This is a genomic window from Leifsonia sp. 2MCAF36 (genome assembly GCF_052115525.1).
In the GTDB taxonomy this organism is placed as follows: domain Bacteria; phylum Actinomycetota; class Actinomycetes; order Actinomycetales; family Microbacteriaceae; genus Leifsonia.
In genome coordinates this window covers 114659-170359 of record NZ_JBFRGV010000005.1, presented here as the reverse complement: position 1 = coordinate 170359, position 55701 = coordinate 114659, and the positions used below count along the sequence as shown (strand labels likewise).

Sequence of the window (55701 nt, the reverse complement as noted above, 5' to 3'; positions counted from 1 at the left end):
GACCTTGCGTACATTCCGATCGCCGTGCGAGACGTGGCGGGTAATCTCGCCCACGCTCAAGACTGGCCCATCACCGCCTCAGTCGAGGGTCCTGCTGTGCTCCAGGCTCTGGGAAGCGGGCGACCAGAGCAACTGGAGCGATTCGACACCGGAGAACACACGAGCTTCGACGGGCAGGCACTCGCCATCGTCAGGCCCACCGGTGCGGGGGAGATCACCGTACGTATCCAGGCAGAAGGTCTGAAACCCGTTACCGTCGTCGTCCTGGCAGAAGCAGCGGATTCCGATCACGGCCCGCTGCAGGTGGAAGATGCCACTCACCCGGCAGTCCGAGTGGGTGCTTGAGGGATCGGCAACGCATTGGCGCGGCCGACCCGGATCCGGGAGTATGGTCGACGATCTCGTACGCGTTGGTCCGGGCGAGATCGGGCGGCAGCACCGCAGCCCGCGCCCACAACCGCTGTCATCGAGCATCGATACAGGTGGTCGCACGACCGCCGTAGTACGCAGATTTGAGGGGCGCCAGACGGCCACGCCGGCCTCGGTGTAGCTGGTGTGATGTCTAGACATGACAAGGACGCCTGATTCCCGGGCGTGTTACGTGTCAGGACAGCGGTGACACTTCTGCATCAATAGATCGGTGACCATACCGCGGGGTTTGGTGGTAACACCCCCCTCATTGAGGCATGAGTGCACTCGAGCCTATTGATCCTCGTGTCCGTCTGGCGATCACCCATTGGCCGCCGGACGCACCGCGAGGGGCGGTGAGCACGTTCTGCGCTGAGCAGGGATCTCTCGGAAACCTGCTATGCGATCCGTCAACGGGCGATTCACGAGTTTTTCCGTTGACTTCATCCAAACCCACTGAGGTGTCGGCGGTCGGACCAGAGTTCAAATCCCAAGTGCCAGCCCGACCTGAGCGGGGTGGTCGGGGTCACGACGTGATGACGTCAGCTATCGCTTGGGTGGCGTTGAGAACGCGCGAGGCTGTTTCTCGGATGAGGTCGACGTCTTGGTGGGCCCATCCGGTGATGTAGCCGATGCTGTAGGCGCTGGTGTCGAAGCCACATAACCCGGCGACGATGTAGGCGACGGATTCGGCTTCCACTTCCATCCGCCCACGGTGCTGCCGGTACTCGTCGAGGTTGTCTGTGTGGCCGAGCTGAATGTGCGCGGCCTCGTGGATGAGGGTCTTCGCGGCCTGCTCGGGGGCGAGGTTCCGGCCGAGGACGACGGTACGCCGGTCGGGGTCGGTGTAACCGTTGGCATGCGCGAGGGTTTCTTGTGTGACGCTCCATCCGTTGCCCCCGAGGTGGGCAGTTAGCGGGTCGAGCACTCCGTGATCGTGGTCGCCGGTGAGCGCTTGGACGGGGTTCTCTTGCGTCGGTACACCCTCGATCGGGTCTGTCTGTGAGATGTCGAACACGGACAGAACAGGGAAGTAGTGCACGGTGCGTTCTTCCTGCTCGGTCGAGTTCTCCGCGTCCGTTCGGGTCGTTTTCTTGGTGCTGTAGCCGAAGATCTTGATTGAGGTTTCTCCTTTGCGTACTTGGCGGCCTTTGGCCTGCCATTGGCGGAACCCGGCGACCATGGTGGCATCCGGGTTCTGGGCGAGGATCAGGAGGAGGTTGTTCAGGCTGTAGCTGTGGAAGGAGCGGGCGAAGTCCAGGAATTTCCGCCATTGCCCGCTGTCCGCGAGCTGTTGCACTTGGTCGATGATCGACGCGTGCAATGCTTCGGCTTGAGCGTTCCGTTGTTCGACGCTGTGCATGGTGTTCGTGTCGTTCATGTTTTTGCTCCCATCGTGGTCAACCTGTTTTGTGTGGGTTGTTCGATAGAGGGAGTCGGTGGGAGCGGGAGCGCCGGGAGTGCCAGCCGCTCTCTGGCGAGATAAGCCCGGAGGGCGCGTCAGAGAGCGGCTGGAACGGCAAGGTGCGTCAGCGACCTACGATGAACGGTCGGACAGCCCACACCCTGGGCGGAATAGGGCGGCCAGCGCAGCAGGTCCACGCCAGAGCATTCGAGGTTCGGTCGCCAGATCGGCGCAGTCCCGGGGCTGATCTCGTCGTGTGCCGCTGTGCGTGGAGCCGCCTGCGGCGGCACTGCACTTGCTTGTTTTGTTTGTCTTTCCGTCGGCCGATCGTAGCTCGTTCCCGGTTCTTCGTGCCGGGCTTTCGCGGCATATCCTCACTCGCTTCGCTCCCTCCGGTATTCCACGGTCCCGGCACTACGCCCCTCCCACTCGCAATCGATCTCTCCGCCGGAAGGCAAACAAAAACTGTCGACACAGGGGAGTGAATGATCATGCGGGTATTCATCATCGACACCACAAACATGGGTCCGGAACTGCAAGGCGGACTCATCGGCGTGGTTGGTTCGGTCTTTCCGTCCGCGGAGGAGAAGAAGGAGTGCGTGGAAACGGTCAGCCGATACGCCACCGACGGGTGGGCGATCGCCGCCGACCCGCACACCCCGATCGGCCGGCTCGCCGCGCTCACTGCTGAGACGGCGTGTGTGCCGTTCGTCGGGTTGGGCCGAGTGGCCCAGCTCGGTGGCCCGGTCGTCGGTGCAACGTCGGCAGGTCTGTCGCAGCGTCAGCTTCTCTGACCCCTGTTGCAGGTGGGGCAACGAGGGGCTCGCCCTCCGTGGCGGGCCCCTCGCGTTGCTTACCGCTGGTCCTCGTTCTCGTTCGTCGGCTCAGACTCGGCGTCGTCCGCTCCGGCGGTCGTGTTCCTTTGGGTCGTGCCGGTCACGATCATTTCGACGTCGCTGAGGCTGTATCCCCAGGCGGCGAGTTGAGTGAGGTAGGCGGCGTCGCTGGTGGTGGGGTACCGCCAGGACTGTTTGCTGGTGACGGATTCGCAGGCTCCGAGCACCACCGCGAGGGCAACGTGCAGCGCTTTGGACGGTGATCCCTGCACCAGCGCGGTGAGTTTGTCGGCCTGAAAGTAACCGGAGGTCTCGATGCCGAGCAGTTGGTGGGCGAGTTCGTTGCCGTCCCTTGTGGCGGTGCTGATCGCTTGCCGGTGGAGGGTGAGTCCGGTCGCGATCACTACTGCAGTGTCCTTGGGCAGGGTCTTGCGGGAGAGGAGGGTGGTGAGCCATTCGCGGCGCACGGTCTCGGCGGAGGCCCAGGCCTTGTTGTTGGCGATCAGGGTGCGCCGCTCCGCCCTCTGCTCATCTGTCATCGGCCCCTTGTTGCTGGAACCGCCGTTGTCGTAACGGTGGAACCCGGCAGCTGTTGGGTCGCTAACGAAGTAGCTGATGCTGGGTTCCCCGTCGGTGTAGACGCGGACGTACGCTGCACGGCCCTCCACAGCTTTGATGAGATCCACGGTGACCCGTTCACCATCGGCGCTGAGGAGTTCGCTGAGCCGGATGTACTGGGTGTCGTAGTAGCCGGGATCGTTCTCGAGGATCTCGTACCCACGAGCGCTGAGTTCGGCTTCCGCAATGGCTTTGATGGTGTTCCGGGTTTTTTCGTCGCGTGCCCGCTGGGCCGCGTGCGCGAACTGCGCCGGGTCTGTCGTGGCGACCTGGATCAGGTCGGCGCGGGCCGTGTCGTCGTCCTCGAACTCGATCAGCACAGCTGCTTGATCCAAGCTGAGCGCGTGTTCCTGAATCGCGGTTGCCGCGGTGGTGTTTCCGGTGACAGCAAGTGCAGTTTTGACCTCCCGGGTCTTGGTGCCGGTGCGGCGGGCGATCGCGGTGACAGAAAGTCCTTCGAACGCGAGCTGCTGGAACGCGGCGGCACGGTCGGCATCACTGAGGGCTTCGCGTTGATCGTTCTCGACCATCTGCTGGACGATCCGCTCCGCCGTCACATCATCCGCCTCGACCAGGTAGACCGGGATCGTGGGAAGTCCGGCTTCGCGGGCGGCGTAGACGCGCCGCTGTCCGGCCCGCACGAGGACGGTGCCGTCGCTGCCACGTCTAGCGAGGACTGGGGTGAGAACTCCATTCTCTCTGATGCTTTGGACGAAGGCGGGGGTGATGGGGGCGGTGGGTCGAACGTTGTCCTCGATGACGAGGGTGTGCGGGTCGTGGTGCTCGATGACCCCGGTGGGGGCGGTCGTGTCGTTCATGGTTGTGATCCCTTCAACTGTTCTTGTTCGCCTGTCTGGCAAGGGGATCGAGGGTGAGCGGGAGCGGGCGAAGTGCCGGGTCGGTGGAATACCGGAGGGAGCGCAGCGAGGGAGGATATGCCGCGAAAGCCCGGCACGGCAGCCCACGACAAGCGAACTACGATCGACTGGTCAGGCAGACGGACACCAAGAAACGGCGGCCGCTCGCGGCTCCATCAGTCGCTGGCAACACGCAGGTTTCCCGGGCAGATGATGCCCGGGAATGACGGCGTCGCCTATTGGCAGTTGTCGCATTGCAGGTCCTCCATCGGATCGACGGGGACCAGGTACTCGAGGGGGTCGCCGAGGTAGTGAGCGTCCCCGACTTCGTCGTCCCTGGCGTGTTCTTGGATCCAGGTGTCCGCTATCGCCGGTTCCCCGAGTGCTCGGAGGAGATCGGCGAGGGCTTCAACTTCGATGCAACTCAGTCGGGGGCCGAGATCTATGGCGAGGTCCGTGCTGCCGAAAACGGCGGTGAAGTGGGTGATGGTGTTGCTGTCGGTGATGAGGGTGCTCATGATCCTGTTCCTTCCTGGTGTTGCCTTCGGTGTGAAGGCAGAAGGCCTCGATCAGGGAGGAGCGACGAAGTGCCACCCGCAGGGCGGCGCAGCCGGCCCCGGCAGGGGCTTGCGCGCAGAAGGTCCGCCCGTAGAATCGTCGCCGGCTTCACGGTGAAGGCAACCATTGAGGTGGACGGTGAGCAGACTCAGATCCGGCGGCGAGTTCTCGTGTTCTGGGGACGGCACGAGGAGCCTGTGCCGGTTAGCGCCTCACTTTCTGTGTACGAAATTGCCGGCAACGCAGATGTAGACCGGAGCTCTTGCCCTTTCGGGGACGTACCGGATCAGCACGAGGCCGCCGGTGGTCCAGGCCAGCGCTTCAGCGTCGACCAGCTGAACGTCGGTGTAGGCGACCTGGACCGGCACGTGAGCCTAGACCGGGATTGGCTGGGGCTCGTCTCGGCGGCGGCCGCTCGCGCGCACCATCTCGTCAGGAAGGCTGATCGGCCGCGGCTGCCGCTCTGCAGCCTTGGCTATCTCCGCCAGCGCCGCCGAATAGACGTCGTAGCGCTTGTTCGTGCCCACGAGCTCAGGCCAGCTCGACGTCGACCAGGATCCAGCCGACGTCGTGGCGCTGCAGCTGGAACACACGCAAGTCCGCAGGATCTTGTTCGCTGCGACCGGTCACGGACCAGCCGACCAGGTGCTCGGCGGGGTGCGTAAGCGCGTCGTGAGCGACGGCCGTGCGGAGTGCTTCGGCGGTGACAGCTCGGTAGCGGCGGCCTGCCCACACCAGGCGGACCGGGGCCCCTGCTCCATCCAGAGGTGCACAATTTCTGCGGCGGGCGCCATGCTCATGACCAGGACCTCCAGATGCTCACTGTCACCCCATTGCACCACAATTCGAAGATATGTTCGAGTGTGTAGGAGGTTGGAAACGTGAAAACGCTGCACGCGGGGGAGAGGGTCTGGCTAGTCCTCAACGACCGCGCGAACCGTATCGAGTTCCAGATCGAGTACGCGCCGGCCACCCGCTCGGACACGCACGAAACACTGATGATGTACCGCGTCGACCACTGGGTGCTAAAGCGCAGCCACCGGTGGCCGCTGGGCTACTACGACGAGCTGCGGCAAGCGCTCGACGCGTGCGCACTCGCGCTCGGGATGCCGAACTTCGTGACGCCGGCGACTGCTCCGGATGGCACGATCATCAGCCCGGAAGAGCAGCGCGAACGATGGCGGGCCGGCCTCGACCCCCGCACCGGCCGCGGCCGCAATGACCTCTCAGTCGCCTAATTGGCGCGTGTGGGCGCCGGTCCATGTCGCGGCGGAGGCACCCTCGCGGCATGGCGGATACCAGCACAGCGATCATTCTCGGGGCAGCGATAAGCTCCTCGGTCGCACTTGCTGGTGTCGTCGGCACGGTTATCGCGGGAGCGCGGCAGCAGCGCAAGACGCTCGAATTCAGCGCAACTCAAGCACGGTTGGGGCGGGAAGCCGACCGGCGACGCGACCAGCATGCAGCCGCCCAAGTGCGCTACCAGCGCGTCAGGGCGATTCTGGACGCCCACGTTTCTCTGGCTCGCGAAATCCGGTCATCGACGAGTGCGTGGCAGATCGTCGTGGGTTCGCAGACCGTTCAAGATCGGATCCGTCGGATTATCGAGCGGGTGGGTGCCGTCTGGGAGGTGACCGAGAAACGACGGGGCGACTTCGAACTAGAGCCGGGTCTCGACGACCTGAGGGAGACCTTTAGCCGGTTGACCGGCGCGTACAACGTCTTCACGAATGTGGCGGTTTCGTAGATCGAGGGTTGGGTGAAGATCGCTGCCGATAAGACGGTGGAAATCCATGAAGCGGCTGATCAGTTCATCGAGGATGCCCGCGCCCATGTGGCGCGTCTCGACGCGGAACAGCACCTCGGCACTGACGAGAGTTGACTCGCCCGGCCCGTGGTCGTGTCACGAGTACCCTGACCGACATGCAAGACGGTCCGGAAGAGGCAGAGGGAACCTACGAGCACGCTGGCCACAGCTACCGACTCCGTGAGGAGGAGAGCGAGAAGTGGCGGGTCTTCGACGGCGACCGGTATCTCGGCGTCCTGATCGCTGTGCGCGGACGGACCGCAAACCGTAGTCAACAGCAACTGGCTCGCGACATTTGTTTGGCTCGCAAGCTCAGGTGCGGCCATCTTTGGCATGGTCTTGCTGCTCAAGCCGGCCGGGCCGAGCCGGGCCCCCATCGCCGCCCCGTAGAGGATCCCCTAATGGACAGCGCTTGAAGCTGTCGGCGGTTCGGTGCACACTCGACCTACCGCGGCCGGCGGCCCCCTCGCTGGCCGCGCCGGTCCATCCCCCGGACCGGAGGATGTGGCCGGCAGCTTCCCCCAGCTCGCCGGCCACAACGGCGCGCCAGCTGCCCTCATCCTCCCCGCAGAGACATGCGAATGACCCCATCGCGTTCATAGAGCCCCGCTTCTCGTGGTGTGGTGTTCACGCCGAAGATCATCCGAGGGCACCAGCCGGCCGCGAGAGCGCGCATATCAAACAGGACGGGAAGTAGCGTCGTCGTGTCTTGCGTCGGTAAGGGGTTCGATTGAACGTATGCGGCGAGACGGTGCCAGTGAAACTCGTTGGCCCGGCGTTCCGCGGAAGTGAAGCCCCATCCCTCCACAAGGGGTCGATGGTCTTCCAACGCCCCGATGCTGTCCACCACAGACGCCACCGATTCAAGGTCTCTGCCCACGACGAACTGGCGCGCGGCCGCAGCGATCGCTTCCTTAAGGCCGTCAAACGTCGAAGCATCGGGATACACGTGCTCAATCTGCGCGAACCAGTCTTCCCCCGACCATGTGAGAACGTCCCGCCATACCGCCGGGAAGATCCCTACCCCGACTGTCGATGACAGAGGAACGATCCACCCGACCTGGCCGGTCACGAGGTCGGCAGTTCCCGTCAACCCCAGGTCGTTGGTCAAGAACTGCAACGGCGGGGTGACGTGGCACACAACCCATCGGGCGCAGGTCACGAGAGCGAGCACACGCTGGAGCTCAATGATCCTCGAGCCGTTGGCTCCAGCCGCAGCAAGCTTGAATCCCTCCGACGTTTCGTCTGGTGCACCATCTCCTTCGCGAAGGGTCTCTCGTCCCCACGCATCCTGAAACCGCTTCATGTAGCGGTCCTCCCATTCGTGCCCGCGCACGAAGAGAGTCGCTACGTAAGGTACAAGTGTCCGAAGCCACACATTGGCCGGCAGTGGACCGCCGAGTTCGAGCTGCCGAATCGCGGCCGGAAGGTTCTGTTCGATATCGGTCCAGGTCTCGTCGACCCACCTGTCGACAGAGCCCGAGGCGCCATAGAGGTTGGGGACGTAGCCGACATTCTCCGCTCTTGTCATGAAGGCGTCGCCCTCCCTCCGCTGAACGGCGACGCGACGCTGTCTCAGCCGCCCGGAACTATCCGCCGAGAACTCGCCAAGAACCGCGGCCGGGATGAAGTGATCCTTTGGCATTCGCGCCCCCTCGTGCAATGCGACCCACAGTTACGCCGAACGATAGCCCGGCTGTATGGCCTCTGCACGCGTTGGCCTCATCGATCCGAGAACCGGATTCCAGATCGACCCCGGGGAAGCGGTCCTTCGGGTACTGGAACGTCGAGCCACACGGTTGTGTTCTGATACCTCTCGATCACCCCGCCGCAACGCATCAAGACGTCATCGGCGCATGGGACCACCCTGTTGCAATGACCGCCAGAATCCGCCGTTCGGCTAACGGGACTCCTCGCCGATGACAGTTAGCGGGCCTTCGTCGCCTGTAGGCGGCTCGAAGTGATCAAAGTAGGCGGCGGCGAGATCGTCGGGCAGTGCGTAGTCGTCGCCGTGTTCGAGCCCGCGGGTCCTCATCCGTTCGAGTGCAATGGCACGAGGAGTGGCCAGGTACACCGTTTCGGGCACCACCCCCCACGGTCGCAGCAGCTCCCGGTACTCCATTCGAGCGCGCCGCGACCAGAACGAGAAATCGAGCACGACATCAACGCCGCCTTGCACAAGGTCAAGAAGACGGGCTCGAAGCTCAGCCTCGATCTCTGCGTGAAGCTCTGGTGGTAACGGCATTGAGCGGATTCCTCGACGCCACGCTTCCTGGTCGAAGGAGAGGCGGGTCATGCCATCGGCCTCGAGCTGCCGGGCCACGGTTGACTTACCGGCTCCCGCTGGCCCGCACATCAGAACGACCTTGCTCATGGACCGACCCTAGCTCCGTACTGTCACGAGCCACGCCCCGGAAGCCCATCGGCAACTGGGACCGCTGTTGCTGTGCAGGAGGGGCCCTGCCGTAGCATGGCGCGCGACGTGGGAGCGGGGGTGGCGAGGTGATGGGAAGCGACGTCGGGGTGGTGGTGACGACGTTCAATCAGGGCAGGCAGACCCTGGACACGGTGGAATCAGTGCTCGCGCAGACCCGTCAGGCATCGGTTGTCGTCGTCGTCGATGATGGTTCCTCGGACGAGGACACGCGTCGCGCGCTTGAGGAGTTGCCATCCGGGGTGGTGCTGATCGGCCAGAGCAACGCTGGCGTCGCGGCGGCCCGAAACCGAGGCATCCATGCCTTGCGCAGCGATTTGATCGCCGTAATCGATGGGGACGATTTGTGGGAGCCGACCTTCCTTGAACAGTGCTGTGGCCTTCTGGAAGCGGACGATGACTGCGTGATTGCCTCGTCTGAGCTGCGCACGTTCGGAGTCGCCTCGCATCGCGTCCGCCCGGCTGGCGGACGACTCGTCGACTTCCTTCACCGCAACGCAAGCCCGGCGTCGGCGGTGTTCCGTCGGAGCACCTGGAGGGATGTTGGCGGATATGCGGAGTCGATGCGGAACGGGTTCGAGGATTGGGATTTCTTCCTCTCTGTTCTCGAACGCGACGGAATGGCGCGTATCGTCCCTGAGCCGCTTCTGCGATATCGCACCCACCCGGCGTCCCTGAACATGACCTCGATGCAGCACCGAGAGGAACTGTTCCGGACAATCATCGGACGGCACCGCGAAGCGTTCCAAAAGCATCTCGACGACGTCCTGGTCGCGCTGGAGCGCACGTCCATGCAGCGGCTCGCCAGGTGGGAGGCCCTGGCTGTGCGAGAGAACGACCTTGAGCGGGAAGAACCGAGCTTCGGTGACGGAGGGATGGCCTCAGCGGTTCGCATATCGACTGCCCGAGCAACGTCAGACGGGCCGTGACCATATGACTACCTGGTGGTTGCGGCCACCTCTCCCGGAATGGACCGCCGCCCGCTGAGGGATCCGCTTGGGGGCGTCGGACGCGACAACTACCGACAAACTATCGCCGCCGTTTACCGTGACAATTCACCGCCCAATCGGCGCGCGATCGCGGTTTCGGTGTCTACTGCACTCATCGGCCCAGTACATGCGATTCGCATTCAGTTGACCAAAGCCAGGAACGATGGTTTCCGGGGCACCCGCTCTGGCTAGAGTGTCCGGTCGCGAGTGATCGCCACAGCTGCGGCGATGTCCGCGGCCGCTACTAGTCCGGAGGCCATTGCGGTGATCACGGCAGCCGGTATTCGCGGATCGATTCGGCGGGCGACATCGCCGGCGGCCCAGACACCTGAGCGGCTCGTGCGCCCGAGAGGGTCTACGAGGATCCCGTTCTCGTCGGTTGTGACGCCGAGCTGCTCCGCGAGCCCCGATCTCGGGGCGGGATTCGGGGGAATGAACACGCAGGCAGCTTCCACGGCAGTGCCATCATGTAACCGGATAGTGACACCGGCGGCGGACCGGATGACTTCCTCGACCCTTTCGGGATGCAACACGGGGACGGCGTCGGTGACCCCGCGCAGCAGTCCTCCGATGTGCTCGGCGTGACCACCGGAGGAGATCACGGCGATCGGTCCTTTGGCGAATTCGTGGCCGTGGCAGTACGGGCACGGGAGGACCACATCGCCCCACATCTCGGCCAGCCCAGGGATCGGCAACAGCGTGTCCCGGACGCCGGTGGCGATCAGGAGGTGCTCAGCGACGTGCTCGTGCCCATCACCCCTGAGTGCGAAGGCCGAGTCCCACAGCGAGGCGTTCTCCACGCGCCCCTCGATGATTCGCACCCATGGATACGCCCCGAGTTCAGAACGCCCGGCGGCGCGCAGCTCCTCGGGCGCGGATCCGTCGCTCCCGAGGACGTTGCGCATTCGAGCCGAGCTCGCATTGCGGTAGCGGCCGTCATCAAACAGGACCGTCGACACGTGCATTCGACCGAGCGTTAGGGCCGCCTGTAAACCGGCCGGGCCACCGCCGACAACAGCCGCCTGAAACATCTCCATCAGGTCATCCTCCTCCGAATCCACAGACGGAATCGATCGTTTGCGAGCAGCCCGAAGATCGGTGAGGGCGGGCTGCGGAACTTCGCGGATCGCGTGTTGCCCAAAACCGTTGCCGAAACCTACTTCTGTTCAAAACACTACGTGGGGGTTTTTGAGCAGGTCTGGTAGAATGGAGAGGTCGAAAGGGGCAGCGATGAGCGTCAAGACCGCGAGCACTATCTCCGCCGCCGAGCGTGAGCTCCGCGAGCGTGTGGTGGCTGACGCCGCGCACAGCTCCGAGATGGAGGGTCTGTCCTCCACGGCCGAGTTCCGTGCGGATGCTGCAGCGTTCGTCGAGGGGGAGTTCGACGCCGACGAGCTGGTGCGTCGCACCCGCGCCCGCTACGGCCTTGCCTGAGTTCGTCGACCCGTACCTCGAGCCCGCCTCGGGCATTCTTCGCAACAACCTCGGCATCACCGATCAGCGCGCCCTCGACGACGCCGAGTCGGACCTGGTGGAAGCCCGCCGTGTCCAGATGATCATCCGGCCGGCGAAAATCACCGGGGATCTGCTCCAGCTGCAGGCGATTCACGGGCAGTTGTTCCAGGACGTGTACGACTGGGCGGGCCAGCTGCGCACCGTCGATATCCGCAAGGGCAGCGATGCCGAGGCGGAGTTCTTCATGCCGGTTTCCCGGTTGGAGTCTGGGGCGGGGTTTGCGTTCGCGGAGCTGGCGGAGGACAAGCAGCTGCGGGGCCTCGATCGTGACCGGTTCGTCGACCGGCTCGTTCACCATTACGACCAGGTGAATTACCTCCACCCGTTCCGGGAGGGTAACGGGCGGACGCAACGGATTTTCTGGACGCAGGTCGCCGCCGGTGCAGGTTACGACCTGGACTGGTCCCAGGTCACCGGCGCCCAGAACGACCAGGCATTCCGGGATGCGATGGAGCAGCGAGACTTCACCGGCCTGCACACGATGTTCGATCGGATCGTGCGGCCGTCGACGCCGCGCGGCCGGCTCACGCCGGAGCGGTTGGAGCAGCTGCGGATGTTCGCAAGCATGAGCGGCCCTGCTAGCCGGTCGCGTGGCGTCTCGTCGACGCTGGCGCGGCCGGCGCGATCGCAGACGCAGGGATACGACACCGATCTGGGGAGGGGCCGATGACCGTCGTCGGATACGCGCGCGTGTCGAAACGGGAGCAGGACCCGAAGGCGCAGGAGGCCGAGCTGAAAGCGGCCGGCGCCGAGCGCGTGTTCGTCGACCACGGCGACTCCAGCCGCGTCAAGGACCGTCCTCAGTGGGTGGCGTGCATGGACTACCTCCGTGCCGGGGATGTGCTGTTAGTGCGCCGGCTGGACCGCCTAGGAGGCACCGAGCGCATCCTGATCGAGACACTGCACGAGCTCGAGGACAAAGGCATCGATATCAAGAGCCTCACCGAACCGGTGATCGACACCACAAGCCCGATGGGCCGCGCCCTGTTCGGCATCGCCGCCGTCTTCGCGCAGCTGCGCGTCGACACCATCAGGGAGAACACCCGGCTTGGGTTGGAATACGCGCGCGCCCAGGGCCGCGTCGGCGGCCGTCCGACGGTGATGACGCCGGAGCGCATCGAGGTCGCGCGCCAGATGCGGGCTCAGACGCCTCCGGCGACGTGGGAGACGATCGCCAAAACCCTTCGCGTCGGCTCCGCCACTGTGCGCCGCGCCCTTGCACAGCCGGCCGATTCGGCGCCTTTGAAATAGGTTCCCTCCAGGCCCTGACTGTCAGTCCGAGAAACGCCCCCGCACTACGGTCGCTTGATCTCGACCGATCAGTGCCCGGCTCCGGGCGCGCCAGGCTGACTGGTAACTACACCGCTCGCGACGGCGCGCTCGGGCAGTGAGTCAGGCTCTTCTCCCAGGATCATTCCGGCACCGTCGGCTGCGGAATCCAAGAGCTGTTCCATCCAGACGCGATTAAGGTGGGGCTGGCGGGAGCCGGTGAAGCAGATGTGCAGGGGAATCCCGTTGTCCACCCATATGGTGTGCCGGCCGCTTCCCATGTCGCGGGGGCCCATCCAGCTGAGGAAGAAGTTTTCGCGACGGCGCAACTTTGTGCTGATCGCAATCTGCAGGTGAAACAGCGCGCGGTCTTCAAGCTCGTAGCTTTCGCCCGCGTAACGGAGAGTTCCCATGTCTGCCTTCCTGTGCCCCCAATGCGCTTGCATGCAGACATTAGCGCCCGGCGTATCCAGCCTGATGAGCTAAATTCGGCCGGAAGAGCTCTGCCCATCACAACGAGTCGCCGGCAATAGACGAGGACCACCAACTGGCTATCGGCTGTGCCTCCTCGGAGGTACGTTTCATGCGTCTTGAATGGAATCTCGCACGGTCACCGGAGAGCACGCATGAACGACGACGAAGGTCTGGAGGAGTTCGGTGAGCTCGCTTGCTGGCGGGATGTTCTTCTGCGTTTCCCTGGAGGGCTCACCCGGCTGTATCTGCTTCCCGAGATCGCTGGCCAACTCCCCAGGAACTTCGACCGCCCACTCAACGATGCACGAACGGCCTATGAACGGTTCGTGCGTGCTGACGGGGCCGGCGAGCTGCCGGCCTACGAGTGGACAGAGATTGTGGAGCGGTGAGCCGCCTTCCACTCGTCGACGTCGCCGCGGAGGTAGCGGACGGTTCTCTTGCCGATCGTGACGTACGCCGGCCCTCCACCCTTCTCGCGCATGCGGCGTAGTTCGTCGAGTGTCAGGCCGGTCTCGATCGAGGTCTCGTCAGGCGTGTAGGAGCGCAGCTTGGCGGGCACGGTGACGCGGTGCCGGCGGAGGTATGCGGCGCTCATCACTGGCAGCTTTCGCAGTAGAGGGCGTCCATCGGATCGACGGGCACCTGGTAGAGCTCGAGCGCCTGTTCGGTGGCGAGTCGGGCGATCAGGTCGGGCCGGTATCCGTCCCAAGTGGTCCCGTCGGCGACCGTGACCGGTGCTGCGGGGTAGGAGGCTCCGACCGCCTGCAGGGGGTAGTCGTTGGCGGCGACTGACACCAGCTCGTAGGCGATGCCGGCACCGTCCATTGCCGCTTTGGTTTGGTCGCTTGTTGCGGATCGGACTCCACGTACAAGGTGACGTTCGTGCTCATGACGCGCTCCCTCTCTCATCTGAAACCCATTTGCCTTTCGGCGCTCTTGCCGAAACAGCGCCGGGGGTGAATGAGCAAGAGACCGTGGAATACCGGAGGGAGCGCAGCGAGTGAGGATATGCCGCGAAAGCTCTTGCTCAGAGAGAAACGGTGCGTACCATCACCTAGCCGAAAGGCAACGGAGTTGCCCAACGAACAGGCCCCACCGAGCGACGCTCGGCGGGGCCTGTTCTACAAGTTGAGGAGCCGCAGGCTCACCCTTCAATGTTCTGGGCGGGTGGCGCAGCTGCAGCACGGCGCTTACGCGCGCGGGGCGCAGACTGGCCGGGGGCGCGGCCGCCAATCTCGCGCAGATTCTTCTCTGTCCACCCCGCGGCAAGGGCGGCACTCCACGCTTTATCGTGCGCGGGGCGGCATCCTTGACTGCCTGCTCCGCAGCGTCGAAGGCGTTGGTGGCAGACACGACTTAGCCTGAGCGTATGCGATGCCGAGGCTCAGATCTTCCCCACCATCTCGTCCTGATCGGTGTCGTCCTGATCGGCCTGTCTGGCTGCTCGACCCTGTTCGGGCTCTCCCCGGCCGCGACGTCCACACCGGCACCCGGCGTCGCAGCGTCCACGCCCGCGGCCGCTGCACCCGCCACGGTGGGGTTGCGTCAGGTACATTCGCCGGGAACAGTAGCGGCCGATCTGCAACTGCAGGCCGGGGAATGCCACCCGCGCGTCATCGACGGCAAAGCGGGCATCGAGCTCCCGGATTCGGCCTGCACCCCGGGCGCTATCGACCCGGCCTGACCCAGGCGAACATCGATTCCACCATCTGCCACCACGGCTACACCGCTACGGTGCGCCCACCGGCGTCCAACACCGGCCGGTTCAAGCACGAGTCGTTGCTCGAGTACGGGATGGCCTATAGCAAGACCGCGGAATACGACCACCTGGTCAGTCTCGAGCTCGGCGGCACGAACTCGGTATCGAACCTGTGGCCAGAGCCCAACGCGGCCGCCGCGAAGGGCGTGAACAATCCGAAGGACCCGGTGGAGAACGCGCTCAATCAGGCCGTGTGCACGCACAAGGTCACGCTGGCAGCCGCGCAGCAGGCGATCGCGGCAGACTGGACCACCGCCGAACGTGTTCTCGGCCTGCCGTCGTCAACGGGACGGTGACCGCGCTGGCGAACAATCCCTCCAAGTGGCGTCATATCCGTGAGACTTTCCCGTCTCTATAGGTGGGCGCGTGCCCACCGAAACGATGGGGGCAGTGGATGTGGGAGATTCTCGGGGAGGCAGCGTTCGTATTGTCGATCATTCCCATGATGGTGTGCGCCTTCCGTTGCCCGCTGGCCGTGCTCACCAACCCGGAAAAGGGTCCGGTGATGACCCACGCTGAAAAGATCTCCGTCACGGACTAATGTCGTTCTCGTCGGCTCCGGCTGGAGTGCTAGAACCGGAGCGCAGGATGCGTAACGTCACCGCCGCAACGACCTTCGACGGCCACCACTGGATGTTCATCATCCACGAGCTCGGCGCCGTTGGCCAGGCGAACCATCGCAGCGACATTCCCACCACGGTCCGCGAGGTCGCAGCGCTCTGGCTTGACGCGGACCCCAAAGCCGTCAACGTCGGACGCATCCGCTATCTTCGCCGTCACTGGTCCCGGCTAGTACCCTGACGGACATTTACAGGGCGCCTGTGCCGATCGCGAAGCACGGAGATCGCGTCGGCCGAGCTGTCAGTGCCGGCAATCACGTCCTGACGCGACGACTCAGGATGATCCAGCAGGCACGTGAGTGCGGCGCGACGTGTGGTGCTTTCCAACGCCCACAGGGCCGCATCGGCAGGCTCGAGCTGGGTCCTGTTCTTTGGGCTGAGTCAGCCGGTACGAGCAGCAGTAGACATGCCTTTAGTCACCGCAGCGCGGGCACAGCACCATGTTTTCAACGACCGTACGCCGACCCTGTGCATCGCGTACCGGCGACGCGTCTCCACACGACCAATAGCCGTAGGGCATCGATAAACAGCAAGAGCGCGCGAGCCGGAACGCAATCAGTAGGTGGCGCGCCCCCCACTGATGTCGTAGACGGCGCCCGTCGAGAAGCTGACCTCATCAGACGCCAGCCAGGCGACGAGGGCGGCGACTTCCTCAGCTTTGCCGACCCGCTTCATGGGGATGAGACTCGTGATGTGGGCGAGCACTTCAGGGGCAGTGTCATCGTTCATCGGGGTCGCGATGACCGCAGGTGCGATCGCGTTGACCAGGACACCAGATGTGGCGAGTTCCTTGCCGAGCGACTTGGTGAGTGCGATGACCGCTGCCTTCGATGCTGAGTAGATAGAGAGGTTCGGGTTTCCGTCTTTACCGGCCATGCTGGCGAAGTTCACTACTCGCCCCCAACCCCGTTCGACCATTCCTGGGGTGAAGGCGCGAATGGTTGCCACCGACCCCAGCGTGTTCACACGGAGAACGTCGGACCACTCCTGCGTGGTGGTCTCCAGCAGGGGCTTGTTTGGTCCGACAATGCCGGCGGAGTTCACCAAGATGTCGACGGGGCCGATGCTGTCGGCCGCGTCACGCAGAGCGCCCTCGTCCGTGATATCCACATGGATGTCAGCGGCTCCGGCGAGATCGATGGTGACGACATTGACCCCGTCGGAGCGAAGCCTCGCTGCACTGGCTGCGCCGAGCCCGCGGGCTCCTCCGGTAACGACTGCTGTTCTCATGAATTCGTTCCTTTCCAAGTTTGGTCTTCACCGACAGGGCCATGGCGGCCAGAGTCCGACGCGGATCAGCGAGCGTCGCGAAGCGAGACGTGCACCTTCGGACCGGCGCCGGCTCCCTCGGGCGTCTTACCTGCGAGGACGTCTGCTAGTTCGTCCAGCTCCACAACCGCGGAGACCAGCGGTTCCGGGTTGACTGAGCCGTCAGCGAAGGCGGCGATAGCCGCGTCGAGTCCTTGACTTGCGCCGAGGATTCCGACGGCAGTTACGTCCTTGAGCGCGAGCGTTCGGGTGTCGATGAGACTGGGGCTGCCTGCGAGCCCGACGTAGACGACACGCTTGCCTGGCTCGACTAGCTCAAGTGCTTTGGCCGGGAGATGCTTGGCATTAGAGGCGTCTACGACGGCGTCCCACGCGAGTTCCGGCAGGTTTTCCTCGGTCCAGACGTCCTCGAAGCCCAGGCTCCTCGCGAAGTCGAGCGATCGTGCGCTCCGACCCATGACGTGGACCTCGGCGCCCGCAGCTCTCGCAAACAGGGCAACCAGTAGTCCGATCGTGGCGGCGCCTAGCACGAGGACGCGGTCACCGGCGGAAAGGTCCGCGCCCCAGACCGACCGCAGGGCGTTGCCGGCGGGCTCGATCAGTGCTCCTGCTGCGTCGCTGACGGTGTCGGGCAGCGGGTGCAGGTACGCGGCCGGATAGGCGAGCTGCGTTGCGAGCGCTCCGGGCTTGCCGCCGCGGATGCCGAGTTCGTAGCGGTACTGGCAGACGTGGTGCCGGCCATCCAAGCATCGGTTGCAGCGGCCGCAGCCGATCATCGTGTCACCCGTGACGCGGCGTCCGATCCACCTCGGCTCCACTCCCTCCCCGACGGACGAGACGACGCCCATCCACTCGTGCCCCAGCCGGATGGGGAACATCGCGTTGCCGTCGTGAAGGTATTGCATCTCGCCGGTATAGAACTCAATGTCGGTTCCGCAGACGCCGACCCGGTGAACATCAATGACGACCTCACCAGGAGCCGCGACCGCTTCCGGGACTTCCTCGACTCCTGCATCGAAGGGACCCCTGACGACGAAAGCCTTCATCGCGGTCCGATCACGTTCTGCCGCTGTGTGCCGAGGCCATCGATGCCCAGCTCCATCACGTCGCCCGCCTGCAGCCAGACCTCGGGGCGGAAGCCCATTCCGACTCCGGGAGGGGTTCCGGTGTTGATCAGGTCGCCCGGTTCGAGAACCATGAATTGGCTGATGTAGTGGACGATGAAGTAGGGGTCAAACACCATAGTGGCGGTGCTGCCGGTCTGCCGCCGAACACCGTTCACGTCCAGCCACATGCCCAGGTCGTTGACGTCGGGGACCTCGTCGGGTGTGACCAGCCAAGGGCCGGCCGGGTTGAAAGTTTCCGCGGACTTGCCTTTGAGCCACTGTCCGCCGCGCTCCATCTGGAAAGCGCGCTCGGACACATCGTTGACCAGCGTCCAGCCGGCAATATTGTCGCGGGCATCTGCGACCGTCTCGAGGTAGCTGGTGCGCTTTCCGATGACAATGCCGAGTTCTACCTCCCAGTCCGGCTTCGTCGAGCCTCGCGGAATTCGGACATCGTCGTCGGGGCCGACCAGCGTGTTCGGCGACTTCGTGAACAGAATCGGCTCGCTGGGAACCGCTTGGCCCGTTTCCGCAGCGTGGTCGGAGTAGTTCAGGCCGACGCAGATTATCTGGTGGGGTCGGGCGATCGGAGCGCCGATGCGCTGCTTGCCGAGTGTCTCAACCTCGCACCGCTCGATGCGCTGAGCGACGATCGGGCGGATGGTCTTGATTCCGTCGTGTGCGAAGAACGCCTCGTCGTAGTCGAGGACCACATCGGAGAGATCGACATAAATGTTGTCATGGATGAGCACGGCGGGTTTTTCGGCGCCGTAGGCACCGATGCGCAGAAGTTTCATGTGATCCTCTTACTTGGTTGCCGGGGTAGGGAGGCCGCTCCAGAGCGGTTGGGGCAGCCCGCGCACTCCGGGTCGGGTGGTGAAGATGTGTCCGGACAGCGGGTGGTCTGCCAGCTGGCTGTTGGAGAGGTCCTGGATGGCCGTCGTGATGACGAGGGTGTCGAGGTCCGGACCAGCGAACGCGACGCTGGACGTGTGTGGGGTGGGAATCCGAATGGTGTGAACGAGATCTCCGGAAGGCGAGAAGCGTTGAACCTGGCCGAGTCCCCACACGGCAATCCACAGGTGCCCGTCGGCGTCGATGGTCATACCGTCGGGGTAGCCCTCGTTGAATGAGATGAAAGAATCGCGCGGTCCGGTGCGACCGGTATCGGACTCATAGCTGCGCCGGTAAACCACCTGACGCTCCGTATCAATGCTGTACAGGGTGCGCCCGTCCGCGCTCCAGGCAAGGCCGTTGGACAGTGTGAGGTCGTCGTCGATCTTCGCAATCTTCCCGTCAGAGTCGATCGCGACCAGCGATTCGGTCTCTGAGGGCCCCGCGAGCGACAGGGTCCCAACAAGGTAGCGGCCTGCCGGATCGGCCTTGCCGTCATTCAACCGGGAGCCGCTGCTCTCGGGGAGGATGCGCGGGCCTTCGTGCACCTGGCCGTCAGGGGTGCGGAACAGAATGTGATTGTGGCCGGCGACGATCCATCCGCCGACCGCCGAGACGCCCACCGCGCCCACGGTGTCGTCGAATCGGACCGTTTCGACGACGCGGATCGACCCGTCACGCAGCAATTCGCCGCTGAACGCGCGACCGGTGCGAATGTCGACCCAGAGTAGTCGCTCCCGAATCGGATCCCAGAGTGGTCCCTCGGCGAGGAAGTACGCATCCTTGGTCCCAACCGTGATGTCGGTTATCACGCGATGCGCTCCTGCCAGCCGGTGGCCTGGCGAATGATGGCGCGGACCTCGTCTGCCGCGTTCACGAGCGTTGCCAGCGGCGTGCGGTAGGCGACCGCGCTGATGCTCACCGCACCAGAGGGCTCGCTAGGGGATGCGAGGTAGACGGGAACGGCGATGCAGTTGATGCCGGCTTCGTTCTCCTGATCATCGACCGCGTAACCAAGCTCGCGGGTCTCACTCAGCCGCGCGTGTAGATCGGTGGCGGTGGTGGCTGTGTGGGGGGTGCGCTGCTCGAGCGAGCGCTCCCCGATCCACTGCTCTACCTGCTGGAGCGTGAGCAGGCGAGACGCGAGGAGCGCTTTGCCGACGCCTGTGCAGTGCGCGGGATTGCGGCCGCCAACGGTCGAAGACAGTCGGACCGCGCCGGTGAGAGGGTCGACCTTGTCGCGGTAGACGACCTCAGTGCCGTCGAGGACGGCGAAGTGGATGGTCTCGTTGAAGCGCTCAGAGAGCTGGTCCAGGATCGGCCGGACGCGGATGTGCTCGGGACGCGCCTCGTGGTGCGCGAAGGCGAGTCGAATGAACTCGTCGCCGAGGATGTAGTGGCCACGGCCGTCCTGGCTGGCGAAGCCGGCTCGCTTGAGGGACGCCAGAGCCCGGTGCACGGTCGGTTTGGGATGACCAGTCCGCTGCACCATCTCTTCGAGGGTGGCGCCGGCTGGGCGCCCGGCGAGCTCCGTGAGAACCGCCAGTACGCGATCTGTACCGACCAGGCGCTCCTCGCCCTCGTTGGCCGCCGCTTTGTCTGACATCAGTTGGTGTCCTCCCCGTCGGTCGCCTACGCTAGCAACAGTTTCACTGATTAGACCACAATTCCGAAAGTTGGAACAATGGCGTCGAACCTTCGCAGTTCGGAGTGGTACTCCGGCGACGACCGCAACTCTTACATTCACCGGGCTTGGATGCGGCGCGGCCTCCCGCACGACTTCAGCGATCGACCGCAGATCGCGATCGCCAACACCGCCTCGGATCTGACGCCGTGCAATATGCACCTCACGGAAGTGGCGCAGTCGGTGAAGAACGGCATCTACGAGGCCGGCGGCATCCCGCTCGAACTGCCTGTCGTGTCGCTGGGGGAGACCCAGGTGCGTCCGACGGCGATGCTCTGGCGCAATATGGCGGCGATGGCAACCGAGGAGATGCTCCGAGCCAATCCGATCGACGGGGTGGTGCTGCTGGGCGGATGTGACAAGACCATCCCCTCGCTGCTGATGGCTGCCGCCTCGGTGGATCTGCCCGCGGTCGTCGTTCCCGGGGGTCCCATGCTCACCGGCCATTTCCGCGGCGAACCTCTGGGTTGTGGGACGGACGTGTGGCGCCTGAGTGAAGAGGTCCGCGCCGGGACCCTCAACCAGCAGCAATTTTTGAAGTCGGAATCGTCGATGATCCGCAGCAAGGGACATTGCAACACGATGGGCACCGCCAGCACGATGGCGTTGGTAGCGGAGGCCCTGGGAACCGTTCTTCCCGGCCTCGCCGGCACGCCCGCCCCGGACAGTCGACTACTGGAGTCCGCTCACGAGACAGGGCGGCTCGCGGTCCAACTGGTCGCAGAGGACCGGCGACCGAGCAGCTTCCTGACAAAGGCGAGCTTTCACAACGCCATCGTCGCTCTGGCTGCCATCGGCGGCTCGACCAACGCGGTCGTTCACCTGCTGGCGATCGCGGGCCGACTCGGAATCGAGCTGACCATCGACGACTTCGATCGGATTGGCGCCCAGGTACCGCTGCTGGTCAACCTGCAACCGGCCGGTCAGTATCTGATGGACGACCTGCAGCGGGCGGGAGGCTTCCTCGCCGTTTTGCGCGAAGTTCAAGATCTGCTCGACCCCAGTGCACTGACCATTACTGGCAAGCCGCTGGTCGACTACCTGGCCGACGCCCGCATCTGGGACGAAGACGTGATCACCCCGCGCGAGACGCCCTTGCAGCCCGCGGCCGGCATCAGTGTCCTTCGCGGATCCCTCGCGCCCGGGGGCGCCCTCATCAAACCGGCCGCAGCGTCCGCGCATCTCTTGAAGCACCGCGGCCGGGCGGTGGTGTTCGACAGCATCGAAGACTTCCACGCGCGCATCGACGACCCGGATCTCGACATCGACGAGAACTCGGTGATGGTGCTTCGCGGCTGTGGCCCGAAGGGGTACCCCGGGATGCCCGAGGTCTCGAATATGCCGCTGCCGAAGAAGTTGCTGGAGCGCGGCGTGCGGGACATGGTCCGCATCTGCGACGGCCGCATGTCCGGCACCGCCTACGGAACCGTCGTTCTGCACGTCACACCGGAAGCGGCAGCGGGCGGTCCGCTCGCTCTGGTGCAAACGGGCGATTGGATCAGCCTGGACGTCCGCAACCGGCGACTCGACCTCGACGTCCCCGCCGAGGAGTTGGCTGCTCGCGTGCCCAATGAAGCCACCGTCGACGGGTTCGCGAAGCCTCGGCGCGGGTGGGAGCGGCTGTATGTCGACCATGTGATGCAGGCCGACACTGGGGCTGACTTGGACTTCTTGGTCGGCTCGAGCGGACCTAAGGTCAGCCGTGAGTCCCACTGAAACCCGGCTGCAAGCCGTCGACCCGGCTCTTCTCCGCGCAATCGAGGGGGCCTGCGCATCGGTGGCCACCCGCGCAACGGATCGGTTGGCTGCGGCGCACGACGCCTCGCACTACCTGCTGACACCGCAAGCGGTCGCTGCCCCCTCATCCGCCACCGAAGTCGGCCAGCTCTTCCGGGCCACTCAAGCGCAGGGGATCCCGCTGACGTTCCGTTCCGGTGGCACCAGTCTCAGTGGCCAGGCCGGCACGTCGGGCGTGCTGGTAGACACCCGGAAGCACTTCCGGTCGGTCCAGATTCTCGACGCTGGCAACCGCGTGCGTACTGGACCCGGAGCCACGGTCCGAATGGTGAACACGCGCCTGGCGCGCCACGGCCGGAAGCTCGGGCCAGACCCGGCAAGCGAGATCGCCTGCACGATTGGCGGGGTCGTCGCGAACAACTCCAGCGGCATGTCTTGCGGAACCCACTCGAACACGTACCGCACTCTCGAGTCCGCCGTTCTCGTTCTGCCGAGCGGCACCATCATCGACACGGCGCTGCCCGACGCGGACGAGGTCCTCCGCGAACGCGCGCCCGATCTGTACGCAGGCCTGGGGGAACTTCGCGAGCGGGTCCGGTCGAATCCTCAGTCTGTCGCCACCATCCGGTCGCTCTACGCGATCAAGAACACCATGGGCTATGGATTGAACAGCTTCGTCGATCACTACCGGCCGGTAGACATCCTCGAGCACCTCGTGATCGGCAGCGAGGGGACTCTGGCGTTCGTGGCAGAAGCGGTCTTCAACACCGTGGCTATCAAGCCGCACATGGCGACCGGTCTCTTGATTTTCGCGGATCTCTCCGCTGCGACGTCAGCACTGCCCGCTTTGGTGGCAGCTGGTTTCGCCACCATCGAGTTGCTGGACGCGACCAGCCTCCGGGTTGCGCAACGTGATCCAGAGGCGACAGAGGAACTGCGTGAGTTGAGCGTCCAGGACCACGCCGCACTCCTGGTGGAATATCAGGAGGAGACTACGGCCGACCTCGAACGGCGGCAGACCGAAGCGCCAACCGTCTTCGCCGCTCTCGCGTTGGCAGAGCCGGGCCAGCTGACCACGGACCCCGGCCGCCGTGCCCAGCTCTGGCACATACGCAAAGGTCTCTACACGCTCGTAGCGGGAAACCGTCCCACCGGGACGACCGCACTGTTGGAAGACATCGCCGTTCCGGTCGAACGGCTCTATGAGACCTGTCGGAAGCTCATCGAGCTCTTCGAAAAGCACCAGTACCAGGACTCCGTCATCTTCGGACATGCCAAGGACGGCAACATCCACTTCATGCTCAACGAACGCTTCGACCAGCCGAAGTCCCTGGCACGGTACGAGGCCTTCACCGAGGAGATGGTGGAACTGGTGCTTGACCAGGGAGGCACCCTCAAGGCCGAGCACGGCACCGGACGCATCATGGCACCGTTCGTGCGCCGCCAGTACGGTGACGAACTTTATGGAGTGATGAAAGCGGTCAAGCGTCTGTTCGATCCCAAAGGGCTGCTAAATCCCGGCGTTCTGCTGAATGAGGACCCTGATGGTCACGTCAGCAACCTGAAGACAGCGCCGACTGTCGAGGACGAGGTCGATCGCTGTGTGGAGTGCGGCTACTGCGAACCCGTCTGTCCCTCTCAGGATCTCACCCTGACACCGCGGCAGCGCATCGTCCTTCGCCGGGAAATGGCCGATGCCGAAGCTGCGGGTGACACCCGCCTGCTCTCCGAGCTGCGCAGCGAGTATGAGTACGACGGCGAGCAGACCTGCGCCGTCGACGGAATGTGTCAGACCGCGTGCCCGGTGCTGATCAACACGGGCGATCTCGTTCGACGCCTCCGTGCCGAGAATCAGGGCCCCGTCATGCAGGTCGGGTGGAAGTCCGCGGCCCAACATTGGGGGACGATCAGCAAGGCAGGCGGCGTGGCGATGACGGTCGCGAACGCCCTGCCCGAAGCGGTCCCTCGATTCGCCACCTCGATAGGCCGTGCGGTGCTGGGAAAAGATGTGGTCCCCGAATACTCCGCCGATCTTCCCACCGGAGGCAGACAACGCCAGGCGATAACGGCACCGGATCCTGTTGCCGTCTACTTCTCCAGCTGCACGAACACCATGTTCGGACCAGTGGGCGAGACCGGCGTCAGCGAGTCCTTCCTCACCCTCTGCGAGCGAGCCGACGTGACGGTTTCAGCCCCACAGGACATTCCATCGCTGTGCTGCGGCACCCCGTGGAAGTCCAAAGGGCTCACCGAAGGTTACGAGGCGATGAAAGCACGGGTTGCCGCATCGCTTCGCCGCGCGACCCGCGACGGGGAACTGCCGGTCGTGTGCGACGCGTCTTCCTGCACTGAAGGCTTGCAGGTCCTGCTCGAAGCTGCGGAGGCGGCCGATATCTCCGTTGTGGATGTGGTCGAATTCGTCGACCGCGAGGTTCTGCCGAAGCTTCCCGTCGCGCAGCACAAGGTCGCCTCTGTGGTGGTGCATCCCACCTGCTCCTCCGTTCACTTAGGACTTGACGGGGCACTTCGTCGGGTCAGCAACGCGGTGGCGGACGAGGTGATCGTTCCCGACGACTGGGGATGCTGTGCCTTCGCCGGCGACCGAGGGATGCTGCATCCCGAGCTGACCGAGTCGGCCACGCGCCGCGAAGCTGCCGAGGCGAACGCTGCAGGTGCTGTCGCTCACGCGTCGGTGAACCGGACGTGCGAGTTGGGAATGACCCGAGCAACGGGCCATCCTTACCGACACATTCTCCAGCTCCTCGAAAGCGCCACCCGATGACCCCCGCACATCAGACAAGGAACCGATCATGACCAGTTCAACACTTTCCTCTCAGTCGACCGTCGGCCAGTGGCTCGACGACCCGGCCGGCGCCGCGATCTTCGACGAAATCCTCAGCCAGGCCGGCGCCAGCCGCGCCTCACTTGAGCCCGTGCGCTCGCTTCCTCTGGCGCAGTTGGTTCCGATGAGCGGTGGACTCATCACCGACGAGACCGTCGCCGAAATCGTCCAGCGCGTCGGAGGTGTCGAGTCGACAATCGATCCAGCTGCCTCCACGACGGGCGCCGCAGAGGCAGCAGCCTGGGTCGAGCGAATTACGCCCGACCGAGTCGGCCCGACGTCGTAGATCGTATCCAGCGAAGGATACGATCCACACTCCTTCTCGCCGCCTCTGGCTGGTCGCGAGAAAGGTGGCCGTGGCGAGTTCCGGGCTCCGAGACATGTAAGACGTCGACGCCCGCTATGGCTAGCCCCGCGGCGAACGCTTCACCCGATGGCCTAAGCGTGTCGAACTCCGAGTTCACGATCAGCGTAGGCGGGAGTCCCGAAGCATCGTGCCCTCCTGGGAAGGCGTATGGGTCTCTAAGTGAGTCGGGGTTGCCTACGTAATTCAGGTTCATTGCTTCAATGAACTCGGAAGAGAGTGCAGACTCTGCTGGCAATGACTGGATTTTCGCCGCCAGCCCAGGGCGTGGTGGCAATGCCATCGAATGAAAGTCGCCGTAGGCAAGCACGAGCGACGCGGGCATTGCATGGTTCCGGTCCCGCAGCCGAAAGGCGAGTCCAGCAGCAAGGTTGGCGCCTGCGCTTGCGCCGCCTAGGGACCACGGCAACTGAGGCGCCGTCAACCGTGCCCATTCGAATGCTCGCTCAATTTCGTCCAGCGCCACCGGATATCGCGCAGACCCTGGATTCTTAGGGGCGGGGATGTTGCGTAGACGAGCAAGGGGTTCCCACGGCGCCAACTGGTAGTCGACGCTAATGACTGAAATCCCGGCGCTCGCGAGCTGACTCGCAAACCAGTCGCTTTCGTCCATGTCTAGGTCTCCGAAAGCAAAAGCGCCGCCGTGGACCCATACGATGCCGGCCACGGGCGCCCCTCCAGAAATGGCTCGAAACGAGCGGACGGTCAACTTCCCGTGGGGTCCGTTGAGGATCTCATCTTTGATGCTTAACGCTGAGCGTGACATTGATTCGACCTCGTCAAGTGCATAAGAGTGGGTTCTGAAGTCCGCTAGGACTTAGAGAGTTGCGAAGCTGGCCTGCCGACCTTCTGGCCGGTGAGGTGACCGCATGCGCGAGCCGGGTGTTTCCGTCCATTCTCCGTCGACGACGTCGTGGACGGACTCCCGGTTGACGGTCATGGAACTACGCACCGTTGGCGCATGGGAGCGTAGCCTCCGCTTTACAATTGAGAAGATCCTCTCACTAAGAGTACATCACCCATTGATATCACGCGAGTTTCGGACTCAGCGCCTCTTCAAATGAGAAGAGCGTCTTGTTTTTTCGCTTCTAAGTTGCTGTAATCGACGTATGCACCTCCACGCTTCGGACACCGTTTCGGTCGGCGAGTACCTCGCTCGCCGGCTCAAGCAGCTCGGTATCGATCACCTCTTCGGGCTGCCCGGAGACTTCAACTTGAGCCTGCTCGACGAGATGCTGGCCTCGGGGGAATTGAGCTGGATCGGCTCGACGAACGAGCTCAACGCCGCCTACACGGCCGACGCGTATGCGCGCGTCCGACGGGGCTTCGGTGCGCTCGTCACCACTTACGGTGTGGGCGAACTGTCCGCGATCAACGGCGTCGCGGGGTCTTACGCCGAGGACGTGCCCGTCATTCAGATCACCGGTTCACCGTCGACAGCGGCCGCGCGCGCCGGCACCCTTCTGCACCACACTCTCGTGGACGGGGACTACGACCACTTTGTTCGGGCGTACCGGGAGTTCACAGCCGCCGCTGTCACTGTGCAGGCGCAGACTGCCGCGGCGGACATTGATCGCACTCTTATCGCCGCGCTTCGCACAAGTAAGCCCGCCTATCTATCGATCCCGACGGACGTCGCGGTCGCGCAGATCGATGGATCAAACCTTGCACACCCGCTCACCGCCCCATATAGCGATGCGGGTTCCCTTGCTCGATTCACCAGCGCGCTTCGCGAAAGACTCGCCGGAAGCAGTGACGTGACCGTCCTTGCCGGGCCGCGGCTGCATCGCCGCAGCTTGGAGCAAGCTCTTCGGGAGCTCGCAGAGGTTCCCGGCGTTCGCATCGCATCACAATCCGGCTCCAAGGCGATCATCGACGAGTCACATCCGCGAAGCTTGGGTACCTACCTCGGGGCGCTGACCCGATCCGCCGAAGCGCGCGAGATGGTCGACTCGGCTTCGCCACTGATTCTGGCTGGGGCAGTGTTGAGCGATCTGCTCACCGGGTTCTTCTCGCACGGGTTCGATCCTCAGGAGAGCGTCGAACTCGGTCTCACTGAGGCGAGAATTGGTGCCACCCACTTCTACGACGTAACCCTCGTCGACAGCCTGCACGCGGTGCGATCGGTCGTGACTGAGCTCGGGCTCTCCGACGACGGGGACCTGCCGACAGCCCACGCTGGAGTGGAAGCGGCGTCGGCTTACGACGAGGGAATGACCCAGCAGATCTTCTGGGCGGCTATCCAGCGGTGGCTGCCCAGCAAATCGATTGTCATCGCGGACGCGGGCACGGCCTTCTATGGCGCCCTTGAACTGGCGATGCCCGACGACAGCGACCTCCTCGGTCAGCCCATCTGGTCTTCGATCGGATACACCGTCCCAGCCACGCTGGGTGCCGCGCTAGCCGATCGCGAACGCAGACCGGTACTTCTCGTAGGCGACGGCGCCGCGCAGCTGACGATCCAGGAGCTCGCGACGATCCTGCAGAACGATCTGACACCGGTCGTCTTCTTGCTGAACAACCGCGGCTACACCGTCGAGCGGGCGATTCAGAGCCCGAACGCGATCTATCAGGACGTGACGGAGTGGAACTGGAGCGCGCTTCCGGCTGTGTTCGGCCCCGACCGCAATGCCAAGACGCTCGTGGTCAAGACTCGCGCGGAGCTCGATTTCGCACTCGACATCGCCTCGCGCTTACGCGACCGACTCGTCTTCATTGAAGTGCACCTGCCCACCTACGACAGTCCCGCCATTCTCAAAGAGTTGGCTGCGGGACTGGCAGCCGCCAGCTCGGCCGAGTGACGCGGACCGACTCGGGAAAGCAAGGCTTCACGATGAACCCGCTCACTAGTTCGGACACCTCCACACCTCTCGCCTCCGCCCGGCACCAGCTCCGCGAGGCGATCGATCACCTGGGCTATGACGAGGGCACCTATTCGATCCTCGCGAACGCTCGTCGGGAACTCACGGTGAGCGTCCCTCTCCGCCGAGACGACGGATCGATCGAAACGCTCACTGGATACCGTGTCCAGCACAACCTGTCGCGCGGGCCCGCGAAGGGCGGTATCCGTTATAGCCCGATGGTCGAACTCGACGAGGTGCGCGCTCTAGCGATGTGGATGACGTGGAAGTGCGCGCTCCTTCGCGTTCCCTATGGCGGCGCGAAAGGCGGCATCGCTCTCGATCCGCGACAGTACAGCGTGGGAGAACTTGAGCGCATCACCCGTAGGTACACCAGCGAGATCGCGCACTTTATCGGCCCCGACCGAGACATCCCAGCGCCCGACGTCGGCACCGATGAGATGACCATGGCGTGGATGATGGACACCTTCTCTGTCAACGCCGGACACACCGTTCTTGGCGTTGTCACGGGCAAACCGCTCGGTCTCGGCGGCTCCCGCGGGCGGGCGTCGGCGACTTCTCACGGGATCGGGCACGTCAGCCTCGCCGCACTGGATCACGTTGGGGTCGCCAGGACGGGCGCTACGGGCGCGGTCCAAGGGTTCGGAAAGGTGGGACGAGGTGCAGCTGTATTTCTTGCCGACGCGGGGGTCCGGGTCGTCGCGGTTAGTGACCAATACGGGGCCATCTTCAATTCCAATGGCCTGAACATTGCAGCCCTGGAACAGCACGTCGACAGGGAAGGAACCGTGGTCGGCTTTGGTGAAAGCGATCCGATGGATGCTGACGCTCTACTTCTGCTCGACGTCACGGTGCTGGTGCCAGCTGCCGTAGAGGGCGTCCTTACCAAAGCCAACGCCGGCGACGTGCGCGCTCGCGCGATCGTCGAGGGCGCCAACGGGCCGACGACCCCCGAAGCCGACAAGCTTCTCGCTGATAACGGCGTGCTTGTGGTACCCGACATCTTCGCCAATGCGGGCGGTGTAATCGTCAGCTACTTCGAGTGGATTCAGTCATCACAGTCTTACTGGTGGTCCGAAGCAGACGTCGAAGAGAAGTTGAAAGAGCGGATGTTGCACACCTGGGAACAGCTGCGGGATCGCGCAGAAGCCGACGGGCGCACGCTTCGAGCTACAGCGACTGCAATCGCGGTGGAGCGCGTTGCCGATGCTCATCGGCTTCGCGGGCTCTACCCCTGAGCCTCACAACCCGTACCAAGGAGAACCATGAACACGATCATCGACAACCGGACGGCAGCGCTGCCTGACCGAATTCGGCTGGCGTCCCGGCGACCGAAGACGCTCGGCAGCGCAGTTCCGGGCTCAATCTCGCTCGCCATGGGGGAGCCGGATGGCGACACCCCGCAGACCGTCGTGGCCGCCGCCCGTAGGGCGCTGAGCGAGGGGCGGACCCGGTACTCGCAGATCACCGGATCACCCGACCTGCGCCGGGCACTTGCCGGCCATCTCAGCGCCACCACCGGTAACGACATCGGTTCAGCCAATGTCGTGTTGACCCACGGCGGCAGCGCAGGCCTAGCTGCCACGATCATGGCGTTGGTCTCGCCTGGCGATCGAGTCTTGATCCCGGAGCCCAGCTATTCGCTCTATGCGGATCACATCGCAATGGTGGGTGGAACCGCGGAGTGGATACCGAACCTGCCCGATGGGCATCTAGACCTGACGCAGCTGGCCGCTGCGGCCGGTGACGCCCGGATGATCATCCTCTGCAACCCGGTCAATCCGACCGGCGGCGTGTTCGGGGCCGAGGATCTCGCCGGACTTTCGAGGATTCTGGCTAACAACCCGGAGCTGTACCTGCTCAGCGACGAGGCATACAGCGACATCATTTTCGACGATCTGACGTTCAACTCGGCGGTGACACTCGAGTCGTCGCTGTCTCAAGTCATCCTTGCGGGCACGTTCTCCAAGTCCTACGCGATGACCGGCTGGCGCCTCGGCTTCATCGCAGCTGCAGAAGAAATTGCGGACGCCATCAACCTCGTCCACCGCACCATCAATGGCCCGTTGAGCACATTCATCCAGGATGCAGCGATCGAAGCGCTCCGTATTCCGGAAAGAGAGCTTCACACTCTCGCGCTCGGGTACCAGCGTCGGCGGGATCTCGTGCTGAAGTACCTGGATGGCATCAACGGTCTGAGTGTTGCCCGCCCGGAGGGAGCCTTCTACGCCTTCCCCCGAATCCGCTCAAAGCTCAACTCCGAACAGCTGACAGCCCGCTTCGCGGAGGGCGGTGTGCTCGTGCGGGCCGGCTCGGAGTTCGGTGTCTCGGGCGAGGGACACGTGCGCCTGTCATTTGCCACCGACGATGAGTCGCTCGAGGAGGGCCTTCGCCGCTTCGTCGCCGTTGTTCAGGAGCTGGAGGCGCCAAATGAGTAAGCAGCCGTATTCGGTGCAGCTCTACACGCTGCGGAAATCACTCGAGATCGACCTTGCGGCGACCCTTACACAAGTGGCCGGCATGGGTTTCAAAGCTGTCGAACTGTACCGTATCGAGCAGTACGCCGACCAATACGCAGAAGCTCTCGCATCGACAAGGCTGACCCCACTGAGTGCGCACGCAACGCTTGTGGAAGGGAACGCGGAGCTCGCACTTGCGTCGGCGGCGCGCTTGGGCGTCGGCACGGTGATTGATCCGAAGATCTCTCCCGCGCGTTGGACGACGCGACAGAATATCGAGTCCGCCGCCAGCGAACTCAACGAGATCGCTCGCCGCGGGCGCGACCACGGGGTGACGGTCGGTTACCACAACCATGATCATGAGCTGCGTGCATCGGTCGATGGGACCACCGGGCTGGAGATCTTCGCGGACGCGCTCGATGACGATGTGATTCTGGAGGTGGACACTTTCTGGGTCGAGATCGGCGGAGCGTCGGCACCGGAGCTACTTTCGCGGCTCGGCCGAAAGGTCCAATTCATCCACGTGAAGGACGGACCGTACTCGACCGTGCTCGCCGACCAGAAACCGGTCGGGCAGGGGCAGATGCCGATCGCCGAAATCTTGCGAGCCGCCCCGGATGCTGTCCGGATCGTCGAACTGGACGATTACACCGGTGACCCCATGTCCGCCGTTGAAGAGAGCCTGCGTTACCTGGAAGGCGCCGAGATATGAACCTCGAACCGGTTGGGGTCGGCATCATTGGAGCCGGTGTCATCAGCAAGTACTACCTCGACAACTTGGTCAAGTTTCCGGATCTGAGGGTGGTCGCGATCGCCGACTTGGACGTGTCCAAATCAAAAGAACGTGCGGAACAGTTCGGGATCCGATCGACGAGCATCACTGAGTTGCTCGCCGACGAGGACATTGAGATCGTCCTCAACCTCACCGTTCCGAGCGCTCACTACGACGTCTCGAATCAGATCCTGCGGAGCGGGAAGAACGTGTGGAGTGAAAAGCCGATCGCGCTCGCGCGCCATGATGCCTTGACCTTACTGACGTATGCCGAGCAACGTGGACTCCGGGTCGCCTGTGCTCCCGACACGATCCTGGGCGCATCATTGCAGACAGCGCAGCGCACAATCCGCGCCGGCCGTGTCGGGGACGTCAAGAGTGCAGTGGCCATCATGCAATCACCCGGCCCAGAAGGCGGACACCCTAACCCCGACTTCTACTTTTGGCCAGGCGGCGGCCCTCTGCTCGACATGGGCCCCTACTACTTGTCAGCTCTCGTCATCAACCTGGGCCCAGTGAGTCGGGTACAAGCAATCTCCTCCACCGCCCGAGCCGCACGCCAGGTGCAGATCGGTCCACGCGCGGGCGAGTCCATCGACGTGATGGTGCCCACTCAACATATGGCGCTCCTGGAGTTCGGCGACGGTGCGCGGGCCACACTCATCACCAGCTTCGACTCGGGTGTGTGGAGGGATCTCCTGGAGATTCATGGAACGGACGCCACCCTCGAGGTGCCAAACCCAAATCGGTTCGATGGCACTGGGCGTGTGGTGCCCCTCCACGCTGAACCGGAGGCGGTCCCCGCAATCGGGTCGACTTTCGGTCGCGGCGTCGGCGTGCTGGACCTCGCACGGAGCCTGCGAAGCGGAACGACGGAGAGAGCCTCGGGGCAGTTGGCGCTCCATGTTCTCGACATCCTGCTGGCTATTCAAAGGTCGGCGGAGACAGGGCTTCCGACTGAAGTCTCATCGACCGTCGTTGTGCCGGAACCCCTGGACCCCGCATGGGATCCCACAGAGAAGACCTTAACTACAATCGCCAAGGGAGGTGACAACGCATGACCGAGCGTACGATCGACGGCTACTCGGCAGCAGAAGTCGGCGCCGACAACGTTCACATCGACAGGGGATGGGACCGACCTGACGCAAGAGTGGTCGAAGCGTTTGCCTCACACTCAACAGCCAACATCGGCGATGCAATCGGACGGCTCGGCATGCCCGACGGGGGAATTAAGCCAATTTGGTCCGGCGCGAAAGCAGCAGGAACCGCCTTGCCGGTCCTCGTGACCGCCGGCGACGACCTCGCCGTTATCGAAGCCGTGTCGGAGATTCGTCCGGGCGATGTGATCGTCATCAATGGCTTCGGGTACACCGGGCGAGCCGTCATGGGGGACATCCTCTCGCAGATGTTCGCCGCGAAAGGGGCGACGGGGGCGATTGTGGACGGCGCCGTTCGGGATGCCGCCGACATCGAATCTCAGGGGTTCCCTGTGTGGGCGCGCGCCGTCACGCCTGCTGGGCCGTGGAAGAACGGGCCGGGAACTGTTGGCAAGGCTGTCGCGATTGGCGGTGTGGTGATCCATCCTGGGGACATCGTCGTCGGAGATGGGGACGGCATAGTCTGCGTACCGCGCGATGATGCCGAACGTGTTTTGTCTGAACTGGAGCGTGTGGTCGAATTCGAGCAGCAGATGCACGCGGCGAACCGGGGGCAGGTCGCCTTGTGATCTGCGCGGTCTGCGGCATGCGGCTCAGTGACGGTTGCAGCCAACACCAACCGGTCACGATCGCCAGCAAACGGTCGTCCGCTCCGGCCGACTCGAAACGTGGTTTCGCCTTCGCTGCGGCGCCAGACCGGCGCGGCCGTGCGTCTGATTCCCATTGAACTGACGATGCCAATAGAAAAAGGGAGCCGGCGGTCGCAGGCTCCCTTTTGCCGCTCAGGAGGCGTTGATCGAGCGGGTATAGGCGCGCGATAGCGTGTTCTCTGCCCACCCGGTTATCGCGCCGGCAACAGCATCGCCGAGGTGCTCCGCGATGCGTGCAGCTCCAAGGTGCTCCGTCTGGTGCAGATCGATGATTTCACGGGGGTCCGTCAGCAAATTAGCCAAGAAGAGCGCCTGACGGAGCATCGACTCGGGCTGCTCGATTTGCTGGAGCAAGGCTGCGACCGGGCGCTCCCAGATCTCTCGCGAACGCTGTATCACGGCCTCGCCGGCGTCCCATCGCTCGAGATATCCAGTTCGAGAGCGCAATTGCACCATGACCTTGCCGTGCTCGAGGACGAGATCTATCCATCGGGCGAGTACAGCGTCGAACAATTCCACGCCGGAGAGGGGGCAATCATGAGAGAACGAACGCAGCTCGTCAAAGATGCGGATCACATACGCGGCGATGAGCTCATCCACGGAGGAGAAGTAGCGATAAGCCGTAGCGGTACTGATTCCGGCTCGTGCAGCTGCGGACTGCATGTTGACGCCGCCGGGATTCTGCTCGATCTCTTCGCCCACAGCTTCCATCAGCCGGGCGATGTTGCGACGAGTATCGCTCCTCACTTGCCCTCCTCTCTGATCGGGCCCGCGATACGCGAAACCAAGAAAGTATTATCAGTTCAGTTTGCCATCGCCTCAGGCGCACACGCAAGCCGACGGACAGAAATCGCGCTGATTACGAATCAGTTTCGGTCACTGGAATTAAGTTGACACGAAAGTCCCCCAAGTAGCACACTTGTCTCAAGTGAGACACGATTCTCGTTTTTCGAGTCTTTCCCGCCGGCCCCACCCGAGGCCCGGTTCTGTGCTTGTTGCGAAGCGTTTGATCAATGGAGATAGATACAGAATGAGCAACGCTAGTGCACCGCCTCGCAGCGAGACCAACAGTGTCCTGACACATGAAGCGGTCGCCGCCACGGCGGTCGGCCCGAACAAGGGAGTATCAATGGCTTCGAAACGGCTAATGGTCGGGGCGGCAGTGGTCGCGCTGGCCGTGACAGCTCTGACCGCCTGCACCGGTTCAGGTTCCGGGGCGTCTTCGTCCCCGACCTCGAGTTCAAGCAAGCCGGTAACGGTTGACTTCTGGGGAGCCGCGATCGGATATGACAAGTCCGTCGCGCTCTTCAACGCATCGCACAAAGACATCCAAATCAACTACACGCAAATTTCGGCTGGAAGCGCGGGCGGTTACGCCAAAATGCTCAACGCCGTCAAGGCCGGCAATGCGCCGTGCCTTGGCCAAGTGGGCTACGACACTCTCTCAAGCTTTGCAGCCGCGAACGCGCTCGAAGACGTCTCCAAGTTCGCGAATTCCAGCAAGAAACTCTTCGCCCCCGCCGCCTGGCAGCTGAGCAGCATCGGCAAGCAGGTCCTCGGAATTCCACAGGACCTAGGGCCGATGGCGCTCTACTACCGCACCGACCTCTTCACGCAGTACGGAATCACGCCACCGAAGACCTGGGCCGAGTTTGCAACGGACGCGGCGACTGTTCACACGAAGAATCCGGCGGCATTTCTAACCACCCTCCCGGTGGACGCCTATGACCTCGGCGCGCTCAGCTGGCAGGCGGGCGCCCAGTGGTTCGGTACTGCGAACAATAAGTGGCAGGTCAAGATCGACGGCTCGCAGACCCAGAAGGTCGCAAGCTACTGGCAGGACTTGGTCAACAAGCAGTTGGTGGTCAGCGAGCCGACGTTCGACACCGCTTGGTACAAGGATTTCCAGGACGGTCGGGTCTTGTCCCTGGTTGGCGCGGTGTGGGCATCGCCTTTGATCGAACAGAACGCACCGGGACTCTCTGGAAAGTTGGGTGTCGTGCAGCTCCCACAGTGGACGGAAGGAAAGAGCATCTCCGGGAACCGCGGCGGCTCTTCGTTCGCGGTGCTCAAAGGCTGCAAGACGCCGCAGCAGGCGACGGAGGCCGCCCTCTGGATGAGCACTAGCCCTTCCAGTGTGACAAACCTGATCACCAACACGGGCATCTATCCGGCGGCGTTGTCCGGCCAGAAGCTTGCGGTGCTCAGCAAGAAGTCTGACTTCTATGGCGGCCAAAACGTCTACGACGTGTTCAAGAAGGCCGCTGCGAATACGCCTTCGAATTGGGTTTGGGGCCCGACAATGAGTGTGCTCCAGCCGTCTTTCAAGGACGGCCTCAAGCAGGTCGGCGCGGGCCAGGGCACCATCCCCGCCCTCGTGACTCAAGAACAAGAGAACACGGTCTCCACCATGAAGAGCCAGGGACTGAGCGTCTCCGGCTGACCGTCCGCACTCTCGAGACCGGTGCCAGGCGGCCCAGGCGGCCGCCTGGCACCATCCCGAACCCCGACCTGATGAAGGAGCAGCCATGACTGCCAGTCCTCTCACGGACAATCGCACTGCGCGGAAGACTTCGCCTAGACCCGCCAAATCAGCGGACAAGCGACGGACGCGTTCGGCGTTCCTATTCCTGAGCCCCTTCGCCCTGGTATTTCTCGCCATGATGGTCGCACCCATTTGCTACTCGCTCTACCAGAGCTTCTTCCGGCTGCAGAGCAGCGGTCTGGGACTGACCGCACCGACAACTGTGTTTGCCGGCTTCGGCAACTACATCAAAGCCATCCAGGACAGTGACTTCCTGATGTCGTTCGTCCGCGTCTTCACAATCGGCATCATCCAGGTTCCGGTCATGCTGATTCTGGGTCTCTTCTTCGCGCTTCTGCTCGACTCCGCCTTCGCGCCGTTGCGGAAGACGTTCCGGCTGATCTACTTCCTCCCGTATGCGCTTCCCGGCGTCATCGCGGCGATCATGTGGTCGTTCCTTTATCAGCCGAGCATCAGTCCGTTCACGCAGATCCTGCAGATCTTCGGGCTCAACGTGAACTTTCTCTCCAGCAACCTCGTCTATTTCTCGATCGGGAACATGATGACCTGGGGCTACACGGGCTTCAACATGATCATCATCTACTCTGCCCTTCAGGCGATCCCGGGCGAGCTGAATGAAGCTGCCAGCCTAGACGGATGCGGCTGGTGGCGGACCGCCTGGCACGTGAAGATCCCGTCCATTCGCTCGGCCCTCATCCTCACCGCGGTTTTCGCGATCATCGGAACGGCGCAGCTCTACAACGACCCGCAGATTCTCTCGCAGGTCGCGCCATCCGTGTCGTCTACTTTCACACCGATCATGGCTGCGCAGCAATCCGCCGCAGGCAACAACTACAACTACGCGGCGGCGCAGTCGATCATCCTCGCGTTGGTGACGCTGGTGCTCTCGTTCGCATTCCTCAGATTCACCCAGCGGAAGGAGGCACGCTCATGACCGCTGTGGCTGAGCGAACCGAACCGACCAGGGCAGTGCCGTCCCGGCAGTCCCGCAACGTTTCGTTCTCGGGTCGCGCGGGAGCCTTCATCGTGATGGCGTTCTTCGCCATCTACACCCTCGTGCCGGTGTGGTGGCTCCTGGTCTCGGCGACCAAGAACAAGGCTTACCTCTTCACCACGAACGGGCTCTGGTTTTCCCACTTCGACCTTTGGGGAAATATCCGGGATGTCTTCAGCCAGCAGAACGGCATCTTCGCGATATGGGCGCTGAACAGCGTCATCTATTGCGTCGGCGGCGCTGCGATCAGCACGTTCCTCTCCGCCATGGCCGGATACGCGCTGGCCAAGTTCAAGTTCCGTGGTCGCGAAGCGATTTTCAACGTGATTCTCGCCGCGGTCCTGGTCCCTTCGGTCATGTTCGCGCTACCGCTCTACCTCATGTTCAGCGAGGTCCATCTCGTTAACACCTATTGGGCGGTGCTTTTGCCCAGCATCGCCAGCCCGTTCGGTGTGTACTTGTCGCGGGTCTACGCCAGCTCTTCAGTGCCGGACGAACTGCTGGAAGCAGGGCGGCTCGACGGCGCAAGCGAGGCCCGCATTTTCTGGCGGGTGGCCATGCCGATCATGTCGCCGGCGCTTGCCACGGTGTTCCTGTATCAATTCGTGGCGATCTGGAACAACTATCTGTTGCCGCTGCTCATGCTCAACAACGACACGCTTCAACCGCTGTCGGTCGGACTGGCGAACTGGCGGGCCCGCCTGACCGAAGGCATCCCGTACAACGTCACGATCACCGGGTCGTTCCTCGCGGTGATTCCGCTCATCATCGCGTTCTCGATCCTCCAGAAGTACTGGCGTTCCGAGTTGGCCGCGGGAGGCGTGAAGTAGCTGGCACGAGCAGTCCGTGCCGTCCTGAAGGGACGGAGCGGATGGGGGAGCGGGAGAGGATCGGGACCTCTCTCGCTCCCGATGTCTCTGCCGGAGATACGATCTCGGTCAATCTCGAGCTCCTTTTTACGGAAGCTGGGGAGATTTACGACAGGGTTGCTGCAGCCGCGTCAGCCGGATACTCCAATGTAGAGATCTGGGGCTGGCGCAGCAAAGACCTCGGTCGACTTCGCGAGGTACTCCGGTCGGCCGGCTCCAGACTGGTGTCGATGACGGTCGATCCGCAGCTCGATCTTGGCGACCGGGCATGTCATGCCCGATATCTCGCAGGCGTCAATGACTCCATCACCGCCGCACTAGCTCTCGGCGAGCCGTTCCTGGTCGTCGTAGCCGGTCAAAGGGAACCGGCGATTTCTTTCGCAGACCAGCGGGAAGCAGCGCTGGAGGTGCTGGCCAAAGCAGCGAAGCTGGCCCAGGCGGCCGGTGTGACGCTATTGCTGGAGCCGTTGAACGATCGAGTCGACCATCCGGGCTCCCTTTTGACCTCAACTGAAGAGGGGCTCGACTGGGTGCGCGAGGTCGGCTCCAAGCACCTGCGTCTGTTGCTGGACGCCTATCACTCACTGACCATGGGCGAGGATCTTTGCGATCTTATGTCGGACGACGTCGGCCTGGTCGGACACGTGCAGGCCGCAGATGTTCCAGGCCGCGGGGAGCCCGGAACCGGCCTGGAGAATTGGGAATCCCACTTGCACGTGCTTCGAACTCTTGGGTATAAGGGCCTGTGGGGCATGGAGTATCGGCCCAGTGTCGCAACTCAGACGTCGCTTGTGACCATTCACGCCATCGTTCAGCGCATGGACCGCGCCGAATGAGAACGAAGGGCCCGCATCCTCGACGCCGCCCTCCGTTCTGGGTTCTAGTGCGGTTCGATGTTCTGGGCCACCTAATGGTTGCTGGCAGCCACAGCTAGCTGAGCTCGACAGTGGCACTCGCTGTCGGAAGGCCAGGCGTGCTTGTAATCAGTCGCACAGTTCCGGCCTCGCCGGTCGACCGGACCGCCGCAAGGGCATGGCCCTTATATGTCGTCGCAGCGTTGCCGAGGTAGGTTTCGTCAGTGGCCGGAGTCGCCGCTCCGAACCCTTGCAGAAGCCCTGGGCCTTCGAGTTCGACGGTTACGACGCGGTCGTCGGTCTCGACGAGAACACCAGCGTCGTCGCGCAAGGTGATGTCGACAAAGAAGATCTCTTGGTCAGAGGCGGGAGCCCCGCGGCGATCGACGTTCAAAGCGATGGAGGCCGGCCGGCCGGCTGTCTGAATTTGCGATCGACCGATCTCCTTCCCGTCGCGGAAGGCGACTACTTCAAGAACACCCGTCTCGTAGGGGATTTCTGCCGCGGCGAGACATGGGCGGTCTGTACCCACTTCCGCCGATGCGACTGCGGCGCCGTTGAGCCGGTACTCGATCGAATCACCGGTCGAATACACCTCAACATGCAATGGCGTGCCCGGGGGCGCGTCCACGGTCCAGTTCGCCGCGACGTCGCTCCATGTCCAGGCGCGCGGCTCGATGAAGAAGCCGTCTTGTCGGTACTTACGTACGCCAATGTAGGGGGTGTCCGTCAGGCCGAATACTGCTTCCCGATAATAGGAGAGCGGGTTTCGTCGCCCGACGATGTCGAGATCTCCCTCCTCTGCCGTCAGCCAGGGGTAAGGCGCCCGATGAACGATCTCATCTTCGGGATAGACGTGACGCCCGGTTCCAACCTCTCCGAGGAAGTCCCACGCCGTCCAGGTGAAGTCGCCGATCACATGCGCGTTCTCGATCACGAGTCGCCAGATCTCGTCGATTTTCGTTGGGAAACTCTCGGTCGACAGCACGACGCGATTCGGATGCTGCTCCTTGTCGAGCATGAAGCGGTCGTCGCCATAGTTGAGCCCCATGACATCGAGCGCGGATGCAGGTTCCAATAGGCGTTCGCTCACGGTGTTAGAGGTGACCAGAATCTTGATCATCTCGGTCACCTGACCGAGGTAGTCGTTGATGCCCTGGATCTCCGCGCTCTTCTGCGACTGTGCGCGAAGCTCAGGGATCTTGTCTCGGCCGATGTACATCCCTTGCAGCGCGTGGGTGATCAGCCGGGTCGGGTCCTGCTGACGCAAGCGGTCAGCGAGGAGTCGCCCGTACCGTCCGCCATGCGAAGTTCCTGCTTCAATGATCTCGTTTCCAACCGAGTAGAGGATGACGCTGGGATGATTGAAGTCTTTTGCTACGACGGCGTCGATGTCGCGTTCCCACCACAGTGAGAAGCGTTTGGAGTAGTCGTCCCCGGACTTTGGGACGGTCCACATGTCGAAGACCTCATCCATCACCAGGACTCCGAACCTGTCGCAGGCGTCCAGCAGTTCGCGGCTGATGGGGTTGTGGGCGGAACGGATCGCGTTGAATCCTGCTTCCTTCAGGAGTCGCACGCGTCGGTCGGCTGCAGCTTGGAACTCGGCGGCTCCCAGAATGCCGTTGTCGTGGTGAATGGCACCACCGCGGAGTTTCACACTCGCGCCATTGATGCGGAGCCCGCGTACGGGATCCACAGTTACCGTTCGTACGCCGAAGGTGGTCGATGCTTCGTCCGTGCTCTCGCCCGGGACCTGGACTCGCACCTGTGCCTCGTAGAGAGTCGGGGTATCCACGGACCAGAGGTTCGGGCGGTGCAAAAAGACTCGCTGCCTTGCGACCGTGACGTCACCTGGCCGTAGCGTGATTCGAGTTCGCTCAGTAGCGGCGATAGCGCCGGAAGCATCGCGGACCTCCACGTCCACATCTGCGATCCGGGTGCCGATGTCTTCGTTGGCGATTTCGGTTTGAATGACCACGGAAGCAAGGTCATCATCCACATCGGGCGTCGATACCCGTAAGCCAGTAGGTGTGACGTGCACCAGGTCGCCGATGAGGATGTTCACCGGGCGGTAAATCCCACCGCCCGAATACCAGCGGGAGTCCTGGTGGGCCTGGCTGTCCACCCGGATTGCGTTTCGGGTTCCGTAGAGAAGAAATGCGTCCGCCGCCACATAGAAGGTCGAGTAGCCGTTGGCCCACTGCCCGGCAAGGGCTCCGTTGATGTACACCGCAGCGTCTCGGTAAACACCCTCGAACTCAAGGGTTACACGTTTGTTTGCCCACTCGGAAGGGACATCGAACCATTTCTCGTATGACCACTTCCCATCCTTGAAGTAGGCCGTCTGCGGTCCGCCGGAATGGTCCGCGGAGCGACCGCCGGCCAACATCGCGTCATGCGGCAATGTGATCGTTGCATCACCCGGACCGGCGACGTTGATCGCCTCGTGTACGGAGATCAAGGGCCCGAACTGCCAGTGGTCGTTGAACGGGTAGCGAAGCACTGCACTCCTTAGGGCGTCGAAGCCGTCGGAGCCCGGCCTCAGTATCGGTGAACTGAGACAAGTCTCTCATTTCGGGAGACGAAGCGGCAACTACGCGTGGGCCGATGTCGCGGCACGAGGGTTCTTCTTGCTCATGGCAACCTCTCTCTGGTGGTTCTTCCATCGTCGACCGATGTGCCACCGGCGTCGTCGTACAAACGGAGCGACGGATCTCATCCAGATGCAGTACCTGCGCGCACTTGGCGCCGCGGACAATAGGGGGGTGATGAAACAGCACGGGGAGGAATGGCCGCGTCTGGTCTGGTATCTGCGCGGACATTTGCTGGACCGCGTGGTGTTCGTCGCCAGCATTCTGGCGGTCCTCACGGAAGCGTGCGTTCTCCTCCTTTCGGGTTTCTCGCCGGTGGGCTTCGTCGGAATCGCGTTCTCCGCAGCGGGAGTGATCGTCAGCAGGCGCTATCCCGTGTGTGGATTGGTGCTCGTCGTCGCGGGTGCTGTCGCCTCCGCCCTGTACAGTGACGAGGCGGTGGCGGCGTGGACGATTGTCGCGATGACGCTGTTCTCAGCCACCGTTCGGGGAGCACGTGCGCTGGTGGCGTCGATCCTCTCGGCGGTCGTCGTGTATCTCGCCATCGTCTATCGTCAGGGCAGTTGGGGCGCGCCGGATGCGCTGATCGCGGCCACCCTGATCGTCGCCTTCGGGGCGACCGGTGTTGCCGTCCGGGCACAGCAACGTTACTGGGAGACGCTTCGCCAACGGACGGCCGATGCGATCGCGACGCGCGACATCGAAGCGGAGCGCCGGGTGGCGGAGGAACGGATCCGGATCGCTCGTGACCTTCACGATGCTGTGGGGCACGAGGTGGCCGTGATCAGTATGAACCTGGGCGCTGCCGAGGTCTGCCTCGGCTCGGACACGTCCGCTGCCCGAGGGGCGCTGCAGGCCGCGCGGGCGGGGGTTCAGGAAGTTCTCCACGAAATCCAGCACATTCTCGACATCCTGCGACGAGGCGACACGACGGCTGAGCGCGTGGGGCCAGTGCCGGCCGCCAGCCAGATCGCGGTACTCGCCAGAGCGTTCGCGGATGCGGGGATGCTGATCGATGAGCGGATTCAGCTCGACCTCGACGACGCGATCGACCAGGGTGTGAGTGTCGCCGCGTTCCGGTTCGTGCAGGAGGCGCTCACCAACGCCCAGAAACACGGAGTCGGTACCGTCGCCCTCACAGCGCAGACAGAGGGTTCACGCATGCGGTTGCGGGTCGAGAACGATCGGGACCCGGCAAGAGTCGGTGCGACGCTCAGAGACGGATATGGTCTGGTAGGGATGCGGGAACGGGTCGAGTCGGTCGGCGGACGCCTGTCGATCGAGGACGAGGCGTCCCGCTTCCAGGTGTCCGCGGTGATGGACATGCGAGGGAGAGTCGTCACATGATCAGAGTCCTCATCGTCGACGACCAGGAGATGATCCGGGCGGGGCTCAGAACCATCCTCGACGCGCTCCCGGACATCGTCGTCGTTGCCGACGCCCCCGACGGGTTCGCGGCCCTCGCCGTGCTCGAATCCGAACCGGTTGACGTCGTTCTCATGGACATTCGGATGCCCGGCATCGATGGCGTCGAAACCACCCGCCGCATCCGGACGAACTTTCCTCCCGACAGGGTCAAGGTGCTCGTCCTGACGACCTTCGAGCACGACGAGAACGTCCTCGCGGCGCTGCGTGCGGGCGCCAACGGATTCCTGGGGAAGGGGGTCGGACCGACGGAACTCGCCGCCGGTGTGGCGGAGGTCGCCGCCGGGGGTGGGGCGTTGTCTGCGGCGGCCGCGGCGGTCGTCATCGGGCGTGTCGCCGAGACGCAGCATCGCGAGGTCGACACCGCTTTGGTCGCCCGGTTCCAGTCACTCACGCCTCGCGAGCTCGACGTGGTCGTCGCGATCACGTCCGGTCAGAGCAATGAGGAGATCGCAGCGGAGATGTTCGTTTCACCGTTCACCGTGAAGACCCACGCAAACCACGCCATGGCAAAGGTCGGTGCACGGGATCGCGCACAGCTCGTCGCCCTCGCCTTCCAAGCAGGGCTCGGCGCCTGATCTACTGCGAACGCAGTAGATCACTCGCTTCGATCGGACGATTCGGCGATCGCCAGGTGACACAACCATTGGGAGAGTCCTAGCCCGCCCCTGCGGCGGCCACCTCTCTAAACGGAGTCTCATGCCACGTCTCTTGTCGCGGATCGGCGCATTCAGTGCCCGGCACCGCATCATCGTCTCGAGCGCCTGGATCGTCATCCTCGCAGCGCTTACCGTACTCACCGGCATCGCCATCACATCTCCGGCAGACGGCGGCAGCTCGAGCTCCACGCCCTCGACGGCCGCATCCAAGGCACTGAACGTGCTGAACGAGGAGTTCCCGTCGACCGGCTCGTCGGACGCCGGGAAGTCTCTTCAGCTCGTCGTGCAGACTCGGGACGGATCCGACATCACGGACGCCGCCGTCGCTTCAGGGGTGAACTCTCTGCTGAAAAACGCGCAGGAGCTGCCGCACATCGCGTCGGTTTCCGACCCGTTCGACCAAACCCGCCCGTACGTCTCCAAGGACCGCACGACGGCTGTGTCGACGCTGACCTTCGACACGATGAGCGACGAGGCAGCGACCGCCGCGTATGAGAAAGCAGTCGACCTCGCGAACGACGCTCCGAATGACGTGAAGGTGCTCGTAGGCGGAGCACTGGTCGACGCGACTCAGCCGCCCTTCGGCCCTGGTGAAATCGTGGGGATTCTCGTGGCCTTCCTCGTGCTCCTAGTGACCTTCGGGTCGCTGCTCGCGGCCGGCGCGAATCTTCTCGTCGCGTTCAGCGGAGTCGCCGTCGGCACCCTCGGAATCCTCGGCTTCGGCGCCTTCCACCCCATCCAGGACACGACGCTCACCCTCGCGAACATGCTGGGCCTCGCCGTCGGAATCGACTACAGCCTCTTTATCGTCACCCGGTTCCGCGCTGAGCTCCGCGACGGACGCTCGGTGCAGGACGCGGTCCGCCGGGCCGTGGGAACCGCTGGCACCGCGGTCGTCTTCGCCGGGTTGACGGTCATCATCGCGCTGCTTGGGCTCAGCGTCGTCAACATTGGCTTCATCACCGAAATGGGCGTCGCGGGCGCGTTCGGCGTCCTGATCGCCGTACTCATGTCGCTGACCCTGCTGCCCGCACTCCTGCGTACGCTCGGCCTGCGCGCGCTGCCGAAGAAGGAACGCGTGGCGCTCGCCGCGGGCAAGCCCCTCCCTGAAAAGCGCCGGCGTCGATCGTTCCTCACAGGATGGGGCAGGTTCACCGTCCGGCGCCCGCTCCTCGCCATCTTCGGCGGCATCGTCATCCTGGGTGTCGTCGCCATCCCGATGCTCAGCATGAAGACCGCCTCGAGCCTTCCCGGCGGCCTCGACCCGGCGTCCATGCAGCGGCAGGCGTACAACCTCGTCGTCGACAAGTTCGGCGGTGTGCAGAGCCCGCTGATCGTCCTTGCAGAGGGCCGGGACATCAGCCGCAGCACGGCGGAAGTCGTCGCCGAGCTCGATACTCTCGAAAGCGTCCAGACCGTCGTACCGGGTGCCGTCGACAAGGCGGGCGACATCGCTCTCATCTCGGTCATCCCCACAGGCGGTCCGATCGATGAAGGCACGAAGAATCTCGTGGCGGACATCCGTGACCACGAAGGCTCCGTCAGCGGGGTGCACCTCGAGGTGACGGGAGAGACTGCGATCGGCATCGACTCCGACGCCGCGCTGCGCCAGGCGCTGATCGAGTACGTCATCCTGATCGTCGGGCTGTCGCTGCTGCTCCTGATCGTCCTCTTCCGCTCGATTCTGGTTCCCTTGGTCGCCACGCTCGGCTACCTGCTCTCGGTGGCGGCGTCGTTCGGCGGAAGCGTCGCGGTGTTCCAGTGGGGCTGGTTGGACGGGCTGCTACCAGCACCCCAAGGCGACCCGATGCTCAGCATCCTCCCGATCATCCTCGTCGGTATCCTCTTCGGACTCGCGATGGACTACCAGGTCTTCCTCGGCTCGCGGATCCAGGAGATGCACCGCCGCGGTCTTTCACCGAAGGAGGCCATCACTGCAGGATTCAGCAAGTCCGCGCCGGTGCTGGTGGCCGCCGCGCTCATCATGGCCACGGTCTTCGCGGGCTTCGCCACCAGCCCGATGACGGTGGCCGCATCGATTGCGTTCGGGCTCTTCGTAGGAGTGCTCGCCGATGCGTTCATCGTCCGAATGATCCTGATGCCCGCGCTGCTCTCTCTGCTCGGCAGCTGGGCGTGGTGGATCCCGAAATGGCTGGACCGAATCCTGCCAAACCTCGACGCCGAGGGCCATTCGCTCGAGCAGGACGACGACGAGCCAATGATCGAGGAGCGTGTGCTCACCCGCTGACCGACAGCTCGCCTGACGCTCGTCGTCAGGTACGGTGACGTGCCGGCTGCGCCCTCGAGGGCCACAGCCGGCGCTTCGCTGTCGATTCGTCAGTCGCGCACGCGAGTCCGAAGAATTAGGTCGGTGAACCGTCCGGCGGCCGCGACCACGTCCGTCTCGGGACTCACCAGCCACTCGAGCCGCAAGCCGTCGAGCACCGCGCGGTAGAGGGTCGCGCGGGTCTCTGGGTCGAACAACCCGACGGTGACGTTGTCCGGATTCGCTGCCACGAGTTCCACCTGCCGGCGAAATCGTGCATGTCGCTCCCGAAAGTACTCGTGCGCGGGGTGCGTCGGGTCGCTTGAGGCGACCACGAGCGCGAGCCACTGGCGGGCTTTGTCGCGGTCGTCGGTCGCCCGCCGGACGAGGGTCTCGATGACCTCACGGTCGGACGCGCCCTGCGCGATGATGGCGCTCACCTCACGGTGGTCCTGCTGCTCGGCGTTCTCCAGCGCGGCAAGGAGTAGCTCTTCCTTCGAGGAGAAATGTGAAAGCAGCCCAGCGTGAGACATGCCGGCCCGCGCGGCGATGTCGCGAAGCGATGCTCGCTCGAACCCGTGCGTGCCCACGCTCTCGATCACTGCTTCGAAGAGTGCTTCGCGGCGGGAGGTTGCGCGGGCATTCACGGCGTGCACCGTCGTCGACATCCGCACCTCCACTGCGACGGTCCGCCTCGAACCCCCGCTTCCACCCATAAGTCTAAGCACCGAGTCAAGAAAGCGCTTGCCCTTAGGTTACCACTATGGTTAGCTAACTCCAGCCCGAAATGGGCGAGTTCCGCGGACGAAGGAGTCGAAATGGCGGAGGACAAGACCGAAGCTAGTGAGGTCGAAACGATCGCAGAGGACCTGGCCTTTTCGGCGGAGGCCACCGGTGTGGCCCCAGCTGGCCCGACCGTCGTGAGTTCCGCACAGCCGGAACTCGAGAAGATGTCCGGATGGCACATCGCGCTGCTCACACTTGCGAGTTTCGGCGGCGGCTTGGCGTTCATCGTGCCGCTCTCGTACTCGCTGGCTCTGCAGATCGACCGGCTCGCCCCTGGCCACGAGGGGTTGCTGGGCGTCGCAACGGGCGTCGCGTCCGCCATCATCGTCGTCACTGGCCCCTTGACGGGTATGTGGAGCGACCGTGTCCGGTCGCGGTTGGGTCGTCGTCGTCCCTTCATGATCGCGGGCGTGATCATCGGTCTGGCGGCGTTGTTCGTCATCGGTCAAGCACAGAGCGTCCTGGTCGTCATGGTGACCTGGGTGTTCGCCAACTTCGGCTGGGGACTTGTGCTGTCGGCGGTTCAGGCCATTCAGGCTGACCGGATCCCCGATCGACAGCGCGGGAAGGCATCCGGGCTCATCGGCATGACCGGTCAGGTCGCCCCGATCTTCGGTGTCGCGCTCGCGTCGGCTCTCCACGGCAATGTCTTCCTCATCTTCATCCTTCCGGGAATCATCGGCACCGTCTTCATCGCCGGCTACCTCTTCTTCGGTGGCGAGGCAAGCTCGGTTGGAATGCCGAAGTCGGCGAAGGCCATCTCTGCGCGCAGCATCTTCGCGGCATACGTCTTCAGCCCACGGGCGTACCCGGACTTCGCCTGGAACCTGCTCGGCCGGTTCCTCTTCTTCTTAGGGCTCTACGCGAACACCGCCTTCTCGACGTTCTTCTACTCGCAACGGCTGAACCTTCCTGTCGCCGACGTCGCCGGGACCGCCGCGATCATCGGGATGATCGGCGTAGTGGCGGGCGCGCTCGGCGCTATCGGCGGCGGCTTCCTTTCGGACAAGCTCGGACGCAGGAAGCTTTTCACCGCGATCGGCGCGTTGCTCTTCGCGCTCGGTGCGAGCATCGAGGCGTTCGCCTTCTCCTTCTCCGCACTGGTGGTCGGATCGCTCATCATGAACCTCGCGATAGCCGCGTTCGTGGCTGTGGACCAGGCGATCGTCATCGCCGTTCTGCCCTCGCGCCAGGAGGCCGGCCGCTACATGGCCATCATCACCTTTGCCCAGAAGATCCCCAGCGCGATCGCGCCACTCCTCGGTGCAGTGCTCATCGGCATCGGGGCGGTCGCCGGTCACGCCAACTACACCCTGCTCTACCTTCTCGGCGGCCTGTGCGCGCTCCCCGGCGGGATCATAGTGCTCGCCAAGGTGAAGGCGGTCCGATGAGCGCGGACGCCGGTGCGAGCGCCGCCGCAGAGACGGCGAATCCAACGGTGTCGGTCGGTCGTGTGCTCTCCGAGTGGGCAGCCGCACCGCTGACGAACGATCGCATCGGCGATTGGCGACGGGCAGGCTACCGTCGAGGTGTCTGGCCGCCTGTCGAGCCCAAGCGCGTGGTGAGCGCTGCGGAACGAGGCATTGTCCCCGGCGATGCGGAAGTCTCCGGAGCGCTTCAAGAACTTCTCGACGAGCTTGAAACGGACGGCGGAGTGCTCGAGCTCAATGCCGGCCGGTACATCCTGGACAACCCCCTGCTCGTCCACGGTTCGCACGTCGTCATCCGTGGTCGCGGAAGTGACCGGACGACGCTGTATTTCAGCAGGACCCTCGAGGAGTCGCTCGGTGCGGCCCCGTTGAACGGCAGCAGCGGGTGGTCGTGGAACGGCGGGAACGTATTCTTCATCAGCCGGGAGCGATTCCGTTCGAGCACGCAAGCGTCGTGGGCCGGTGTGCGGCCGAACCGCGAAGGATGGCTGACCGGAGACATCCTCGGCTCGATTCGCCCGGCTGAGCGCGGCTCCTATCAGCTGGAGGTCGACGGGATCGTCGGGCTGAGAGCCGGCGATCTCATTCTGGTGGAAGTCGACGACGACGAGAATCACGCACTGCTGCGCAGCATGGCGGGCGACATCCCGGGCGCGGAGTCGTACAACTGGGACACCCGCGCGGCGACGATCGCCGGACCGGAGCGATTCGGGGACTTCGACGCCTGGCAGTGGCCGGTGCGCGTCATGGCCGTCGACGGAGTGAATGTTCGACTGGAGCAGCCGCTGAAGCTGCCGATCAGAACAGCTGCTCGCATCCGAGCGCTCCTCCCGAGTGTGCACGACAGCGGTGTCGAAGGTGTCACGATCGAGAATCACTTGCGCGTCCAGACCTCGCACAACGTGAACCCGGGCTCAAACGGTGTCGGATTCCAGGCCGTTTCCGATTGCTGGGCGCGCGATGTTCACGTGGTCAACGCCGACGTTGCCTTCGCGCTGACCGCGGCGAAGTCGTGCCAGCTCTCCGGCGTCTCGGCGGGTGGTCGCTCGCTGCACCACTTCGTCGCCTGCCGGGTGCAGTCTCACGACAACCTGATCGAAGACTTCCGGCTGGACGATTTCACGGTCCCAGCCGTCCAGGGCAGCTATCTGCACGGCCTCAACGTCGAGGGCTACTCGAGCGGAAACGTCTATCGGCGTGGCGTAATGCACACCGGCACTTTCGACTCGCACCGGCAGCTCCCGTTCGAGAACCTCCGCACTGCGATCACCCTGACGAACAAGGACGCGGTTCCCGGCGGAGCGCTCGACGGGGGGCCATACTTCGGGGCCCGCACCGTGAACTGGGGAATCAACGTGACCAACGGAAACAACCTGTGCGTGGACATCACGGACATGGCGCCGTCGTCGTTGACGGCCGGCATCACCGGACTCAAGGTGCGCGGATCCATCCTTCCCCGCGTCGGACTCGACTTCGAGGAACCGCTCGGATCCGACGCCATCGACTTCGGAGAGGACCTCGGGCCTCTCCGCGATCTCCTGGAGGTGCAGCGTGACATCGCTCCGATCATCTGACGACCTCGTCCCGAACGCCGCCCGACACCGGCCGCGGATCGGTCTGTGCTCGGTGACCTTCCGTGCCGATGATCCGGAAACGGTGATCGAACGGGCCGTGGCTGCCCGTGTCCAGTCCATCGAATGGGGCTCCGACGTCCACCTCCCAGCAGGGGACATCGCTCTCGCGACTCGTGTCGGTGAAGCGACGCGAGCCGCCGGCATCGAGGTCTGCTCGTACGGCTCGTACATTCGCTTCCCGTGGGCTCAAGGGCCGGCCGAGTCGATCGAGCCGGTGATCGAGAGCGCTCGCGCGCTCGGAGCCCCACGGATCCGGATCTGGGCCGGACCGAGCGACTCCGCCAAGGCGGACGCGGTCTCCCGCGCCGCCACCACAGCCGAGCTCGTCCGCATGGCCGAGCTCGCTGCAGAGGCATCGATCGAACTGGCAGTGGAGTTCCACAGTGGCACCCTGGCCGATACGGCCGCATCCACGCTGCAGCTGCTCGACGAACTGCCGTCGAATGTCAGCACCTATTGGCAGCCGCGGGTCGGCGCGCCGGACGCGGCGGCGCTGGACGACCTGGATGCGCTTGCGGCTCGCGTCTCCACGGCGCACGCATTCTCTTGGGGGGCCGCCTTCGATCGGCATCTTCTCGCGACGCGGCCCGGCCTCTGGTCTCAGGCGTTCGAGCGGATCGTGCGGCTGCCGAAGGTGACGGATGTGCTCGTCGAGTTCCTACCAGGCGACGATCCCGCGCTGCTCGACAGCGAAGTCCACCAGCTCGAAGACTGGCGGTTCGCCGCCCGTGAAGGAAATTCATGACCCGCGTCCTGCTGGCCGTCCATCCGCGGGTTCGTCGACTTGTGCTCGCGCCGGGAGCGCTGCACGTCGCTAAGGGGATTCAGTTGGTCGACCTTGAAACAGCTCCCTGGGAGTCGGGCTGGGCCGCGGACGCTGAGGCCGACGTCGTTGTCACGGGATGGGGAACTCCCGCGATCGACGAGGCGGCATTGGATGGGATGCCCTCCTTGCGTGCGATCCTCCACATCGGAGGGAGCATCCGCGAGGTGGTCGATGCCGATGTCTGGAGCAGAGGCGTGACGGTGGTGACGGCGGCGGAGGTCAACAACGAGGCAGTGGCCGACTTCGTCGCAGCCCAGTTCCTGCTTGCTGTGAAAGGAGCGCACAGCGCTGCGCGGACGATGTGCGAGACCGGGATCCTGCCGGGGCCCGGCGCGGCAGCCGGCTCGTATCGACAGTCTGTCGGGCTCGTCTCCTACGGCTCCGTCGCACGCAAAGTACGCCAGCGCGTGCGCCGGTACGAGGCTCGCGTCCTCGCCTGGGACCCTTTCGTGGACGACGATGTGTTCTCCGCCGAGGAGGTCGAGCGCGTCGCCGCTCTAGAAGCACTCTTCGAGCGGTCCCGGGTCGTCAGTGTGCACGCCCCCCTCATCCCCGGCGAGACGGAGAATCTGATCGGCAGCGATCTGCTCGAGCGGCTCCCTCAGGGAGCAGCGTTCATCAACACCGCGCGGGGAGCGCTCGTGGACGAGACCGCCCTGGCGGATGTGCTCGCGAGGCGCGGAGATCTGCTTGCCGTGCTCGACGTGACCTGGCCTGAGCCGCCGGCGGCGGACTCGCCGCTCTACACGTTGCCGAACGTCATCCTCACCGGCCACACGGCCGGTTCGGTCGGCTCCGAGAACCTCCGCTTGGGTGAGTCGATCGCGCGCGCACTTGCCTCCATCGCCGACGGGCGGGTGCCGGATCACGCCGTCGGCCGCGCACAAGCCCTCCTGCGCGCCTGATCCCTCCGGAACGACACGAGAGAGAGAGAGATCGATAGCATGACCGAAAATCGCACATTTCTCTGGGGGGCTTCGAGCTCGCCGCACCAGATCGAGGGCAACAACGTCAACAGCGACTGGTGGGAGCGCGAACGGCGGATGCCGGGCATGGAGCGCAGCGGCGATGCCGTGGACAGCTACCACCGCTTTGCGGAGGACATGCGATTGCTCGCGGACGCCGGCCTCAACGCGTACCGGTTCGGGATCGAGTGGGCGCGCATCGAACCGATTCCCGGCGAAGTCTCCCGCTCCGAGCTGGCCCACTACCGGCGCATGATCGACACCGCGCGAAATCTCGGACTGCAGCCGGTCATCACGCTCAACCACTTCACCAGCCCGCGCTGGTTCGCGGAGGCAGGCGGCTGGATGGCGCGCGATTCCGCAGACCGATTCAGTTCCTTCGTTGCCGCGGCCAGCGCCATCCTCGGCGATGTGAAGTGGGTGGCGACCATGAATGAGCCGAATATGCTCGCCATGATGGTCGGCCTGCAGGTGGCGATGAAGCGCGGCGAACTGCCGCCGGAATGGAAGAGTCCGACGATCGACGACGAGCGTCACCCGACGCTCCCTGTCCCCGACCCGGAAGTGGGCGACAGGCTGATCGAGGCTCACGTGGCGGCACGCGACATCCTGCGCCAGCGGACCGACGCGAAGGTGGGGTGGACGGTGGCCAACCGTGCGTTCGAAGCCCGACCAGGCGCGGAGGCTGTACTCGAGGAGTTGCAGTTCAGCTGGGAAGACAAGTACCTCGAGGTCTCCAAGGACGACGATTTCGTCGGCGTTCAGTCCTACTCGGCCCAATGGGTGGGGATGGACGGCATCGAGCCCCACCCGCCCGCGTCCGACAACACACAGGTCGGAACGTCCTTCCGGCCGGATGCACTCGGCCTGGCAGTCCGACACACCACGAGGTGACGGACGGCACCCCGATCCTGGTCACTGAGAATGGAATAGCCACGGATGACGACGAGCGCCGGATCGCCTACACCGAGCAGGCCCTGCTCGGCCTCGGGTCCGCGATTCAGGACGGGGTCGACGTCCGTGGCTACCTGCATTGGAGCCTTCTCGACAACTACGAGTGGGGATCGTGGCGCCCGACATTCGGCCTGATCGCCGTGGACCGCGAGACCTTCGTGCGCACGCCGAAACCGAGTCTCGCTTGGCTGGGAGAGCTGGCACGCCGATAACTGACCCGATCAGCCCGAAGGCCAGCGGCGCGATGTGTCATTCCAGCTGAGCCGGGTCACGGGAGGGCGACCAAGTCGTTGGCGCTCACGAGTACGTCGCCCATGTCACCCTTCCGCCACTTCTCAAGCAGGCGGTGGAACACGATCGGCCCCGGGCTGAACGTCATGCCGGTCGCCGAGGCCGTGCCCTCGCCGTTGTAGTACCCCGGGGTGCAGGCCGCCGCGAAGGCACGCATGTCCGCGGACGTCTCGTGCACGGTCCGCACCCACGCGTCCTCCGCCTCAACTGTCGGCTCGACGCGGATCGCGCCGACCTCGTAGCTGCGCGCGATCACGGCGGCGATGTGCTCGGCCTGGCGTTCCAGGATGTGCACGAAGTTGACCGAGTTCGCGTTCTGGAGTGCGCCGAGCTGCATGAGGTTGGGGAAGCCGTGCGTGTAGAACCCGTGCAGCGTGCGCGGGCCGCGTGCCCATGCTTCGAGTAGGGAGGAGCCGTCGCGGCCGATAACCGGAAGGGTGCCCGACAGCACCCCCGAGAGGCCGGTCTCGAAGCCAGTGGCGAAGATGACGCAGTCGACCTCGTATTCGCTGTCACCGACGACGATGCCCGTCTGGGTCATCCGGGAGATCCCGCCTGCGTCAGCTGTGTCGACGAGAGTGACGTTCGGCTTGTTGTACGCCTGGAGATACAGGTCGCTGAAGCCGGGACGCTTACACATGTAGCGATACCACGGCTTGAGGGCTTCGGCGGTGGCCGGATCGTCGACGACCTCCTCGACGCGGCGCCGGAGTCGCTCCATCGTCTGGGCGTCGGTGAGCTCATCCTCCAACTCGCGCTGCTCGGCCGGGACGCTCGTGTCGACGGCACCGGAGAGCATCTTGCGTTGAAGCTGCACCGTCTTCGTCCAACCGTCCGTGACGAGCAACTCCTCGACCGGTTCGCCGGCGAGCACCGTCAGGAAGTTATCCATCCGCTCCTGCTGCCAGCCTGGCTTCAGGGACGCCGCCCAGGCGGGGTCGGTCGGCCGATTGTCACGGACATCGACCGTAGAGGGGGTGCGCTGGAAGACGAAGAGGTGGCCGGCATCCTCGGCAACGTGAGGGACGACCTGGAGTCCGGTCGCGCCCGTGCCGACCACTGCCACCTTCTTGTCGGCTAGGCCCGTGAGGCCGCCGGTTTGGTCGCCTCCGGTGTAGCCGTAGTCCCACCGACTCGTGTGGAACGTGTGGCCGGTGTACGTCTCGATGCCGGGGATGCCGGGGATGCCCGGGAGCTTCGGCTGCGTCAGTGTGCCGGAGGACGTGATGACGAACCGCGCACGCATCCGGTCGCCGCGGTCGGTCTCGACCAGCCACTCGTTCTCTTCCTCGTCCCAGGTCAGAGCTGTGGCGCGAGTCTGGAAGACGGCGTCGCGATAGAGGTCGAACTTCTCGGCAATGGCGACGGCGTGTCGACGGATCTCCTCGCCGGGTGCATATCGCCACTTCGGCATCGTGCCGACCTCCTCCAGCAGCGGCATGTAGATATACGACTCGATGTCACAGTGGATGCCCGGGTATCGGTTCCAGTACCAGGTACCTCCCACGTCGCCCGCCTCGTCCATGATCCGGACGGATCCGACGCCGGCCTGGCGGAGCTTGGCCGCGGTGAGCAGGCCGCCGAAGCCCGCGCCGATCACCAGCACCTCGACGCGGTCGTCGAGCGGTGCGCGCTCGGTCGGCGGCGTGTATGGGTCCTTGGCGTAATACCCGAACTCGCCGGCGGCGCGGCGGTACTGCCGCGCGCCGTCCGGGCGCATGCGCCGCTCGCGCTCCGCGGCGTACTTCGCCCGCAGCGCCTCGAGATCGATGTCCTGATGGTCTGCCGAACTGGTCATCTGGTTCCTTCTCGCTTACGCGGAGCGCGCCGAGAACCGGGATGGGCGCGCACGCCGACCCACGCCGGCTCGGGTGACGACGATGAGCTCCCGACACGGCTCCGGATCGAATGCTTGCGAGAAAAGCTTAGCCTCGCACTAACTAATCCATCCTGTGTTTCGACTGGGACTGTACGGTGAAGTCATGTCGGAAGAGGGCCGGGGCGAGCTTCTGCGTCACATCGAGGCGTTGACCCTGGCGATCGCCATCCGCTCGGTTCCCCGGATGCTGCAACCCTTGCTTGCCACCGATCTCACCATTCATCAGCTCAAAGCGCTCACCGTCGTCGTCACCAGCGAGGAGGGCGCGGCGACGAACGAACTGGCCGCGACCTTCAGTGTGTCGATGGCGTCGATGTCGAAGCTGATCGATCGACTGGTCGAGCAGGGACTGGTGACGCGGTCGACCGACACCGCCGATCAGCGGATTCGCCGGGTGACGGCAACGGAACTCGGGCGTGCGGCGGTGCGTCAGCTGATGGGCGAGCGGCCCGAGCTCGGAAGCGACGTTCTCGGGGGCCTCAGCCTGTCCGAGCTGCGGGCACTCGAGACTGGGCTCGCCGGCATCAGCCGCGAGTTGGCCGCGCGCGGCCACTGAGGCGAGATACCTATTGGCGGAAAGGTCGATCCGTCTTCCCAGCTAGTTCAATCTGATCGCGCAACGCATCCGACGGCACGACGGCAAGCAGCTTTTTCAATGCGGGTGGATTCGGCTTCCACTTCTATCCGCCCACGGTGCTGCCGGTACTCGTCGAGGTTGTCGGCGTGGCCGAGGTGAATGTGTGCTGCCTCGTGGATGAGGGTCTTGGCGGCTAGGCCGGGTGCGAGGTTGCGGTGGAGGACGACGGTGTTGCGGTCGCGGTCGGTGTAACCGTTGGCATGCGGCCTATGTCGCGGTGTCGCCGTGACCGAAAGGCCGGTATACGCAGCCGATCATTGGCGCGATCTCAACGCAGGGTGGCTCGGCAGGAGCGCAATCACAGTAAGCCGTCAACGACAGTGATGACTCCGACTTCAGTGGAGATTCTGAAGGGTCTGTGAGAGCCACCTTGCGCACAGTTCTGTCCAGTCCCGCGTTCCTGCGATGCCCTCGGCTAGGCCCACTCCATGTTTGCCTGCCCGATAAACATGGAGCTCGAAGTCAACCTCAGCGACGGATAGCGCATGAGCGAGTCGAAGGCTGTGCTCTAGTGGCACCGACGCGTCTTCCGCGGTGTGCCAGATAAAGAACGGGGGAGCATCCCGGCGGGCGAGCAGTTCGAGTGACGCCGCTCGCCTCTCCTCCTCGGTCGCATCGCGGCCGAGGAGGTTCTCACGCGAGATAGCGTGATGCTCGGTCATCATCGACACGACCGGATATGCAAGAACGACTGCGTCTGGACGGGTGGGTTCGGCGAGGGTGAGCGCGGCTTGACCGGCAAGATGTCC

Annotated in this window: 59 protein-coding genes and 1 pseudogene (2 of these 60 only partly in view); 37 read left to right on the top strand and 23 right to left on the bottom strand. The window is 64.1% G+C overall.

Features of this window, described 5'->3' with window-relative positions:
* Positions 1-345, top strand: partial view of a glycoside hydrolase family 2 TIM barrel-domain containing protein gene (locus AB4079_RS09695; RefSeq protein ID WP_441787084.1) — the 3' portion only. It extends 2169 nt beyond the left edge of the window; only the last 345 of its 2514 coding nucleotides appear in the window; the start codon falls outside the window, past its left edge; its stop codon occupies positions 343-345.
* 589 nt (positions 346-934) lie between these two features.
* On the opposite strand, the gene AB4079_RS09690 is transcribed toward AB4079_RS09695, so the two are convergent.
* Positions 935-1771, bottom strand: coding sequence for an ArdC-like ssDNA-binding domain-containing protein (locus AB4079_RS09690; RefSeq protein ID WP_441787083.1), 837 nt, complete (start codon positions 1769-1771; stop codon positions 935-937).
* Positions 1772-2304: 533 nt separating this feature from the next.
* Between AB4079_RS09690 and AB4079_RS09685 the strand changes: the two genes are divergently transcribed.
* Positions 2305-2607, top strand: a complete 303-nt coding sequence (locus AB4079_RS09685; RefSeq protein WP_441787082.1) for a hypothetical protein — start codon at positions 2305-2307, stop codon at positions 2605-2607.
* A gap of 59 nt (positions 2608-2666) precedes the next feature.
* Here the strand turns inward: AB4079_RS09685 and AB4079_RS09680 are convergent, their stop codons facing one another.
* From AB4079_RS09680 to AB4079_RS09665, 4 genes are all read right to left on the bottom strand, one after another.
* On the bottom strand, positions 2667-4085 hold the full coding sequence (locus tag AB4079_RS09680) for a ParB/RepB/Spo0J family partition protein (RefSeq protein ID WP_441787081.1): 1419 nt from the start codon (positions 4083-4085) through the stop codon (positions 2667-2669).
* A gap of 275 nt (positions 4086-4360) precedes the next feature.
* On the bottom strand, positions 4361-4642 hold the full coding sequence (locus AB4079_RS09675) for a hypothetical protein (RefSeq protein ID WP_441787080.1): 282 nt from the start codon (positions 4640-4642) through the stop codon (positions 4361-4363).
* A 414-nt stretch (positions 4643-5056) separates the two neighbouring features.
* On the bottom strand, positions 5057-5209 hold the full coding sequence (locus AB4079_RS09670) for a hypothetical protein (protein ID WP_441787079.1): 153 nt from the start codon (positions 5207-5209) through the stop codon (positions 5057-5059).
* Between the two features lie 4 nt (positions 5210-5213).
* Positions 5214-5417, bottom strand: a complete 204-nt coding sequence (locus AB4079_RS09665) for a hypothetical protein (RefSeq protein ID WP_441787078.1) — start codon at positions 5415-5417, stop codon at positions 5214-5216.
* Between the two features lie 146 nt (positions 5418-5563).
* Between AB4079_RS09665 and AB4079_RS09660 the strand changes: the two genes are divergently transcribed.
* From AB4079_RS09660 to AB4079_RS09650, 3 genes are read left to right on the top strand one after another with little or no spacing between them, the layout of a single operon-like run.
* Entirely contained in the window at positions 5564-5920 is a 357-nt protein-coding gene (locus AB4079_RS09660) for a hypothetical protein (RefSeq protein WP_441787077.1), read from the top strand.
* Between the two features lie 50 nt (positions 5921-5970).
* Positions 5971-6429, top strand: coding sequence for a hypothetical protein (locus AB4079_RS09655; RefSeq protein WP_441787076.1), 459 nt, complete (start codon positions 5971-5973; stop codon positions 6427-6429).
* A gap of 12 nt (positions 6430-6441) precedes the next feature.
* Entirely contained in the window at positions 6442-6564 is a 123-nt protein-coding gene (locus tag AB4079_RS09650) for a hypothetical protein (RefSeq protein WP_441787075.1), read from the top strand.
* 481 nt (positions 6565-7045) lie between these two features.
* Here AB4079_RS09650 and AB4079_RS09645 read toward each other — a convergent pair whose 3' ends face one another.
* Positions 7046-8134, bottom strand: a complete 1089-nt coding sequence (locus tag AB4079_RS09645) for a hypothetical protein (RefSeq protein WP_441787074.1) — start codon at positions 8132-8134, stop codon at positions 7046-7048.
* 255 nt (positions 8135-8389) lie between these two features.
* On the bottom strand, positions 8390-8863 hold the full coding sequence (locus AB4079_RS09640) for an AAA family ATPase (RefSeq protein ID WP_441787073.1): 474 nt from the start codon (positions 8861-8863) through the stop codon (positions 8390-8392).
* A 131-nt stretch (positions 8864-8994) separates the two neighbouring features.
* On the opposite strand from AB4079_RS09640, the gene AB4079_RS09635 reads away from it, so the two are divergent.
* On the top strand, positions 8995-9852 hold the full coding sequence (locus AB4079_RS09635) for a glycosyltransferase family A protein (protein WP_441787157.1): 858 nt from the start codon (positions 8995-8997) through the stop codon (positions 9850-9852).
* 248 nt (positions 9853-10100) lie between these two features.
* Here AB4079_RS09635 and AB4079_RS09630 read toward each other — a convergent pair whose 3' ends face one another.
* Positions 10101-10973: an NAD(P)/FAD-dependent oxidoreductase gene (locus AB4079_RS09630; protein WP_441787072.1), complete on the bottom strand. Its 873-nt coding sequence runs from the start codon at positions 10971-10973 to the stop codon at positions 10101-10103.
* A gap of 169 nt (positions 10974-11142) precedes the next feature.
* Between AB4079_RS09630 and AB4079_RS09625 the strand changes: the two genes are divergently transcribed.
* Genes AB4079_RS09625 through AB4079_RS09615 form a run of 3 tightly spaced genes read left to right on the top strand, consistent with a single transcriptional unit; the run spans position 11143 to position 12678 of the window.
* The gene (locus AB4079_RS09625) at positions 11143-11346 is read left to right on the top strand and encodes a hypothetical protein (RefSeq protein WP_441787071.1); all 204 of its coding nucleotides are present in this window, start codon (positions 11143-11145) and stop codon (positions 11344-11346) included.
* Positions 11267-12097 (top strand): Fic/DOC family protein, encoded by an 831-nt coding sequence (locus AB4079_RS09620; protein ID WP_441787156.1) that lies wholly within the window; start codon positions 11267-11269, stop codon positions 12095-12097. The genes AB4079_RS09625 and AB4079_RS09620 overlap by 80 nt, the downstream gene beginning before the upstream one ends.
* Positions 12094-12678, top strand: coding sequence for a recombinase family protein (locus tag AB4079_RS09615; protein ID WP_441787070.1), 585 nt, complete (start codon positions 12094-12096; stop codon positions 12676-12678). Before AB4079_RS09620 ends, AB4079_RS09615 begins: the two co-directional genes overlap by 4 nt.
* A gap of 68 nt (positions 12679-12746) precedes the next feature.
* Here AB4079_RS09615 and AB4079_RS09610 read toward each other — a convergent pair whose 3' ends face one another.
* Complete coding sequence (locus AB4079_RS09610; protein ID WP_441787069.1) at positions 12747-13109, bottom strand: DUF7882 family protein; 363 nt, start codon at positions 13107-13109, stop codon at positions 12747-12749.
* Between the two features lie 213 nt (positions 13110-13322).
* Here AB4079_RS09610 and AB4079_RS09605 point away from each other — a divergent pair, with 213 nt between their 5' ends.
* The gene (locus AB4079_RS09605) at positions 13323-13559 is read left to right on the top strand and encodes a hypothetical protein (RefSeq protein ID WP_441787068.1); all 237 of its coding nucleotides are present in this window, start codon (positions 13323-13325) and stop codon (positions 13557-13559) included.
* Here AB4079_RS09605 and AB4079_RS09600 read toward each other — a convergent pair.
* Positions 13529-13765 carry a helix-turn-helix transcriptional regulator gene (locus AB4079_RS09600; protein WP_441787067.1) on the bottom strand — a complete coding sequence of 79 codons (237 nt, stop codon included), beginning with the start codon at positions 13763-13765 and terminating at the stop codon, positions 13529-13531. The genes AB4079_RS09605 and AB4079_RS09600 overlap by 31 nt on opposite strands.
* Positions 13765-13995, bottom strand: coding sequence for a hypothetical protein (locus AB4079_RS09595; RefSeq protein ID WP_441787066.1), 231 nt, complete (start codon positions 13993-13995; stop codon positions 13765-13767). The genes AB4079_RS09600 and AB4079_RS09595 overlap by 1 nt, the downstream gene beginning before the upstream one ends.
* A 544-nt stretch (positions 13996-14539) precedes the next feature.
* Here AB4079_RS09595 and AB4079_RS09590 point away from each other — a divergent pair.
* The 4 genes from AB4079_RS09590 to AB4079_RS09575 all read left to right on the top strand — a co-directional run bounded on the left by AB4079_RS09590 (position 14540) and on the right by AB4079_RS09575 (position 15730).
* Positions 14540-14854 (top strand): hypothetical protein, encoded by a 315-nt coding sequence (locus AB4079_RS09590; protein ID WP_441787065.1) that lies wholly within the window; start codon positions 14540-14542, stop codon positions 14852-14854.
* A gap of 50 nt (positions 14855-14904) precedes the next feature.
* Positions 14905-15225 (top strand): hypothetical protein, encoded by a 321-nt coding sequence (locus AB4079_RS09585; RefSeq protein ID WP_441787064.1) that lies wholly within the window; start codon positions 14905-14907, stop codon positions 15223-15225.
* A 98-nt stretch (positions 15226-15323) separates the two neighbouring features.
* Entirely contained in the window at positions 15324-15470 is a 147-nt protein-coding gene (locus tag AB4079_RS09580; protein ID WP_441787063.1) for a hypothetical protein, read from the top strand.
* Between the two features lie 47 nt (positions 15471-15517).
* Entirely contained in the window at positions 15518-15730 is a 213-nt protein-coding gene (locus AB4079_RS09575; RefSeq protein ID WP_441787062.1) for a hypothetical protein, read from the top strand.
* 374 nt (positions 15731-16104) lie between these two features.
* Here AB4079_RS09575 and AB4079_RS09570 read toward each other — a convergent pair whose 3' ends face one another.
* The 5 genes from AB4079_RS09570 to AB4079_RS09550 all read right to left on the bottom strand — a co-directional run bounded on the left by AB4079_RS09570 (position 16105) and on the right by AB4079_RS09550 (position 20424).
* Positions 16105-16779 carry an SDR family NAD(P)-dependent oxidoreductase gene (locus AB4079_RS09570; RefSeq protein WP_441787061.1) on the bottom strand — a complete coding sequence of 225 codons (675 nt, stop codon included), beginning with the start codon at positions 16777-16779 and terminating at the stop codon, positions 16105-16107.
* Positions 16780-16844: 65 nt separating this feature from the next.
* Positions 16845-17864, bottom strand: a complete 1020-nt coding sequence (locus AB4079_RS09565; protein WP_441787060.1) for a zinc-dependent alcohol dehydrogenase — start codon at positions 17862-17864, stop codon at positions 16845-16847.
* Complete coding sequence (locus AB4079_RS09560) at positions 17861-18721, bottom strand: fumarylacetoacetate hydrolase family protein (RefSeq protein ID WP_441787059.1); 861 nt, start codon at positions 18719-18721, stop codon at positions 17861-17863. The genes AB4079_RS09565 and AB4079_RS09560 overlap by 4 nt, the downstream gene beginning before the upstream one ends.
* Positions 18722-18730: 9 nt before the next feature.
* Positions 18731-19630 (bottom strand): SMP-30/gluconolactonase/LRE family protein, encoded by a 900-nt coding sequence (locus tag AB4079_RS09555; RefSeq protein ID WP_441787058.1) that lies wholly within the window; start codon positions 19628-19630, stop codon positions 18731-18733.
* Positions 19627-20424 carry an IclR family transcriptional regulator gene (locus tag AB4079_RS09550; protein ID WP_441787057.1) on the bottom strand — a complete coding sequence of 266 codons (798 nt, stop codon included), beginning with the start codon at positions 20422-20424 and terminating at the stop codon, positions 19627-19629. The genes AB4079_RS09555 and AB4079_RS09550 overlap by 4 nt, the downstream gene beginning before the upstream one ends.
* 78 nt (positions 20425-20502) lie before the next feature.
* On the opposite strand from AB4079_RS09550, the gene AB4079_RS09545 reads away from it, so the two are divergent.
* From AB4079_RS09545 to AB4079_RS09535, 3 genes are read left to right on the top strand one after another with little or no spacing between them, the layout of a single operon-like run.
* A complete protein-coding gene (locus AB4079_RS09545) occupies positions 20503-22218 on the top strand; it encodes an IlvD/Edd family dehydratase (RefSeq protein ID WP_441787056.1) in 1716 nt (571 codons plus the stop codon).
* Positions 22205-25021 (top strand): FAD-binding and (Fe-S)-binding domain-containing protein, encoded by a 2817-nt coding sequence (locus AB4079_RS09540; RefSeq protein WP_441787055.1) that lies wholly within the window; start codon positions 22205-22207, stop codon positions 25019-25021. The genes AB4079_RS09545 and AB4079_RS09540 overlap by 14 nt, the downstream gene beginning before the upstream one ends.
* Positions 25022-25049: 28 nt before the next feature.
* A complete protein-coding gene (locus tag AB4079_RS09535; RefSeq protein ID WP_441787054.1) occupies positions 25050-25367 on the top strand; it encodes a hypothetical protein in 318 nt (105 codons plus the stop codon).
* Here the strand turns inward: AB4079_RS09535 and AB4079_RS09530 are convergent.
* Positions 25336-26211, bottom strand: coding sequence for an alpha/beta hydrolase (locus tag AB4079_RS09530; protein ID WP_441787053.1), 876 nt, complete (start codon positions 26209-26211; stop codon positions 25336-25338). The genes AB4079_RS09535 and AB4079_RS09530 overlap by 32 nt on opposite strands.
* 343 nt (positions 26212-26554) lie before the next feature.
* Between AB4079_RS09530 and AB4079_RS09525 the strand changes: the two genes are divergently transcribed.
* The 6 genes from AB4079_RS09525 to AB4079_RS09500 are packed head-to-tail and all read left to right on the top strand — an operon-like array spanning position 26555 to position 33263.
* A complete protein-coding gene (locus tag AB4079_RS09525; RefSeq protein ID WP_441787052.1) occupies positions 26555-28246 on the top strand; it encodes an alpha-keto acid decarboxylase family protein in 1692 nt (563 codons plus the stop codon).
* Between the two features lie 32 nt (positions 28247-28278).
* Positions 28279-29544: a Glu/Leu/Phe/Val family dehydrogenase gene (locus AB4079_RS09520; protein WP_441787051.1), complete on the top strand. Its 1266-nt coding sequence runs from the start codon at positions 28279-28281 to the stop codon at positions 29542-29544.
* A gap of 27 nt (positions 29545-29571) precedes the next feature.
* A complete protein-coding gene (locus AB4079_RS09515) occupies positions 29572-30744 on the top strand; it encodes a pyridoxal phosphate-dependent aminotransferase (RefSeq protein WP_441787050.1) in 1173 nt (390 codons plus the stop codon).
* Positions 30737-31477: a sugar phosphate isomerase/epimerase family protein gene (locus AB4079_RS09510; RefSeq protein ID WP_441787049.1), complete on the top strand. Its 741-nt coding sequence runs from the start codon at positions 30737-30739 to the stop codon at positions 31475-31477. Before AB4079_RS09515 ends, AB4079_RS09510 begins: the two co-directional genes overlap by 8 nt.
* Positions 31474-32598: a Gfo/Idh/MocA family protein gene (locus tag AB4079_RS09505; protein WP_441787048.1), complete on the top strand. Its 1125-nt coding sequence runs from the start codon at positions 31474-31476 to the stop codon at positions 32596-32598. Before AB4079_RS09510 ends, AB4079_RS09505 begins: the two co-directional genes overlap by 4 nt.
* Positions 32595-33263 (top strand): RraA family protein, encoded by a 669-nt coding sequence (locus tag AB4079_RS09500; protein ID WP_441787047.1) that lies wholly within the window; start codon positions 32595-32597, stop codon positions 33261-33263. Before AB4079_RS09505 ends, AB4079_RS09500 begins: the two co-directional genes overlap by 4 nt.
* Positions 33264-33476: 213 nt before the next feature.
* On the opposite strand, the gene AB4079_RS09495 is transcribed toward AB4079_RS09500, so the two are convergent.
* Positions 33477-34091, bottom strand: a complete 615-nt coding sequence (locus tag AB4079_RS09495) for a TetR/AcrR family transcriptional regulator (RefSeq protein ID WP_441787046.1) — start codon at positions 34089-34091, stop codon at positions 33477-33479.
* Between the two features lie 382 nt (positions 34092-34473).
* Between AB4079_RS09495 and AB4079_RS09490 the strand changes: the two genes are divergently transcribed.
* The 4 genes from AB4079_RS09490 to AB4079_RS09475 all read left to right on the top strand — a co-directional run bounded on the left by AB4079_RS09490 (position 34474) and on the right by AB4079_RS09475 (position 38588).
* A complete protein-coding gene (locus tag AB4079_RS09490) occupies positions 34474-35787 on the top strand; it encodes an ABC transporter substrate-binding protein (protein ID WP_441787045.1) in 1314 nt (437 codons plus the stop codon).
* A gap of 217 nt (positions 35788-36004) precedes the next feature.
* Positions 36005-36823, top strand: coding sequence for a carbohydrate ABC transporter permease (locus AB4079_RS09485; protein ID WP_441787044.1), 819 nt, complete (start codon positions 36005-36007; stop codon positions 36821-36823).
* Positions 36820-37713, top strand: a complete 894-nt coding sequence (locus AB4079_RS09480; protein ID WP_441787043.1) for a carbohydrate ABC transporter permease — start codon at positions 36820-36822, stop codon at positions 37711-37713. Before AB4079_RS09485 ends, AB4079_RS09480 begins: the two co-directional genes overlap by 4 nt.
* Positions 37714-37754: 41 nt before the next feature.
* A complete protein-coding gene (locus AB4079_RS09475) occupies positions 37755-38588 on the top strand; it encodes a TIM barrel protein (RefSeq protein WP_441787042.1) in 834 nt (277 codons plus the stop codon).
* A 94-nt stretch (positions 38589-38682) separates the two neighbouring features.
* Here the strand turns inward: AB4079_RS09475 and AB4079_RS09470 are convergent, their stop codons facing one another.
* A complete protein-coding gene (locus AB4079_RS09470; protein ID WP_441787041.1) occupies positions 38683-41112 on the bottom strand; it encodes a glycoside hydrolase family 2 TIM barrel-domain containing protein in 2430 nt (809 codons plus the stop codon).
* Between the two features lie 265 nt (positions 41113-41377).
* Here AB4079_RS09470 and AB4079_RS09465 point away from each other — a divergent pair, with 265 nt between their 5' ends.
* The 3 genes from AB4079_RS09465 (at position 41378) to AB4079_RS09455 (ending at position 45532) form a co-directional block, all read left to right on the top strand.
* A complete protein-coding gene (locus AB4079_RS09465; RefSeq protein WP_441787155.1) occupies positions 41378-42547 on the top strand; it encodes a sensor histidine kinase in 1170 nt (389 codons plus the stop codon).
* Entirely contained in the window at positions 42544-43203 is a 660-nt protein-coding gene (locus AB4079_RS09460; protein ID WP_441787040.1) for a response regulator transcription factor, read from the top strand. Before AB4079_RS09465 ends, AB4079_RS09460 begins: the two co-directional genes overlap by 4 nt.
* A gap of 121 nt (positions 43204-43324) precedes the next feature.
* Positions 43325-45532 carry an MMPL family transporter gene (locus AB4079_RS09455; protein WP_441787039.1) on the top strand — a complete coding sequence of 736 codons (2208 nt, stop codon included), beginning with the start codon at positions 43325-43327 and terminating at the stop codon, positions 45530-45532.
* Between the two features lie 89 nt (positions 45533-45621).
* On the opposite strand, the gene AB4079_RS09450 is transcribed toward AB4079_RS09455, so the two are convergent.
* On the bottom strand, positions 45622-46218 hold the full coding sequence (locus AB4079_RS09450) for a TetR/AcrR family transcriptional regulator (RefSeq protein ID WP_441787038.1): 597 nt from the start codon (positions 46216-46218) through the stop codon (positions 45622-45624).
* A 150-nt stretch (positions 46219-46368) separates the two neighbouring features.
* On the opposite strand from AB4079_RS09450, the gene AB4079_RS09445 reads away from it, so the two are divergent.
* The 6 genes from AB4079_RS09445 to AB4079_RS09420 all read left to right on the top strand — a co-directional run bounded on the left by AB4079_RS09445 (position 46369) and on the right by AB4079_RS09420 (position 52357).
* The gene (locus tag AB4079_RS09445) at positions 46369-47727 is read left to right on the top strand and encodes an MFS transporter (protein WP_441787037.1); all 1359 of its coding nucleotides are present in this window, start codon (positions 46369-46371) and stop codon (positions 47725-47727) included.
* Entirely contained in the window at positions 47724-49340 is a 1617-nt protein-coding gene (locus tag AB4079_RS09440; protein ID WP_441787036.1) for a hypothetical protein, read from the top strand. The genes AB4079_RS09445 and AB4079_RS09440 overlap by 4 nt, the downstream gene beginning before the upstream one ends.
* An 82-nt stretch (positions 49341-49422) precedes the next feature.
* On the top strand, positions 49423-50145 hold the full coding sequence (locus AB4079_RS09435) for a sugar phosphate isomerase/epimerase family protein (protein WP_441787035.1): 723 nt from the start codon (positions 49423-49425) through the stop codon (positions 50143-50145).
* Positions 50142-51131 carry a hydroxyacid dehydrogenase gene (locus AB4079_RS09430; protein ID WP_441787034.1) on the top strand — a complete coding sequence of 330 codons (990 nt, stop codon included), beginning with the start codon at positions 50142-50144 and terminating at the stop codon, positions 51129-51131. Before AB4079_RS09435 ends, AB4079_RS09430 begins: the two co-directional genes overlap by 4 nt.
* A 39-nt stretch (positions 51132-51170) precedes the next feature.
* Complete coding sequence (locus AB4079_RS09425) at positions 51171-52085, top strand: family 1 glycosylhydrolase (protein ID WP_441787033.1); 915 nt, start codon at positions 51171-51173, stop codon at positions 52083-52085.
* Complete coding sequence (locus AB4079_RS09420; RefSeq protein WP_441787032.1) at positions 52082-52357, top strand: family 1 glycosylhydrolase; 276 nt, start codon at positions 52082-52084, stop codon at positions 52355-52357. The genes AB4079_RS09425 and AB4079_RS09420 overlap by 4 nt, the downstream gene beginning before the upstream one ends.
* Positions 52358-52413: 56 nt before the next feature.
* Here AB4079_RS09420 and AB4079_RS09415 read toward each other — a convergent pair whose 3' ends face one another.
* Positions 52414-54234 carry a flavin-containing monooxygenase gene (locus AB4079_RS09415; protein ID WP_441787031.1) on the bottom strand — a complete coding sequence of 607 codons (1821 nt, stop codon included), beginning with the start codon at positions 54232-54234 and terminating at the stop codon, positions 52414-52416.
* A gap of 184 nt (positions 54235-54418) precedes the next feature.
* Here AB4079_RS09415 and AB4079_RS09410 point away from each other — a divergent pair, with 184 nt between their 5' ends.
* Complete coding sequence (locus AB4079_RS09410) at positions 54419-54871, top strand: MarR family winged helix-turn-helix transcriptional regulator (protein WP_441787030.1); 453 nt, start codon at positions 54419-54421, stop codon at positions 54869-54871.
* Positions 54872-54918: 47 nt separating this feature from the next.
* Here AB4079_RS09410 and AB4079_RS09405 read toward each other — a convergent pair.
* Both AB4079_RS09405 and AB4079_RS09400 read right to left on the bottom strand, forming a co-directional pair.
* Positions 54919-55137: pseudogene (locus AB4079_RS09405) on the bottom strand (ImmA/IrrE family metallo-endopeptidase); the annotation flags it as partial.
* 150 nt (positions 55138-55287) lie between these two features.
* Positions 55288-55701 carry the 3' portion of an alpha/beta hydrolase gene (locus AB4079_RS09400; RefSeq protein WP_441787029.1) on the bottom strand. Its footprint extends 231 nt past the window's final position, so 414 of the gene's 645 nt are visible here — the last part of the coding sequence; the start codon falls outside the window, past its right edge; it ends in the stop codon at positions 55288-55290.

Coding starts and splice junctions, on each gene's coding strand:
- AB4079_RS09690 (WP_441787083.1), bottom strand. CDS start 1,771: ATGCACAGCGTCGAACAACGGAACGCTCAAGCCGAAGCATTGCACGCG.
- AB4079_RS09685 (WP_441787082.1), top strand. CDS start 2,305: ATGCGGGTATTCATCATCGACACCACAAACATGGGTCCGGAACTGCAA.
- AB4079_RS09680 (WP_441787081.1), bottom strand. CDS start 4,085: ATGAACGACACGACCGCCCCCACCGGGGTCATCGAGCACCACGACCCG.
- AB4079_RS09675 (WP_441787080.1), bottom strand. CDS start 4,642: ATGAGCACCCTCATCACCGACAGCAACACCATCACCCACTTCACCGCC.
- AB4079_RS09655 (WP_441787076.1), top strand. CDS start 5,971: ATGGCGGATACCAGCACAGCGATCATTCTCGGGGCAGCGATAAGCTCC.
- AB4079_RS09645 (WP_441787074.1), bottom strand. CDS start 8,134: ATGCCAAAGGATCACTTCATCCCGGCCGCGGTTCTTGGCGAGTTCTCG.
- AB4079_RS09640 (WP_441787073.1), bottom strand. CDS start 8,863: ATGAGCAAGGTCGTTCTGATGTGCGGGCCAGCGGGAGCCGGTAAGTCA.
- AB4079_RS09635 (WP_441787157.1), top strand. CDS start 8,995: ATGGGAAGCGACGTCGGGGTGGTGGTGACGACGTTCAATCAGGGCAGG.
- AB4079_RS09625 (WP_441787071.1), top strand. CDS start 11,143: ATGAGCGTCAAGACCGCGAGCACTATCTCCGCCGCCGAGCGTGAGCTC.
- AB4079_RS09620 (WP_441787156.1), top strand. CDS start 11,267: ATGCTGCAGCGTTCGTCGAGGGGGAGTTCGACGCCGACGAGCTGGTGC.
- AB4079_RS09615 (WP_441787070.1), top strand. CDS start 12,094: ATGACCGTCGTCGGATACGCGCGCGTGTCGAAACGGGAGCAGGACCCG.
- AB4079_RS09610 (WP_441787069.1), bottom strand. CDS start 13,109: ATGGGAACTCTCCGTTACGCGGGCGAAAGCTACGAGCTTGAAGACCGC.
- AB4079_RS09605 (WP_441787068.1), top strand. CDS start 13,323: ATGAACGACGACGAAGGTCTGGAGGAGTTCGGTGAGCTCGCTTGCTGG.
- AB4079_RS09600 (WP_441787067.1), bottom strand. CDS start 13,765: ATGAGCGCCGCATACCTCCGCCGGCACCGCGTCACCGTGCCCGCCAAG.
- AB4079_RS09595 (WP_441787066.1), bottom strand. CDS start 13,995: ATGGACGGTGCCGGCATCGCCTACGAGCTGGTGTCAGTCGCCGCCAAC.
- AB4079_RS09590 (WP_441787065.1), top strand. CDS start 14,540: ATGCGATGCCGAGGCTCAGATCTTCCCCACCATCTCGTCCTGATCGGT.
- AB4079_RS09580 (WP_441787063.1), top strand. CDS start 15,324: ATGTGGGAGATTCTCGGGGAGGCAGCGTTCGTATTGTCGATCATTCCC.
- AB4079_RS09575 (WP_441787062.1), top strand. CDS start 15,518: ATGCGTAACGTCACCGCCGCAACGACCTTCGACGGCCACCACTGGATG.
- AB4079_RS09570 (WP_441787061.1), bottom strand. CDS start 16,779: ATGAGAACAGCAGTCGTTACCGGAGGAGCCCGCGGGCTCGGCGCAGCC.
- AB4079_RS09565 (WP_441787060.1), bottom strand. CDS start 17,864: ATGAAGGCTTTCGTCGTCAGGGGTCCCTTCGATGCAGGAGTCGAGGAA.
- AB4079_RS09560 (WP_441787059.1), bottom strand. CDS start 18,721: ATGAAACTTCTGCGCATCGGTGCCTACGGCGCCGAAAAACCCGCCGTG.
- AB4079_RS09550 (WP_441787057.1), bottom strand. CDS start 20,424: ATGTCAGACAAAGCGGCGGCCAACGAGGGCGAGGAGCGCCTGGTCGGT.
- AB4079_RS09545 (WP_441787056.1), top strand. CDS start 20,503: ATGGCGTCGAACCTTCGCAGTTCGGAGTGGTACTCCGGCGACGACCGC.
- AB4079_RS09535 (WP_441787054.1), top strand. CDS start 25,050: ATGACCAGTTCAACACTTTCCTCTCAGTCGACCGTCGGCCAGTGGCTC.
- AB4079_RS09530 (WP_441787053.1), bottom strand. CDS start 26,211: ATGTCACGCTCAGCGTTAAGCATCAAAGATGAGATCCTCAACGGACCC.
- AB4079_RS09525 (WP_441787052.1), top strand. CDS start 26,555: ATGCACCTCCACGCTTCGGACACCGTTTCGGTCGGCGAGTACCTCGCT.
- AB4079_RS09520 (WP_441787051.1), top strand. CDS start 28,279: ATGAACCCGCTCACTAGTTCGGACACCTCCACACCTCTCGCCTCCGCC.
- AB4079_RS09515 (WP_441787050.1), top strand. CDS start 29,572: ATGAACACGATCATCGACAACCGGACGGCAGCGCTGCCTGACCGAATT.
- AB4079_RS09510 (WP_441787049.1), top strand. CDS start 30,737: ATGAGTAAGCAGCCGTATTCGGTGCAGCTCTACACGCTGCGGAAATCA.
- AB4079_RS09505 (WP_441787048.1), top strand. CDS start 31,474: ATGAACCTCGAACCGGTTGGGGTCGGCATCATTGGAGCCGGTGTCATC.
- AB4079_RS09500 (WP_441787047.1), top strand. CDS start 32,595: ATGACCGAGCGTACGATCGACGGCTACTCGGCAGCAGAAGTCGGCGCC.
- AB4079_RS09490 (WP_441787045.1), top strand. CDS start 34,474: ATGGCTTCGAAACGGCTAATGGTCGGGGCGGCAGTGGTCGCGCTGGCC.
- AB4079_RS09485 (WP_441787044.1), top strand. CDS start 36,005: ATGATGGTCGCACCCATTTGCTACTCGCTCTACCAGAGCTTCTTCCGG.
- AB4079_RS09480 (WP_441787043.1), top strand. CDS start 36,820: ATGACCGCTGTGGCTGAGCGAACCGAACCGACCAGGGCAGTGCCGTCC.
- AB4079_RS09475 (WP_441787042.1), top strand. CDS start 37,755: ATGGGGGAGCGGGAGAGGATCGGGACCTCTCTCGCTCCCGATGTCTCT.
- AB4079_RS09465 (WP_441787155.1), top strand. CDS start 41,378: ATGAAACAGCACGGGGAGGAATGGCCGCGTCTGGTCTGGTATCTGCGC.
- AB4079_RS09460 (WP_441787040.1), top strand. CDS start 42,544: ATGATCAGAGTCCTCATCGTCGACGACCAGGAGATGATCCGGGCGGGG.
- AB4079_RS09455 (WP_441787039.1), top strand. CDS start 43,325: ATGCCACGTCTCTTGTCGCGGATCGGCGCATTCAGTGCCCGGCACCGC.
- AB4079_RS09450 (WP_441787038.1), bottom strand. CDS start 46,218: ATGTCGACGACGGTGCACGCCGTGAATGCCCGCGCAACCTCCCGCCGC.
- AB4079_RS09445 (WP_441787037.1), top strand. CDS start 46,369: ATGGCGGAGGACAAGACCGAAGCTAGTGAGGTCGAAACGATCGCAGAG.
- AB4079_RS09440 (WP_441787036.1), top strand. CDS start 47,724: ATGAGCGCGGACGCCGGTGCGAGCGCCGCCGCAGAGACGGCGAATCCA.
- AB4079_RS09430 (WP_441787034.1), top strand. CDS start 50,142: ATGACCCGCGTCCTGCTGGCCGTCCATCCGCGGGTTCGTCGACTTGTG.
- AB4079_RS09425 (WP_441787033.1), top strand. CDS start 51,171: ATGACCGAAAATCGCACATTTCTCTGGGGGGCTTCGAGCTCGCCGCAC.
- AB4079_RS09415 (WP_441787031.1), bottom strand. CDS start 54,234: ATGACCAGTTCGGCAGACCATCAGGACATCGATCTCGAGGCGCTGCGG.
- AB4079_RS09410 (WP_441787030.1), top strand. CDS start 54,419: ATGTCGGAAGAGGGCCGGGGCGAGCTTCTGCGTCACATCGAGGCGTTG.